Origin of the sequence: Curtobacterium sp. UNCCL20, from assembly GCF_900101675.1 — a bacterium.
Lineage (GTDB): Bacteria > Actinomycetota > Actinomycetes > Actinomycetales > Microbacteriaceae > Curtobacterium.
In genome coordinates this window covers 1507640-1563119 of the sequence record NZ_FNKG01000001.1, presented here as the reverse complement: position 1 = coordinate 1563119, position 55480 = coordinate 1507640, and the positions used below count along the sequence as shown (strand labels likewise).

Sequence of the window (55480 nt, the reverse complement as noted above, 5' to 3'; positions counted from 1 at the left end):
CGTGGCAGTTCGACTCGGCCGCGATCGGCTTCACCGCACTGACGCTCGTCCTCTCGCTGCAGGCCTCGTACGCCGCCCCGCTGATCCTGCTCGCGCAGAACCGGCAGGACGACCGCGACCGCGTGCAGTTCGAGCAGGACCGGCAGCGCGCGGAACGGAACCTCGCCGACACCGAGTACCTCGCGCGTGAGGTGGTGGCACTCCGCCTGGCCATGCGGGACATGGCCTCGAAGGACTTCATCCGCGCCGAGATCCGGTCGCTGCTCGAGGAGCTCGACCGGCGCGACGCGGACGACGCCGGCTTCGTGGACGAGCCCGGCAGCGCCACCCGTGGCTGAGGCCGCCGCCGCGGACGAACGACTCGGCGCCGCCGTCCGCGCTGCGCTCGGCCGCGTCATCGACCCCGAGATCCGTCGGCCCGTCACGGAGCTCGACATGATCCGCGGCGTTGACGTGCAGCCGGGAGGCACGGTGCGCGTCGACCTGCAGCTCACGATCGTCGGGTGCCCGGCGGCCGACACGATCGAGCGCGACGTGCGCGCCGCCGCCGGTTCCGTGGACGGCGTGTCGAGTGTGGCAGTCGACGTGTCCGTGATGGACCCCGCGGTGCGTCGTGCCCTGACCGAACGGCTGCGCGCCGGCCGGCCCACGGGCGTCCAGTTCACCGCCGACTCGCTCACGCGCGTGATCGCGGTCACCAGCGGGAAGGGCGGTGTCGGCAAGTCCACGGTCACCGCGAACCTCGCGGCCGCACTCGCCGCCCGGGGGCTCCGCGTCGGCATCGTCGACGTCGACGTGCACGGGTTCAGCATCCCCGGGCTGATGGGCCTCACCGACGGGAACGGCGTCGCACCCCGACCCACGCGGGTGGACAGCATGATCCTGCCGCCGGTCGCCCACGACGTGAAGGTCGTGTCGATCGGCATGTTCGTTGACGACGTCTCCACCGCGGTGTCCTGGCGGGGGCCGATGCTGCACCGCACGGTGTCGCAGTTCCTCACCGACGTGTACTTCGGCGACCTCGACGTGCTCCTGCTCGACCTGCCGCCCGGCACCGGCGACGTGGCGATCTCGGTCGGCCAGCTGCTCCCCCACGCCGAGGTGCTCGTCGTGACCACCCCGCAGGCGGCGGCCGCCGACGTGGCGGAGCGGAGCGGGATCGTCGCGCGGCAGACCGGACAGCGGGTGATCGGTGTGATCGAGAACATGGCGGGCCTCGTGCAGGCCGACGGTTCCGTGCTGCACCTCTTCGGCGAGGGCGGCGGGGCGGAGACCGCCGCGCGGCTGTCCCGGGGGCAGGACGACCCCGTGCCGGTGCTCGGCAGCGTGCCGCTGTCCGTGCCGCTCCGCGAGGGCGGCGACGCCGGTGTCCCGGTGGTGCTCGGCGCACCGTCCGATCCCGCGGCCGTGGCCCTGTCGGCGATCGCGGACCGGATCACCACGATGGGCCGGGGGCTCGCGGGGCGGAAGCTCGGGCTGTCGCTGTCCTGACCCGCGCGCCTCGCCCCGGGCCCGCTCCCGGGTGCGTGGCGGCCATCGGTAGGGTCGAGCCATGAGCATGGATCACGTCGACGTCGACTGGGAACACGCCCGCGACACCAACCGCGCCAACTGGGACGACCGGGTGCCGATCCACGAGGGTGCGTACGAGATCGACGCGCTGACGGACCCGGACCACCGCTCGGCCGTGGTCCGCGACGACCTCCCGGTGCTGACGCCGTGGCTCCCCGACGGGTCCCTCGCCGGGCTCGACGTCTGCCACCTGCAGTGCCACATCGGTACCGACACCGTCTCCCTCGCCCGTGAGGGAGCCCGGGTCACCGGCGTCGACTTCTCCCCGGCGGCGCTGGCCTCCGCGGCCACACTCGCCGAGGGGCTCGGTCTCGAGGTCACCTGGGTCGAGACGGACGTCCTCGACGCCCGGGCGGCCGTGGTCGGTGACTTCGACGTCGTCTACACGAGCATCGGCACGATCTGCTGGCTCGACGACCTCGACCGGTGGGCCGCGCAGGTCGCCGCACTCCTCCGGCCCGGTGGCGTGTTCTTCATCCGCGACGGCCACCCGGCGCTGTACGCCCTCGACGAGTCCGCCGACGAGCTCGTCACCCGGTACCGGTACTTCCCGGACGGCACTGCTCAGCAGTGGGACGACGCCGGCACCTACACGGGCGAGGGCACCGTGGCGAACACCCGGACGTTCGAGTGGCCACACCCGCTGTCCGAGATCGTGAACGCGCTCGTCGGCGCGGGGCTCCGGTTGCGTCGGCTCGACGAGGGCCGGACGCTGCCGTGGCGGTTCAGCCCGCGGATGGAGGACACCGGCTACGGGTCCTGGGCCTGGCCGGCGTCCGATCGGGAGCGGCTGCCGACCACCTTCACGATCGTCGCGACCCGGGACTGAACAGGCCGGCAGCCGCGGCCCGGGGCAAGGAACGACTGTCTGTACGTCCTTTCATGGACAGGTCGTTCCACCTGGGAGCAATATGCAGGGGTATTCCACAATGCTCCTGCGAAATCAGGTCGCAGGGGTTCCACCCGCCGGACGACGACGTCCGGCTGAGGACAGGAGAACCGTGTGAACAAGAACACCCGGGTACGGATCGGCCTCGTGGCCGCCGTCGTGGCGACGATCGCAGGGGGATCACTCGCCGCAGCACCAGCACTCGCCGCGACCCCGTCGTGTGCGACCGCCTGGAGCGCCAGCACCGCGTACACCGGCGGCGCCACGGTCAGTGAGAACGGCGCGAACTACCGCGCGAACTGGTGGACGCAGGGCGACGACCCCGCGACGCACTCGGGGGCGACGGGGAGCGGGCAGCCGTGGACCTCGACCGGAGCGTGCACCGGCAGCAGCACGGGCGGGGGCACCGGCGGCGGGACCGGTGGCGGCACCGGAGGTGGGACGACGCCCCCGGGCGGCGGGAGCGGCGGCACGGCGAGCGGGCTCGTGTTCAGCCCGTACAAGGACGTCACCGTGAACCTCGACTGGAACACGAACGTCATGAACACCGCCGTCACCGGCACCCGGATCCCCGTCGTCGGCTCCTCGAGCAGTCTCGTGTCCAGCCGGGAGCCCGGCCTCAAGGCGATCACCCTCGCCTTCGCGACGGGCACCTGCGGCAGCGAGAACTGGGGCGGTGTCGCCGCGGATGCCTTCGCGAGCGCCAACATCCCGAAGCTCGACGCCGCCGGGGTGGACTACATCGTCAGCACCGGCGGAGCAGCAGGCTCCTTCACGTGCTCCGGCACCGCGCTGCAGTCGTTCATCGCCCGCTACGCGACCCCGCACATGATCGGCGTCGACTTCGACATCGAGAGCGGACAGTCCGCCGCCGACGTGCAGAACCTCGTCAACGCCGCAGCACTCGCGCAGACCAAGTACCCGGGGCTGCGCTTCTCGTTCACCCTCGCGACCCTGGCCGCCAGCGACGGGAGCTTCGGCGGCCTCAACAGCACGGGTGACGCCACGGTGAAGGCCATCAAGGCGTCGAGCCTGACGAACTACACCGTCAACCTCATGACGATGGACTTCGGCCGCGCCACCGCCGCGAACTGCGTCCTGTCCGGGTCGACCTGCGAGATGGGGAAGTCCTCCATCCAGGCCGTCACCAACCTCGAGCACACGTACGGCATCGCGCCGGCGAAGATCGAGGTCACGCCGATGATCGGCGTGAACGACGCCTCCGACGAGGTGTTCACCCTCGCCGACGTCGACACGCTGTCCGCCTACGCGAAGGCGAACGGGCTGGCGGGGATCCACTACTGGTCGCTCGACCGGGACACCCCGTGCGCCTCGACCACGGCGTCGTCCACGTGCAGCTCCGTCCCGAGTGCACCGGCGCTCGCCTGGACGGACCGCTTCCTGGCCGACCTGCGGTAGCCGCCACCGGCAGGAGTCCGCACCACCAACGGACTGGAGGCGCGGTGCCAGCGGGCACCGCGCCTCCAGTCCGTCATCCGGTCAGGTTTGCGGGCGTCAGGTCGCCTCGGCGTCGAACGGTGCGGCCTCGCCGACGGCGAGCGGCACCACCGGTGCCGTCGCGCGCACCTTCGACGCGGTGACCTGGGCGGTCTGCACCGCGGCCGCACTGCCACCGGAGTCGAGCAGCGCGTCGCGGATGATCCGACGGGGGTCGTACTGCCGCGGGTCGAGCTTCTGCCAGTCGACCTCGTCGAACTCGGGGCCCATCTCCTCGCGCATCCGGTCCTTCGCGGTGTCGGCGAAGCGACGGACGGCCTTCACGAACTCGGCGAGCTTCTGGGCGTACATCGGGAGCCGCTGCGGTCCGAGCAGGAGGACGCCGATGATCCCGATCACCAGGAACTTCTCGAAGCCGTCGAACACGGTACGAGCGTAACCCGTCCACGCCGCACGACACCCGTAGAGTTGTCACCCGAACGGAGTGTGCGTGTCAGAGAAAGAGTCGAACTGGAAGTTCGCCGAGGACCTCGTCTCGGAGTCCGAGGTGATCGCCCGAGCGCGTGAGCACTCCCTCGAGCTCGGGGTCGAAGCGATCTCCCCCGCCATCGGCGCGCAGATCGGCGTCATCGCCGCCGCGTCGCGGGCGACGAGCATGATCGAGATCGGCACCGGACTGGGCGTGTCGGGCCTGTACCTGCTCGGCGGCGCCCCCACCGCCACCCTCACCACCATCGACATCGAGGTGGACCACCAGCAGTACGCCCGCGACGCGTACATCGCCGCCGGGTCCGCCCCCGCGCGCATCCGGCTGATCCCGGGCCGGGCGAACCAGGTCCTCCCCCGCATGAACGAGGCGTCGTACGACGTCGTCCTCGTCGACGCCGATCCCGAGCACGTCATCGAGTACGTCGAGCACGGACTCCGGCTCGCACGTCTCGGCGGCACCGTGCTGGTCCCGCACGCGCTCTGGCGCGGACGCGTGGCCGACCCGGTGAAGCGGGATCGTGCGACGACGGACTTCCGACTCCTCCTCACCGAGGTGTCCACCTCGGGTGCGGTCATCAGCTCCCTCTCGCCGGCGGGCGACGGGCTGCTGCAGATGACGAAGGTGTCCGCCTAGCCGCAGCCCAGGTGTCGCAGGTACCGCTCCGGCGCCTCGAGGAACGAGCGCTGGTGCCGCACCAGGCCGAGGTCGCCCCAGTCGGTGCGACGGAGGCCCCACTCCCCCACCTCGTGGATGGTCGCGCCCGGGAACGCCGCGAGCACGGGTGAGTGCGTCGACAGGATGACCTGCCCGACGCCGCTCTCGACGATCGACTGGAGCAGGCCGATCAGCGCGAGGCAGCCGGAGAACGACAGCGCGGACTCGGGCTCGTCGAGGATCCACAGGCCGGGCCACGCGGACCGGTCGATCACGAAGTCGAGGAACGACTCACCGTGGCTGCGCTCGTGGAAGACCGGCTCCGGACGGCGGCCGGGGTGCTGCTCGAGGAAGGTGAACACGCCGTGCATGGTCTCGGCGCGCAGGAAGAAGCCGCTGCGTGCGGCGCCGGGTTCGCGCACGAGCACCAGGTGTTCCCAGAGCTGCGACTCGGACGGCCGGGTGGAGTGCCCGGACATCGTCGAGCCACCCTCGGGCCCCATGCCGAAGGCGAGCGCGATCGCCTCGACGAGGGTGGACTTGCCGACGCCGTTCTCGCCGACGAACAGGGTCACCGGGTCGAGGTCGAGACCGTCGTCGAGCAGCTGCCGCACCGGGAGGAGCGTCCCCGGCCACTCGGTCCGCGGCAGGGGGTCCGGTGGGTACTCCTCGACGCGACGGATCGGCAGGCGGGTCCTCGGCACGCTCGCCATCATGCCCTGCCGCACCGACACCGGCAGGAATGGCGGAAGGCCCGGAACGTACGCGTTCCGGGCCTTCCGTTCGGTGCTTCGACGTACTAGGCCGAGACGACCTCGGCGAGTGCGTCGTGGAGTTCCTTCGCCTCGGCATCGTTGACCGAGACGACCAGGCGGCCTCCACCTTCGAGCGGAACCCGCACGATGATGAGTCGACCCTCCTTAACAGCCTCCATCGGCCCGTCACCGGTCCTCGGCTTCATGGCTGCCATCAGATGTCCCCTTTCGCGCAGTACATGCACGCCCATTATCTCGTATCGATGGGGCAACTGCGAAACTGCCCAGGTTGGGGGGCGTGAATCGCGACGTTCTCGCGGCTCGGATTCCTAACCTTTGCGGATGCCGTACATCCGCTCCACGCGTCATCCGACCTCGATCGACGGGCCGGCCGAGGACGCGGTGCCGGTCGGGATGCGCGTCGCGGGGGCGTTCTCTTGGCGGCTGCTCGTCGTCGGTGCGGTGCTCGCGATCGTCATCGCCCTGGTCGTCCTGCTGCAGGACATCGTGGTGCCGTTCCTCATCGCGCTGCTCGTCTGCGCGCTGCTCGCTCCGATGTCCGCCTTCCTGCAGCGGCACCGCTGGCCGAAGTGGACCGCGGTGCTGTCGTGCTTCGTGGCCATCGTCCTGGCGATCGGCGGACTGGCCCTGATCGTCACCGCGCAGATCCGGTACGACCTGCCGTCCCTCGAACGCCGACTGCACCACAACATCCGCTCGCTGCAGTCGCTGCTCGACAGCCAACCGTTCGGCATCACGGCGACGGACGTGAACCGGTGGGTGTCCGACGGCGTCGATTACGTCCAGGCGCACGCGTCGTCGATCCTGTCCGGGTTCCAGGCCGCCGGGTCCGGCGCCGTGCACGCCTTCGAGGGCCTCTTCATCATCGTGTTCACGACCCTGTTCGTGCTCATCGACGGTCCGCGCATCTGGGCGTGGGTGGTCCGGCTGTTCCCGCGCCGTGCCCGTCCGCGGATCGACGTCGCCGGGCGCGCCGGCTGGAAGACCCTGACGAGCTTCATCCGCATCCAGCTGCTCGTCGCGGTCACCGATGCGCTGGGCGTCGTGATCGGTGCGCTCATCCTGCAGATCCCGCTGGCGATCCCGATCGGCGTGATCGTCTTCCTCGGCGCGTTCGTGCCCGTCGTCGGGGCGATCGTGGCCGGTGTCGTGGCGGTCATCATCGCGCTGGTGTTCAACGGCTGGGTGACGGCGCTGATCATGCTCGGCGTGGTCGTCCTCGTGCAACAGCTCGAGAGCCACGTGCTGCACCCGTTCCTGACCGGGACCGCCGTGAAGGTGCACCCGCTCGGCGTGGTGCTCGGGGTGACCGCGGGCACGACGATCGCGGGCGTGGTCGGGGCGTTCTTCGCGGTGCCGTTCATCGCGACGGTCAACGCCATGGTCACGGCCGCAGCGGGGTGGCGGCCCGGCGACGGAACGCCCGTTCCCTCAGTGAGCGACGGCGACGCCGAAGGTGACGGGGACGCCGACGGTGACGGCCACGGCCGCTCCGATCACGGCGGCGTCCAGTCGTAGCCGTCGACCCACCAGCAGTAGGAGAGCCACACCCACTGCAGCGCCAGGCACACCACCACGACGGCCACCCGGTAGACCCGTGACCTCGGGAGTGCCACGATCCCGAGCAGCGGCGCGATCGGCAGCAGGATGCGCCACGTGCTCGACTGCGGGAAGAACACCGCCAGCAGGTACACGAGGTAGGCGACTCCCCAGAGTCGCAGCTCGAGCCCGATCCGACGTGCCGCGGGCATGAACACGAACCCGGCGAAGCCGATGACGACCACGGCGAGGAGGATCCCGCCCGCCGGCTGCTGGAACCACCACCCGAACCCCTGCACCCACGGTGCGAAGGGCACGAGTTCCTTCCAGCCGATGTACGACGACCGCCAGGCCAGCTCGGTGTCCGTGTAGGCCTTCGGCACACCGGTGACCGCCCAGGCGATGGCGGGCCAGGCCAGGCCGACCAGTCCGGACACGACGGCGACCACGGCGGGTGGCACGGCCGTCCGCACGGTGAGCGGCTCCGACGCGCGGACCCAGGCAGGCCGGACGAACCACGCCGCCAGGAACAGCACGACGAGGAGCGCGAACGCGAGCCCCGTCGGCCGGGTCATCCCGAGCAGCAGGACGACCGGCAGCATCGTCCACCAGCGCCGTTCGACCATCAGGAGGAGTGCGACGAGGAGCAGGAACAACCCCATCGACTCGGCGTACGCGACCTGGAACATCGCGGACACCGGCGCGACGCAGAACAGGACCGTGGCGAACGTGGCACGGGCCGGGTCGAGGAACTTCCCCATCAGCCGCCGGAACACCAGCGCAGCACCCCACCCGGCGAGGAGCGACACGGACACCGCGACGAACTCGAACGACGCCCCGCTGATCGCCATCAGGCCACGGACCAGGAAGGGGTACGCGGGCATGAACGCCCACGCGTTCTCGGTGACGTGCCCGGAGGCGTCGATCGGCAGCGTCGACGGGTACCCGTTCGCGGCGATCACGCGGTACCAGGCGCCGTCCCAGATCGAGGCGAACGACAGGTACGACGGGTGCTGGGCGGTGAACGAGTTCGCGGCCTGCACACTCGCGAACGCCGAGAGCATCACGCCTGTGACGACCCGTGCGAGCACGTACACGACCGTGATCCGCACCCACCACGGCACGAGCCGGTAGCGCGCACGCCACTGAGCTCGAGTGGGGTTCAGCCGGGTGGACCCGGCCGTGGTCAGGCCGTCAGCCACCGACGCAGACCGTCCTCGACCGAGGTGATCTGGTCGACGGGGACCTGCTCGTCGTCGTGGTGGGCGAACACCGGCTCGCCGGGACCGTAGTTGACCGCGGGGACCCCGAGCGCCGAGAAGCGGGCGACGTCGGTCCAGCCGTACTTCGGCCGGGGCGCCGGGCCACCGACGGCGGCGACGAAGTCCTGGGCCAGCGCGGCGTCGAGACCGGGGCGGGCACCGGCGGCGAGGTCGACGATCTGCACGTCGTACCCGTCGAAGAGCTCGCGGATGTGGGCGACGGCTTCGTCGGCGCTCCGTGAGGGTGCGAACCGGTAGTTCACGTGCACCATCGCCTCGTCCGGGATGACGTTGCCGGCGATCCCGCCGCTGATGCCGACAGCATTGAGGCCCTCGCGGTACTCGAGGCCGTCCACGGTGACGGTGCGGGGCTCGTACGCGGCGAGGGTCGCCAGGATCGGTGCCGTCTTGTGGATGGCGTTGTCGCCGATCCAGCTGCGGGCGCTGTGCGACCGCTTGCCGTACGTGCGGATCTCGGCGCGGAGGTTGCCGTTGCAGCCGCCCTCGATCTGGGCGCCGGACGGTTCACCGAGGATGGCGAAGTCGCCGGCGAGGAGCTCGGGGCGGGTGCGGGCCAGCCGGCCGAGGCCGTTGAGGGCGTCGCTCACCTCCTCGTGGTCGTAGAAGACCCAGGTCACGTCGACGGTCGGCGCGACCAGGTCGTACGCGAGCTTGAGCTGGACGGCGCAGCCGCCCTTCATGTCGACCGTGCCGCGGCCCCAGAGGATCTCGGTGCCGTCCTCGGCGGTGCGGAACTCGGTCGGCAGGTTGCCGTTGAGCGGGACGGTGTCGATGTGGCCGGCGATCACGACGCGGCGGTCACGACCGAGGTTCGTGCGCGCGACGATCGCGTCACCGTCGCGGATCACCTCGAGGTGCGCGAGCGGCGACAGGGCCGCTTCGATCGCGTCGGCGAGCGGCCCTTCGTTCCCGGACACCGACTCGATGTCGCAGATGGCACGGGTGATGTCGATGGACGAGGCGGTGAGGTCGAGCTGCTCCGGCATGCGGTCACCCTATCGGCAGCCCCTTGCGACGGGCTGGCGCGTGCCACCGCCTGGAGGCACGGTGCGGCCCCGCAGCACCCGTCCGGACGGACGGCGGCCCGGTCCACCGCATCGGTACCCTGGTCCGGTGACCGACACGACCGCACAGACCCACGCCTGGGGCCACGGCCTCGCGACGATCGCCGCCGACGGCACGACGCTCGACACCTGGTACCCGGAGACGCACCTCGGCGCCCGCCCCGCCGACGCCGCCTTCCCCGCCGACCTCCGCGCGCACGTCGGCGACGACCCGCGCCGAGACGTCCGGATCGAGGCGGTCACGACGGAGATCGCGATCGACGACGCCCCGGCCAGCACGCCGGACGCCTACCTCCGGCTGCACCTCCTCAGCCACCTGCACGTCCGCCCGAACGAGGTGAACCTCGACGGGGTCTTCGCGCACCTGCCGATCGTCGCGTGGACGAACGCCGGCCCGGTCCACCCCGACAGCCTCACGCGCCTCCGTCCGGGGCTGCAGCGCGCCGGCATCGCCGTGCACGCGATCGACAAGTTCCCGCGCCTGGTCGACTACGTCGTGCCGGACCGGGTCCGCATCGGCGACGCCAACCGCGTCCGCCTCGGCGCGCACCTCGCCCCGGGCACGACCGTGATGCACGAGGGCTTCGTCAACTTCAACGCCGGCACGCTCGGCGACGCGATGATCGAGGGCCGCGTGTCCCAGGGTGTCGTCGTCGGCAACGGCACCGACATCGGCGGCGGCGCGTCCATCATGGGCACGCTGTCCGGCGGCGGCACGCACCGGGTGTCCCTCGGCGAGCGCGCCCTCCTCGGTGCGAACGCCGGCCTCGGCATCTCGCTCGGGGACGACTCCGTCATCGAGGCCGGCCTCTACGTCACGGCCGGCACGAAGGTGATCCTCGTCGGCGCCGCCCCGAACCCGGACGGCACCCCGAAGACGGTCAAGGCCGCCGAGCTCTCGGGCGCCCCGAACGTCCTCTTCCGCCGCAACTCCCTCTCCGGCGCCGTCGAGGCGCTCCAGCGCCAGGGACAGGGCATCCAGCTCAACACCGCGCTCCACGCGTGAGCGAGCCGCCTGGAGGCGCGCAGCCGGTCCACGAGACCGGCACCGTGCCTCCAGGCGGTCACCAGCAGGACCCGGTGCCGGTCCGCCGGTACCCGGCCGCCCCGGCGGACTCGCGGGGGTCCGCAGCGCGCGACTGACTGCGCCGCGTCGGGTCGGGCGCGCCGTGTGTGGCCCCCGGGAGGACGTCCACGAGACGCGTGGGCCTGGAGTCCGTCGCCATGCCCGTCGCGCCCGCCCGGGCCGCTCGCCCGCTTGCCCGCTCGCCCGTTTCCGCGAACGGGCGAAGTGCCGCGGTGCATCTCCGCACGACCGAGCACTTCCGCCCGCTCGACGCGGGCGCACCGTCCGCTGGGCGAGCACCAGCACGCGCCCGCCTCCCGCGAGCGGGCGGAACCCCTGGGGGCACCTTCGCACGACCCCGCACTTCCGCCCGCCCGGTCCGCCCGCCCGCCCGGTCCGCCCGCGCGCCCGCCCCCACGAGCGGGCGGAACCTCTGGGTGCACCTTCGCACGACCCCGCACTTGCGCCCGCTCGCCGCGGGCCATCGACCGCTGGCCGAGCAACCCGCGCCCGCCCCCACGAGCGGGCGGAACCTCTGGGTGCACCTCCGCACGACCACGCGCTTGCGCCCGCTCGCCGCGCGTGCGCCGAGCTCGGGCGAGAACCAGCACGCGGACCCCGCGAGCGGGCAGAAGAACGGGGTGCGCAGCGCGCACATCCCGGCATTTCGCCCGTTCGCGAGAAGCCACTCGCGACAACGGGCGGTGCGCGCGCGCTCTCGGGCGCCCCGGGCAGGCAGGCAGCAGACAGACGGGAGGCCCGGGGTCCGTCCGGTGGACGGGCTCCGGGCCTCCGCGTGCTGCGTCGAGGGCGCTGGCTCAGCGAGCGGGCAGGTCACGCTCCGGGTGGCCCACGTAGAGCTGCTGCGGGCGCCCGATCTTGTTGAGCGGGTCGTTGTTCAGCTCGCGCCACTGGGCGATCCACCCCGGCAGACGACCGATCGCGAACAGGACCGTGAACATGCGCGGCGGGAAGCCCATCGCCTTGTAGATGATGCCCGTGTAGAAGTCGACGTTCGGGTAGAGCTTGCGGTCGATGAAGTACTGGTCGGAGAGCGCGATCTGCTCGAGCTCCTTCGCGATGTCGAGCAGGTCGTCCTGGACGCCGAGGGACTCGAGGACCTCGTCGGCGGACTCCTTCACGAGCTTCGCGCGCGGGTCGTAGTTCTTGTAGACGCGGTGCCCGAAGCCCATGAGCTTCACGCCGCGCTCCTTGTTCTTCACCCGCTCGACGAAGCGCTGCACGGGTTCGCCGGAGTCCTTGATCTGCTGCAGCATCTCGAGGACGGCTTCGTTCGCACCGCCGTGCAGCGGACCGTACAAGGCATTGATGCCCGCGGAGATCGACGCGAACATGTTCGCCTTCGTCGACCCGACCAGGCGGACCGTCGCCGTGGAGGCGTTCTGCTCGTGGTCCTCGTGCAGGATGAGCAGGCGGTCGAGGGCCTTGGAGAGCACCGGGTTCGGCTGGTAGGTCTCGGCCATGGTGCCGAAGTTCAGGCGCAGGAAGTTGTCGACGAACGACAGACCGTTGTCCGGGTACAGGAACGCCTGCCCGATGGACTTCTTGTGCGCGTACGCGGCGATCACCGGGAGCTTGGCGAGGAGCCGGACGGTCTGGAGCTCGACCTTCTCGGGGTCGTCGACGTCCATGTCGTCCTCGTAGTAGGTCGACAGGGCGCTGACCGCGCTGGAGAGGACCGACATCGGGTGCGCCGAGTGCGGCAGGGCGTCGAACAGGCGACGGAGGTCTTCGTGGAGCAGCGTGTGGCGGCGGATCCGCGCGTCGAACGAGGCGAGCTCGGACTCGGACGGCAGCTCGCCGTAGATGAGGAGCCAGGCCACCTCCAAGAAGGTGCAGTTCGACGCGACCTGGTCGATCGGGTAGCCCCGGTATCGCAGGATCCCCTGGTCGCCGTCGATGTAGGTGATCGCGCTCTTGGTCGATCCGGTGTTCACGAACCCGTAGTCGAGCGTGTTCATCCCGGTCTGCTTCTTGAACGTCGAGATGTCGACGGTGGACGCGCCGTCGACGCTCGGCAGGATCGGGAACTCCGCCGTGCCGCCCGGGTACGTCAGCGTCGCGGTCTCCGTCGTCTGCTCGGCGGCGGGACTCACGGGGACGGGCGTGGTGGGCGGTGTGGCCGTCTTCTGAGCGTCATTGGCAGTGTCAGTCACGATGACAGCCTAATCGCGCCGTCTGTCGCTCGTGCACACCCGGATGCTCGGGACTTGGTGGGAACCACGGATTGCGCTCCCAGCAGAAGACTGCCTGGAGGCGCGGTGCAGGTCCGTCAGGCGCCCTGCAGACGGCGTCCGCTCGCCAGTCGTTGCGCCGCCGCCGCGATGCGCTCGTCGGTCGCCGTGAGGGCCACCCGGACGTGCTGCTCCCCCGCGGTGCCGTAGAAGGTGCCGGGCGCGACGAGGATCCCGCGCTCGGCCAGCCACGCCACCGTGTCGAGTGCCGGTTCGCCCCGCGTCGCCCAGAGGTAGAGGCCGGCCTCGCTGTGGTCGACCCGGAACCCGGCACCTTCGAGTGCCCGTCGGAGCATGTTCCGCCGGGCGCGGTAACGGGCCTTCTGCTGCTGCACGTGGGTCTGGTCGGCGAGGGCGACGATCATCGCGTGCTGGACGGGCAGCGGCGGCATCATGCCGGTGTGCTTCCGGACGGCGAGCACGTCGGCGAGGATCGCGGCGTCACCGGCGACGAACGCCGCGCGGTAGCCGGCGAGGTTCGACTGCTTGGACAGGGAGTACACGCTGAGGACGCCGTCGAGCGAGTCACCGACGACGCGCGGGTCGAGGATCGTCGGGGTGGGCGCGCTGTCGTACGGGGCGTCCCAGCCGAGCTCGGCGTAGCACTCGTCGCCGACGATCACGGCGCCGAGCTCGCGCGCACGGGCCACTGCGGCACGGAGGTCCTCGACGGAGAGCACCCGCCCGTCCGGGTTGCCGGGCGAGTTCAGCCAGACCAGCTTCGTGGTGGTCGGCCACGAGGCCGGGTCGTCCGAGGCGAGGGCGTCCGCACCGACGAGGGCTGCGCCGAGCTCGTACGTCGGGTAGGCGGCTGCCGGGAACACGACGGTGTCACCGCGACCGATGCCGAGCCAGAGGGCCAGCCCGGCGATGAACTCCTTCGAGCCGATCGTCGGCAGGGTGTTCGCCTCGGTCAGCTGCACGCCGTGGCGCCGCCCGTACCACTCGGCGATCGCCTCACGCAGGGCCGGGGTGCCGGCCACCTGCGGGTAGGCGTGCGCGTCGGTCGCCTCGGCCAGCGCGGTGCGGATGACCGCGGGCGTCGGGTCGACGGGCGAGCCGACGCTGAGGTCGACGATGCCGCCCTCGTGTGCTGCGGCCTGCTGCTTGAACGGGACCAGCTGGTCCCAGGGGAAGTCGGGGAGGTCGAGCGCCACGTGCGTGCTCCTAGCCGCGGGGCGGTTCGGCCATGACGACCGGGTGGTCCTTGTGGATCACACCGACCTTGGCCGCGCCACCGGGGGAACCGACCTCGTCGAAGAACTCGACGTTGGCCTTGTAGTAGTCGGCCCACTGGTCGGGGAGGTCGTCCTCGTAGTAGATCGCCTCGACGGGGCACACCGGCTCGCACGCACCGCAGTCGACGCACTCGTCGGGGTGGATGTACAGCGACCGGTCACCCTCGTAGATGCAGTCGACCGGGCATTCATCGATGCAGGCGCGGTCCTTGACGTCGACACAGGGCTGGGCGATCACGTACGTCACGGTTCGGGTGCTCCCTTCGGACTGAGCGCTCCCGAGTCTACTCGTGGCGGGCGGTCGCCCCTGACCGCGCCGCGTCGTCGGAGCCGTCGGACGGTCCCGCGTCACGCGCACGCGCTTCGGCGGCAGCGGCCCGCACCCCGGAGAGGTCCGGCCACGCGAGCACCAGCGCTGCGATCACGGCGGGCGCGAACGTCCACACGTACCCGGCCGGGTTCGCGAGCACGAGGGGTGAGCTCTGCCCGCCGACGGACACGAGCACCTGCGTCGCGACGATGATCCCGATGCCGACGGCCGCGACCATCGCCCGTGAGCGGTAGAGCAGCCGGATCCCGACCGTCAGGCCGACCACGATGAGGGTGGTGAGCACCATGCCGATCGGGACGGCGCCGAGGGTCTGCTGGTGGGTGACGGTCCCGAGGCCACCGGCGATCAGGCCGAGCACGAGGGACACGACGACCGCCGCGGCCTTGCCCTGGCCGGACATCTCGGCGTAGGTCTGCGGTGCCGGTGCCGCGGGGGCTTCGGCGTACCGGAACGCCTCGGTCGCGGGCGCGTGGTGGCGGGCGCCGTGCGGCATCACCCACGACAGGGCGGTCGGGTCGGCGGGGTCGGCCGGGTCGACCGTGACCTGCGAGCGGTACTGCTCCACCGCGGCACGGAGCTTCGCCCGCACCGGCACGACGTCGACCGTGACGTCGGCCTCGGTGGTGGCGGGGTCGACGATCATCGAGAACGGCAGTTCCTCGGCCTTCGCGGCGTACCGCGCGGCGTGGTGGACACGGACGTGGTCCGGGTGCCCGTAGCCGCCGTCATCGGCGTAGCTCACCACGGCGTCGGCTCCGGTCGAGCGGATCGCCGCGCGGATGTCGTCCACGACCTCGCCGAGGTCGGCGGCGGTGAGCGAGTCGGCGGGGGCATCGTCGGCGGCGATCGCCCGGCCGTCGGGGCCCCACTGCATCCCGGAGTCGGTGTAGCGCCGCTCGGGCAGGTCGGTCGGACGGGCGCCCGGTCCCCCGAGCCACAGGTGCCGCGGTGCGCCGAGGGCGGCCAGTGCACCCGCGATCTCGGTCTCGCGGTGGGCGGCGACGCGCGGGCCGTCGCCGTACAGCGGTGCCAGCTCGGGCGTGAGCATCTCGCCGCGCTCCCCCCGGGTCGCGGTCAGCACGGTGACGTCGGCGCCGAGTTCGAGCAGGGTGGCGATCGTCCCCCCGGACGCGAGCGTCTCGTCGTCGGGGTGGGCGTGCACGAACAGGACGTGCTCGGGGCGGGTGGCGGGGACCTTCGACATCGGGTCCAAGCGTACGGGCTAGCGGGGCGTGACGATGTAGGTCGCGGTGACCCCGTCGGCGCCGTCCGAGAAGGTCAGGACGACCCGGTAGGCATCGCTCCGGAACATCCCGAAGGCACTCGACGAGTCCGCACGCTTCGCCGACTCGGTGAACCCGGCATCGGCCAGCTGCTGGGACGCGGCGGCGAAGTCGTCGACGGAGGACGCCCGCACCTGCGCCACCCAGCCGGACCCGTTCGGCCCGGCGCCGCCCCCGATCACCGTGCCGTCCACGAGCGGGACGTCCTTGGTCGGGAAGCCGTCCGGGACCTTGCCGTCCGAGGTCACGTTCGCGCCCTTGAGCGCCGTGTCGAGCGCGCCGTCGATGCCGCCCGCGACCGAGGACATGCCGTCCTGGATCGCCTTGCCGTCGATGCCCTGCACGGTCTCCGAGACGCTCGACGCGACGGACGAGCCGAGGTCGGTCGCCTGCTTGACGGCGTCGGACGAGCAACCGGCGAGACCGGCGAGCGTGATGCCGGCGGCGACGGCGGCGATCAGGGTGCGTGTCGGGGTGCGCATGCGGAGCACCCTAGATGGCCAGCCAGGAGGCACGGCGCGAGTTCCCTGGGAACGTCACGTGCACCGGCGCGGCCGACCAGAGCACCGTCGCCGGCCCACGGACCGGCTCGCGTCAGGCGACGTAGGCGCGGGTGGCTGCCACGAAGGCGTCCACGCCCACGGGGATGGCGGTCTCGGCCAGTGGCGCGTAGAACGGCGAGTGGTTGCTCGGGATGTCCTCGCCGCGACGGAAGAGCTCCGGGTCGGTGATCCCGGTGAACCAGTACACGAGCGGCGCGTGCGCGGCGCTCGCGAGCTGGCCGACGTCCTCCGAGGCCATGGCGAGTCCGATCTCGAGGTCGCGGGCCCCGGGGACCTCGGCGCGGATCGCCTCGAGGACGGTGGCCGCGGCCTCGGCGTCGTTCACGGTGACCTCGGCCCCGGGCGACCGGACGATGGTCGGTTCGGGCAGGCCGCCGGCCTCGCTCTCGGCCCGGACGATGCGTTCGATCGAGGCGATGATGCGCTCGCGGGTCTCCTCGTTGCGGGCGCGCGTGGAGATCTCGATGACGGCCTGGTCGGGGATGATGTTCGCCCGGGTGCCGGAGTGGAAGCTGCCGACGGTGACGACGCCGGCGTCGCTCGGCGAGACCTCCCGGGAGACCACGGTCTGCAGGCGGACGACGGCCGACGCGGCGGTCACGATCGGGTCGAGCGAGGCCTGCGGCGCCGAACCGTGCGCGCCGCGGCCGTTGAACGTGACGGTGAGGCGGTCGCTCGAGGCCATCACCGGGCCGCTGCCGACGGCGACGATGCCGACCGGTGCCGGCGCCGAGTGCTGCCCGAGCACCACGTCGGGCGTCGGGAAGCGGTCGACGAGGCCGTCCTCGACCATCGCCCGCGCACCCGAGATGACCTCTTCGGCGGGCTGGAAGACGGCGACGACGGTGCCGTGCCAGTCGCTCTTCGTCGCGACGAGTCGCTCGACGGTGCCGAGCAGCCACGTCACGTGGATGTCGTGCCCGCACGCGTGCATCGTCGGGACCTCGTTGCCGTCCTCGTCGGTGCCGTGGTGCTCACTGGCGTAGGACAGTCCGGTGCGCTCCTGGACGGGCAGCCCGTCCATGTCGGCACGGAGCCACACGACGGGACCCTCGCCGTTCGACAGGACCCCGACGACGCCGGTGCCGCCGACGCCGGTGGTCACGTCGACGTCGCCGATCTCGGCGAGCCGGTCGGCGATGATGCCCGCGGTCCGGTGCTCCTGGAAGCCGAGCTCGGGGTGGGCGTGGAGGTCCTGGTACAGCGCGAGGAGATCGAGAGTCACGCGCACCACGCTACAACCGACACCGGCCCGGCCACCTCGGAGAGGTGACCGGGCCGGTGGTGGAGGGCGTGCCTCCAGGCGGTGTCGCTGGTGCGCGGTTACGCGTCCTGACGCTTCAGACGGGCGTAGGCACGCTGGCGGGCCTGCGCGTCGAGCTCGACCTTGCGGATGCGCACGGCGTCGGGGGTGACCTCGACGCACTCGTCCTCACGTGCGAACTCGAGGCACTCCTCGAGCGACAGCTGGCGCGACGGCGTCATCGACTCGAAGGAGTCGGCGTTCGCCGAACGCATGTTCGTGAGCTTCTTCTCCTTCGTGATGTTCACGTCCATGTCGTCGGCGCGCGAGTTCTCGCCGATGACCATGCCCTCGTAGACCTCTTCGGTGGGGTTGACGAAGAACGTCATCCGCTCCTGGAGGTTCGTGATGGCGAACGGCGTGACGACACCGGAGCGGTCGGACACGATCGAGCCGTTGACACGGGTCTGGATCGGGCCGGCCCACTCGGCGTAGCCGTGCGAGATCGCGTTCGCGATGCCGGTGCCGCGGGTCTCGGTGAGGAACGCGGTGCGGAAGCCGATGAGGCCACGCGACGGAACGATGAACTCCATCCGGATCCAGCCGGTGCCGTGGTTCGTCATGTTCTCCATGCGACCCTTGCGCGCGGCCATGAGCTGCGTGATCGCGCCGAGGTGCTCCTCCGGCGTGTCGATCGTCATGTGCTCGTACGGCTCCATGAGCTTGCCGTTGTCGTCACGCTTGGTGACCACCTGCGGCTTGCCGACGGTGAGCTCGAAGCCCTCGCGACGCATCTGCTCGACGAGGATGGCCAGCGCGAGCTCGCCGCGGCCCTGGACCTCCCACGCGTCCGGGCGACCGATGTCGAGGACCTTGAGCGAGACGTTGCCGATGAGCTCGCGGTCGAGACGGTCCTTGACCATCCGAGCCGTGAGCTTGTGGCCCTTGACCTTGCCGACGAGCGGCGAGGTGTTCGTCCCGATCGTCATCGAGATCGCGGGGTCGTCGACCGTGATGGTCGGCAGCGGCCGGACGTCCTCGGGGTCGGTCAGCGTCTCACCGATGGTGATCGTGTCGAAGCCGGCGACGGCGACGATGTCACCGGGGCCCGCGGACTCGGCCGGGTAGCGCTCGAGCGCCTTGGTGATGAGGAGCTCGGTGATGCGGGCGTTGACGACGGTGCCGTCGTGCTTGACCCACGCGACCGTCTGGCCCTTCTTCATCGTGCCGTGGAAGATGCGGAGCAGCGCGAGGCGGCCGAGGAACGGCGACGCGTCGAGGTTCGTGACGTGCGCCTGCAGCGGGTGCTCGTCGTCGTACTTCGGGGCCGGCACGTGCTGGAGGATCGCCTCGAACAGCGGCTCGAGGTCGTCGTTGTCGGGCAGCTCGCCGTCGTTCGGCTTGTTGCGCGACGCGGCACCGTTGCGGCCCGAGGCGTAGACCACGGGGACGTCGAGGATCGCGTCGAGGTCGAGGTCGTCGACCTCGTCCGACAGGTCGGAGGCGAGCCCGAGGAGCAGGTCCTGGGACTCGGAGACGACCTCGTCGATGCGGGAGTCCGGGCGGTCCGTCTTGTTGACGAGCAGGATCACCGGGAGCTTCGCGGCCAGGGCCTTGCGGAGCACGAAGCGGGTCTGGGGCAGCGGGCCCTCGGACGCGTCGACGAGCAGGACGACACCGTCGACCATGGAGAGGCCGCGCTCGACCTCACCACCGAAGTCGGCGTGACCCGGGGTGTCGATCACGTTGATCGTGATGGGGCCGCCCGCGCCGAACTCAGCGGCGTGCTTGCCGTTGTAGAGCACCGAGGTGTTCTTCGCGAGGATCGTGATGCCCTTCTCGCGCTCGAGGTCGTTCGAGTCCATCATCCGGTCTTCGCCCTCGAAGTGGGCGTCGAACGAGTTGGTCTGCGTGAGCATCGCGTCGACGAGGGTGGTCTTGCCGTGGTCGACGTGTGCCACGATGGCGACGTTGCGCAGGTCGGACCGGGTGGCGAGCGCCATACAGGACATCCTTCAAGTTCTTGGGAAGAGTCGGGCCGGCAGCATCGGCGCCACGCCCGCGGGCAGAACGCCCGACACGCCAGTCTACCGGTAGTTCGCAACCGACAGGAGTACAGACGATGAGCCGTCGGCGAACGTGGGTCGAGATCACCATCGTCCTGATGTTGTCGCTCGGTGGCAGCGCGCTCTACTCGGTGCTCCAGATCATCGACGACCTGTCCCAGACGACGCCGCTCGGGAAGCAGTCCACGGCGCTCAACACCTCGACGACGACCGTGCAGTACGTCGACCTCGCACGGCAGCTCGTGGGCATCGCGGTGGACCTCGCCCCGGTCGCGCTGGTCTGCTACCTGCTCTGGAGCACGACCCGCCCGCACCTCGCACGGCTCGGCATCGACCGGTTCCGGGTCCGGCCGGACCTCGGCGGCGCGGCGCTCATCGCCCTGTGCATCGGCATCCCCGGGCTCGCGCTCTACTTCACCGGCCGCGCGCTCGGGTTCACCGTGAACGTGAACCCGGCAGCGCTCGACTCGTACTGGTGGACGATCCCGGTCCTGCTGCTGTCCGCGATCCGCTCCGGACTGCAGGAGGAGGTCATCGTCATCGGCTACCTCTACGAACGCCTCGGCGGGCTCGGGTGGGGCCGTTGGCAGGTCATCCTGTCCACCGCCGTGCTGCGCGGCAGCTACCACCTGTACCAGGGCTTCGGCGCCTTCGTGGGGAACGCCGTGATGGGCATCGTGTTCGGCTGGATCTACACGAAGTGGGGGCGACTCCTCCCCCTCGTCATCACGCACTGCCTGCTCGACGCCGCGGTCTTCGTCGGCTACCCGTGGGTCGCACACGCGTTCCCCGCGCTGTTCCGCTGACGCACGGAGTCCACTCCCCCCGTTCGAGCGTCGGCGATGCTGCGGACCACCTCGACCCCTGTCCGGGAACCCCACAGTGAACCCACAGCGCGGCACAGCACCCGACCGACCCGGCAGCCCTACCGTGAGCACATGAGCATCCCCGAGGTCGGCGAGCCCGCGCCGTCCTTCACCCTCCCCGGCATGATCGTGCGCGACGGGACCCGCACCGACGACGAGTACAGCCTGTCCGCCGAGATCGGACGGACCCTCGTGCTCGCCTTCTACCCCGGCGACGCCACCCCGGTCTGCACGGCGCAGATGTGCAGCTACCAGGAGGAGCTCGACGACTTCGGTGACCTCGGCGCCGCGGTGTGGGGTGTCAGCCCGCAGGCCCTCGACTCGCACGAGTCCTTCGCGCGCGGCGCGTCGCTGACGTTCCCCCTGCTCAGCGACACCTCCGGGGACGTCATCCGCGCCTACGGGGTGCAGGCGCCGGGCATCGGCCTCCGCCGGTCCGTGTTCGTGATCGGGCCGGACGGCATCGTCCGGTGGCGGCACGTCGGGCTCGTCGGCCTCCGCTTCCCGAAGGCCGAGACCATCCGCGCGCAGATCGAGCTCCTCGTCGCATGAGCGCGCGCTCGATGCGCGTGCATGCAGAAAACGCGGATCAGGCGTGGCGTTCCCCGGAAAAACCTTCCGTGGGGTATTGACACCCGAACGGGGGGCCGAGGACCATGGGTCGGACGAGAGGTCCACACAGGATCTGCCTCCCCGGGGAATCGGGTCGTCCGGAGATACGCGCCGGTGTGTCACACCCGCTCCCCGGGCGTTCCCGGGGAGGCATCTCGTAACCTCGTGGGCTCCCCGGGCGTCGCGGTGCTCACAAGGGTCGGCATCTCGTAACCTCTTCCGTTGTGCAGACCACCACGATCGTCGCCCCCGGCATGCGCCTGCTCGCCGTCGTCCTGTGGGTGGTCGCCGTCGCCCTCGTCCCGATCGCCCTCCTGAGCGGCGGCTCGCCGTGGCTCACGCCCGTCCCCAGCCTGTTCATCGCGTTCGTTGCCTGGGCCGTCCTCTGGCGTCCGCGCTTCGAGCTCACGCCGGAGCACCTCCGCATCGTGGACGTCCGCCGCACCAGCACGTACACCTGGCGCCGCGTCACGGAGGTCCGCACCAAGTACGGCATCGAGGTCGTCTCGAGCGAGGGCGTGCGCCGCACCTGGCTCGCCACACGCAGGACGGCCCGCCTCCGCGCACTGGTCGACGGACAGCCTGGAGGCGCGGATCACCTCGACGTCGACACCGCGGCCGAGCGCATGCTGGCCTTCGTGCCCGCCCCGCCCACACAGGACGGCCCACCCCCGGCGACCGTGACGGCTGCGCCGATCACGCACCGCACCCACGGCTGGACGGTCCTCGCGATGATCGTCCTCGGCGTCGCCGCGTCCATGGCGGCCGCGCAGCTCTGACCGCAGCGTGCGGGGCGGGGGTGCACCGCGCCTCCAGGCCTACCGTGGGCCGTTTCGCGCATACCAGGCCGAACCGCGCGCACCAGGCCATTCCTTTCGACCTGGTACGCGCGATTCCGCTTCCTACTGCACGCGCGATGGGAAGGAGCACCCACGGCGCGCGCATGCGAGGCCTGGAGGCGCCTGCCGGGCTGGAACCGCGCCTCCAGGCCTGCCGTGGGCCGTTTCGCGCATACCAGGCCGAATCGCGCGTACCAGGCCATTCCTTTCGACCTGGTACGCGCGATTCCGCTTCCTACTGCACGCGCGATGGGAAGGAGCGCCCACGGCGCGCGCTTGCAAACGACGACATCCCCGACGTCGTAGGACGCGGGGATGTCGTTCGGGGTCGGCGTACGCCGGCCTCGTGGCCTACTCGTCGGAGCCGGCAGCCAGGATCTGGCGACGCAGCTCGCGACGCTCGCGCTGGACGTCCGGGTCCGGCAGCGGCACCGCGGCGATGAGCCGCTGCGTGTACGGGTCCTGCGGGTCGCGCAGGATCTGGTCACGCGTGCCGACCTCGGCGAGGTGCCCGTGGTGCAGCACCGCGATCCGGTCGGCGAGCACGTCGATGACGGCCAGGTCGTGCGTGACGAACAGGCAGGCGAAGTTGAACTCGCGCTGCAGGTCCTTCAGCAGCTCGAGGACGGTCGCCTGCACCGACACGTCGAGCGCGGACGTCGGCTCGTCCGCGATGAGCAGCTTCGGGCGGAGCGCGAGCGCACGGGCGATGCCGATGCGCTGCTTCTGCCCACCGGAGAGCTCGTGCGGGAAGCGCGTCGAGTACGTCGTCGGCAGCCGCACGGCCTCGAGGAGGGACTCGACCTCGCGCTCGAGCTCGCGGCCCTTCATGCCCTTGCCGAGCAGCAGCGGTTCACCGATCGACTGCCCGATCGTCATGCGCGGGTTCAGCGACGACGACGGGTCCTGGAACACGATGCCCGCGTTCTGGTGCACCTGGCGGACGAGCGAGCGGGTCGGCTTCGAGAGGTCGACGCCGGTGACGTCGAGCTTGCCGGACGTGATCGGCAGCAGACCGATCGCGGCACGGCCGAGGGTCGACTTGCCGGAACCCGACTCGCCGACGAGCCCGACGACCTCACCCTCGTGCACCGTCAGATCGACCCCGTCGATGGCGCGGAACGCCTTCACACGGCCTCGGCCCGGGTACTCGATGACGACGTTGCTGAACTCGAGGACGGGCGGCCCGAGGGTCGCGACGACGTCGGTGTGCAGGAGCGTCGCGTTCGTCGTGACGGGAGCGCTCGACTCCTGCTCGACGACGGCCTCGAGGGTCTCGGTGAGGTCGATGACGACGTCACCGGCCTGGCCCAGGCGGGGCACCGCGTCGAGGAGGGTCTGCGTGTACTCGTGCTGCGGCGCCGCGAAGACGTCGCGGACGGTGCCGGTCTCGACGGCCACACCCTGCTGCATGACCACGATGCGGTCGGCGAGGTCGGCGACGACGCCCATGTCGTGGGTGATGAGGAGGACCGCGCTGCCGAGCTTGCCCGCGAGGTCACGGATGAGGTCGAGGATCTCGGCCTGCACCGTCACGTCGAGGGCGGTCGTCGGCTCGTCGGCGATGAGGAGCTTCGGGTCGCACGAGATCGACTGCGCGATCATCGCGCGCTGCCGCTGCCCGCCGGAGAGCTGGTGCGGGTACGAGTCGAACGCCTTCTGCGGGTCGGGCATCTCGACCATGGTGAGGAGCTCGATCGCGCGGTCCTTCGCCTCACTCGGCGAGATGCCGTAGTGGATGCGGAGGGTCTCGACGATCTGCGACCCCACCGTGAAGACCGGGTTCAGGGCCGTCATCGGCTCCTGGAAGATGACCGCGATCTCCTTGCCGCGGTACTCGCGCAGCTGGGCCGAGCGGAGGCCGAGGAGCTCGGTGCCCTGGAACTCGATCGAGCCGTTCACGCGGGCGTTCCGCGGCAGGAGGCCGAGGATCGACATCGAGCTCACGGACTTGCCGGAACCGGACTCACCCACGAGGGCGAGGACCTCGCCCGACTGGATCTCGTAGGACAGCTGCTTGACCGCGGGCGTCCAGACATCGTCGACCGCGAAGTCGACGTCGAGTCCGGAGACCTTGACGACGGGGGTGCTGGTGGCGGCCGGGGTGGTGGCCGCGGAGGCGGGCGTGCTCAACGACGTCCGGTCCTTTCCCGGTCGCTCGTGGCGACCGCGTGGGTGGTGATGGAGGAGCGCTGACGCCGGGGGTGCAGGCGTCGGGCACGGAGGCCCCGACCTGCGACGATGGAGGCATGCCTGCCCCCTCGACGACGCGCGATGTGTTCGTGTCCAAGTTCAACCGCGGACTGGCGATCGCCCTCTGGCTGATCGTGGCCCTGCTCTTCGTCACGACCGTGCTGAACGACCGGACGTGGGAGGACCGCGCGCTCGCACTCGTGCCGACGGCGTTCGGCGCCCTGCTCGGCTGGGTCGCGCTCTGGCGTCCGCGCCTGGTGGTGGAGGACGACGGCATCGAGGTCGTCAACGTCTTCCACACGGCGCGGGTGCCCTGGGCGGCGCTCGTGCACGTCGACACGCGCTTCGCCCTGACGCTCGTCACGCCGAACCGCCGCGTGTCCGTGTGGGCCGCGCCGGCGCCCGGTCGAGCCGGGGTCGCCCTCGCCCGCCGACAGAACCAGCGTCACGGCCGGGTCGTCCCCGACGCCGAGGACGGCAACCGCCGAGCGGGCGACCTGCTGACCACTGCGTCGGGCGACGCGGCGTACCTGATCCGCCAGCGCTGGGACGACCTGCGCGAACGCGAGGCCATCGAGCTGGGCACCGCCGACAGCGTGCGCGTGCCGATCACGCTGCACTGGGCGTCGATCGTGCTGCTCGCGGCGACCGCCGTCGGCGGCTGGTTCGCCATCGCGGCACGCTAGGACACGGGGGGACGTCACGCGCTGATCATCTCCGAGCCGGACGTGTTCTCGGGGGCGCTCGCCTCGCGGGTCTTGCGGAGGCTGAACCGCTTCGAACGCGGGTCGAACGCGTCGCGCAGGCCGTCACCGATGAAGTTCACGCAGAGCGCGAGCAGCACGATGAACGATGCCGGCCACCAGAACAGGTACGGGCGGGTCTGGAACGCCGACTGGTTCTGGCTGATGAGGAGACCCAGCGACGAGTCCGGTGCCTTGATGCCGTAGCCGAGGTAGCTCAGGGCCGTCTCGAGCAGGATCGCGGAGGCGATGAGCAGCGTCGCGGAGACGATGATCACGCCGATCGCGTTCGGCAGGATGTGCCGGAAGATGATGCGGATGTCGGACGCACCGGCGACCCGGGCCGCCTCGACGAACTCGCGCTCGCGGAGCGACAGGAACTCGGCACGGACCAGGCGCGCGATGACCATCCAGGACACCAGGCCGAGCAGGAGCGCGAGGCCCCAGGCGCCGAGGCCGTTGGCCGTCTTGCCGACCACGGCACCGATCACGATCGCCGGGATGACGATGAAGATGTCGGTGATGCGCATGAGCACCGCGTCGACGGTGCCGCGGAAGTAGCCCGCGATCGCGCCGACGACGACGCCGATGAACGTGGCGAACAGGCCGATCACGATCATCACCAGCACGGAGTTCTGGATCCCGCGCATCGTCAGGGCGAAGTAGTCCTTGCCGATGCGGTCCTGGCCGAACGGGTGGTCCGAGGTCGGCGCACCGCCGTTCTGCAGGTCCTCGAGCGCCTTGTACGAGTAGTGCCACCAGCCCGGGATCGGTCCGAGACCGACGGCCGAGACGGCGAACACGAGCACGAGGACGTACACGACCAGCGCGATGACGGCGAGGCGGTTGGCGAGGAAGCGACGGAGGATGATCCGTCCCTGGCTCTCGCCGAGCTGCTTCTCGTGCGAGCCCGGTGTCATCCCGGTGTCGGTGCCGTCACCGATGTTGGGTTCGAGCGGAGCCCCGCCCTGCAGTGTGCTCATCGGTTGTCCTCCTGGGGGTGCACTGCCGTGATCTGGCCGGACGCGCTCGTGACGCGACGGCCCACTGTCGTGGTCCGGGGGGCGGTCATCGGACACGCACCCGCGGGTCGAGGGCCGAGTAGGCCAGGTCGGCGAGGAAGTTGAACGCGATCGCCGTGATCGCGATGACGAGGAAGTACCCCATCACCGGGTTCACGTCGGTGATCGACAGCCCGCTGTTGAACAGGCTGCCCATACCGGAGATCGCGAAGACCCGCTCGGTGATGATCGCGCCACCGAGGAGGGCGCCCACGTCGGTCGCGACGAGGGTGGCGATCGGGATGAGCATGTTGCGCAGCGCGTGTCGCACGATGACGGTGCGCTCCGGCAGACCCTTCGCGCGGGCGGTGCGCACGTAGTCCTGGTCGAGGACCTCGAGCATGCCCGAGCGGGAGTACCGCGTGTAGCTCGCGAAGCTGATGAGCAGGAGCGAGATCGTCGGCAGCAGCAGGTGTGTGTAGCTGTCGATGCCGGTGATCCAGAAGTCGCCGGTGAGGCCCGGCGTCTGCGAGCCCACCGTCGCGATCGGACGCGACACGTAGTTCTGCGTGTAGTCGATCCACGAGCGCATGAAGCGGTCGAGGAGGATCACGCCGGCGCTCAGGAAGGCGGTCAGTGCACCGATGCGCATCATCAGCCCGCGGTCGTGCCCACCGACGAAGAAGCCGGATGCGAGACCGACCAGGACGGTGACGACGGCGAGGATGAAGATCGTCGCGCCGGACGACACGTTGAGCAGGCCCTGCAGCGCGAAGTAGCAGATGATCGCGACGAGGACGTTGATCCCCGCGACGAGCCAGGCACGGCGGTTCTTCGTCCCGGCGAGCAGCGTCACCATGGCCAGGCCGATGCCGGCACTGAACAGGATAACGAAGACCGGTCCGAGCGACGGGTCCGTGAACCACCCGGTCGCCTGCATGAGCAGGAGCATGCCGGCGGTCACGACCGCGCTGATCGCGCCGACCACGAGGCGTCGCTTGAGGATGCCGCCGACGATGAGCTGGATCACCAGGCCGACGATGACCGCGATCAACACCAGGGTCAGCGGAGGGATCTTCGGGTCGACGAGGAAGTTGTTGTAGTCCAGCGCGATGAACGACTTCAGGAGCACGGCCATCAGGAAGGACGGCAGCGAGTAGAGGAAGAAGCTCACCAGCGTGATCGAGTAGTCGAAGCCCGAGTACACGCGGAGTGCGGTGACGACACCGAGGCCGATGCCGAAGACGATCGCCAGGATGAACGAGAACGTCACCAGCTGGATCGTCGACCCGACGGCCTGCGGGAGCAGCTCGGCGACCGGCTGGTTGCTGAACGTCGTGCCGAGGTCGCACTGCCCGATGACGCACTTGCCGACACCGGTGATCCACAGGCCCCAACGGAGCGGCGGGATGATGTCGAGGTGCTGGGCCGCCGTCCGCGCAGCGATGAGCTGGTCACGGTTCGGCGAGTTGCTGCTCTGGAGGTCCTGCAGGGGGTTTCCTGCGATCGCCGCCAGGTTGTACATGATGAACGATGCAGCGATGAGGATGAGGACCGAGACGAGGATCCGTCTCGCGATGAAACTCACCATGGGCGATGGGTGCCTCTCCGGTGTGGTGGGACGTACTGCTGGTCGTCCGATCGGGCGGCCCGAGCAGCAAGGGTACTGGGTCCCGCGACGCCGTCGTCTTCGACAGCGCTCAGATGCGGTGTGCCGGGGTCTCCGGCGGGGTGCCGGGCGGGGCCCCGGCTCACGGGAGGGCGCCGGACTCGTCGAGTCCGGCGCCCCCTCGTGTGTGGTGCTGGTTCAGCGACCGGTGCGGCCTACTTCTTCCAGTCCCAGACGTTCCAGAAGATGCCCGTCTGGCCGCCGAAGTACTCGACGCCCTTCAGGTTCGAACCGGTGGCGAAGAGCCCCGGGCTCTGGAACAGCGGGAGGCCGTAGGCCTTGTCGAACGTGATCTTGTCGATCTGCTGCTTCATCTCGTCCAGCTTCGACTCGTCGAGCGTCGTCTGGGTGTCGACGGCGAGCTTCGAGGCCTCCGCGTCGGCGAACTTGTTGTAGTTCCCCGAGTTGTTGGTCTGGAAGAGCTGCGGGATCGCGGCGTTGCCGGCACCCGGGTTGACCCAACCGAAGATCGAGGCGTCGTAGTCGCCGCCCGCGAGGAGCGAGGACCAGTCCGGCGAACCGCCGTCGACGACCTTGATGCCGGCCTTGGCGGCCGAGGCCTGGATCGCCTGGAACGTGTCCACGCGGTTCGGGTTCTCGGTGTTGTAGAGGATCTTGATCGACGGGGTGGCGCCGTTCAGGAGCTTCTTCGCCTGGTCGATGTCGACCTTCGAGTACTGGTCGGAGTCGTTCGCCTTGACCGACTCCTCGTAGCCGTTCTGACCCGGCAGGTAGAGCTGCGAGTCGAGGACCTTGGCGTCCTTGTTGATCGGGGTGACGATCGACTTGAGGATCTGCTCACGCGGGATGGTGAGGAGGAAGGCCTTGCGAACGTTCTCGTCCTTGAACACGGACGCGCCGAAGTTCAGGTCGAGGTGGTCGTAGGCGACCTGCGAGCCCTCGATGACCTTGACGCCGGAGGCTGCGTCGAGTGCCTTCACCGTGTCGGCGGAGGCCTGCGGCTGGATCGCGTCGACCTCGCCGTTCTGGAGGGCCGTGACCTGGGCGTTGGCGTCACCGATGAAGCGGACGACGAGCTTGCCGAAGTTGACCTTGTGGTCGCCCGTGTACTCGGGGTTCGGCACGAGGGTCATCGACTGCTTCGGGGTCCACGCGGAGACCATGAGCGGGCCACCGGAGACGAGGAGCTTCTTGTCGCTCGGCAGGCTGGTCTTGTCGTAGCCCGTGTTGACGAAGTCGGCGACCTTCTTGAGGGTCTCGTTCGCCGGAGCAGGCTTGGACGGGTCACCCGCGGGGGTGTCCTTGAGCGCCTTCAGCAGGTCGCTCGTGGTCGTGCCGGCCTCTTCCGCGACGACGTGCGCCGGGAACTGGATCGGGTTGACGAGGTTCCAGTCGACGTACGGAGCCTTGTACTTCAGGGTGATCGACGTCTTGGTGATGTCGCTCGGGTAGTCCGTCTTGAACGGCGAGGCCGATGCGAGGGAGAAGTACTGCGTCCCGCTCGTGACCTTGCCCTCGGCGTCCTGCGTGGCCGAGTCGTAGTAGCCGGACGCCTGCGCCCAGCCCAGGAGGAGGTCGTCAGAGGTGATCGCCTTGCCGTCGGACCACTTCGCGTCCTTGTTCAGCGTGTACTTGACCGTCAGCGGGTCGTCGCTGATCTTCTTCATCGTGCCGAGGTCGGTGTTCGGCGTGATCTTGTAGTCCGACCCCAGCGTCACGAACTGCGGCTGGGTCATGTAGTTGATCATGCCGTTCATGTCCAGGTTGCCCTGGGGGGTGTTGTAGTTGAACGACGTGACTTCGTTGACCTGCGCGACGGTGACGGTCTTGTTCGACGCCGAACCGGACTCGTTGGCACTCGGAGAGGTGGTGCAGCCGGCGAGGACGACAGCAGCCGCCCCGGCCAGGGCGACGGCGCCGAGCAGCTGGCGTCCCCGCTTCTTGGTGATGTTCACTCTGTGATCCTCCTGATGGAATGTGATCGAACGTGCAGGAGGCAGGCCCCACGGCGCGTTCGCAAGAACCATAGGTGCGGGTCGGAAGGCCCTCAAAATCTCCGACGAAGTTGTTACACACCGGAAACGTGCGCGGCGGATCGTTGCGTGAGACTGTGGATACTTGCGCCGTGAAGGTGCGTTACGCAACGCGCGCGCTTGACGTCGCAACGGAATCTGAACAGTCTTGCGGCGGCCCGTCAAGACGATGAACGCTCGGGGAACGCGCGGGGAGCCGTCTGGCCGTAGCGTGGCAGCGTGCTCGCGAACGACATCCACCACCTCCACGTTCCCACTTCCCCAACGGTCACCGGTGACCCCCGGGCCGGCGGCGCCGCGTTCGTCGCGGTCTCCCGACCCGACCTCGACCAGGACGCCTACCGGACCACGATCGAGCGGGTCACCGTCGACGGAGCGGTTCGCTGGACCTCCGGCGACCGTGACTCGTCGCCCGTCCTCTCCCCCGACGGTCGCTCCCTCGCCTTCCTCCGCTCCGTCGACGACGAGCACGGCGCACCGCACCCCCAGCTCGCCGTCGCACCGGTCGACGGCGGCGAGGCCCGCGTCGTCACCGCCCTCCCCCTCGGAGCCGGTGCACCGGTCTGGTCGCCGGACTCGACGCGCGTCGCGGTCACCGCACGGTTCCCGGAGCCCGGCCGCTACGGCTCGGCCGTTCCCGGCAGCGACCGTCGCCCGGCCCCGAACGCCGAAGCCCCGCGCCTCATCACCCGCCTCGACTTCCACGTCAACGGAACCGGGTACCTGCTCGACAAGCCGCAGCAGCTCGTCGTCGTCGACGTCACCGACCGAGCGGCCACCCCGGTCGACGCCGCCCTGACGAGCACCCCCTGCTCGCTCTCCGCCCCGGCCTGGTACCCGGACGGCGCCGCACTCGTCGTCGCCGCACCGCGTGACCTCGGTGAGCGCGAGACCCACGACGAGGACCTGTACCGCGTGGACGCGACGGACGGCACCGTCGAGCTCGCCGTCCGGACCGAGGGATCGGTCAGCGCGGTGACCGTCGCCGATGACGGCACCGTCCTGTACGTCGGCGCATCGCACCTCGACGGGCGGCTCGTCGGTGAGCCCGAGGGGCTGTGGGCCGCCGCCCCGGATTCAGAGCCGGTACGACTCACCGCTCGTGAGACGGTCGACGTCGCGAGCGCACCGGTGCTGCACGGCACCGACGCCCTCGTCGCCGTCCTCGACCGCGGGACCGTGGGCGTCCGCCGTGTGCCGGTCGCCGCGGCCTCGCCGCTCCAGCTCGACGAGCTTCCGACCGTCCTGGGCGGGCACCTGGTGGTGTCCGGCTTCGACGTCGACGGAGACGTGCTCGTCGCGACGGCGGCGACCACCGACTCCCCCGGCGAGGTGCACCTGGTCGACCTGACCGCGGCCGCCGGAGCCACCGGGGCAACCGGAGCCACCGACGGCACCGACACCGACACCGACACCACCGCTCCCGTGGTCCTGACCGACTACGCCGCGCCCCTCCGCACCGAGGCGAGCGCACCGGGCGTCCGCCGCATCGAGGAGCTCACCGGCACCTCGGCCGACGGCACCCCGGTGCACGGCTGGCTCGTCCTCCCCGAGGGCGACGGACCGCACCCCGTCCTCCGTGTCGTCCACGGCGGCCCCTTCGGCCAGGACACCTGGGCGTTCTTCGACGAGGCCCAGGTCTACGCCAGCGCCGGCTACGCCGTCGTCATCGGCAACCCCCGCGGTTCCGGCGGCTACGGCCTCGAGCACGGTCGCGCGGTCATCGGCGCCATGGGCACGGTGGACGTCGACGACGTGCTCGCGCTGCTCGACGCCGCCCTCCAGCGCCCGGACCTCGACAGCAGCCGAGTCGGCATCATGGGCGGCTCGTACGGCGGCTTCATGACGAGCTGGGTCGCCGCGCACCACGGCGAGCGGTTCGTCGCGGCCTGGAGCGAGCGCGCCGTCAACGCGTGGGACTCGTTCGCGGGCAGCTCGGACATCGGCTGGTTCTTCGCCGACGCCTACGTGGGCGCCGACCCGGAGGAGCAGCGTCGGCGCAGCCCGCTGACGTACGCCGACCAGGTGACGATCCCGTTCATGGTCGCGCACTCGGAGGAGGACTGGCGGTGCCCGATCGAGCAGGGGCAGCGGCAGTTCGTCGCGCTCAAGCGTGCGGGCGTCGACGCCTCGTTCCTGGTGTTCCCGGGAGAGGGGCACGAGCTCTCGCGCTCGGGTCGCCCGCAGCACCGGGTGCAGCGGTTCGAGCACATCCTCGCGTGGTGGGCGACGCACCTGCCCGTCACGCCCGTCGCGTGAGCTGACTGACGACGGACGGGAGGCCCGTGGCGGATCCGCCACGGGCCTCCCGTCCGTTCGTGGTCTCGTCGAGAGCGCGCCTCGCTACGCGAAGGCCTCGACCGGCGGGCACGCGCACACCAGGTTGCGGTCGCCGTACGCCTGGTCGATGCGCCGCACCGGCGGCCAGTACTTCCGGCCGCTGATGCCCGGCAGCGGGTAGACCGCCTGCTCACGGGTGTAAGCGTGCTGCCAGTCCCCCGAGATCACCGACGACGCCGTGTGCGGTGCGTGCACGAGCGGGTTGTCGTCCGCCGGCCACTCACCCCGCTCGACGGCAGCGGCCTCGGCGCGGATGGCGAGCATCGCGTCGACGAAGCGGTCCAGCTCGGCGAGGTCTTCGCTCTCGGTCGGTTCGACCATGAGCGTACCGGCCACGGGGAACGACATCGTCGGCGCGTGGAAGCCGTAGTCCACCAGGCGCTTCGCGACGTCGTCGACCGTGATGCCGGTGGTGTCGCGGAGCGGACGGAGGTCGAGGATGCACTCGTGCGCGACGAGGCCGTCCTCGCCCGTGTAGAGCACCGGGAAGGCGTCGCGCAGGCGAGCCGCGATGTAGTTCGCGCCGAGGACCGCCGCCTCGGTCGCCCGCGTCAGTCCCTCGAGCCCCATCATCCGGACGTAGGTCCACGTGATCGGCAGGATGCTCGGGCTTCCGTACGGCGCCGCGCTGACCGGACCGCCGGAGTGCGCGAGGCGCCCCTCGGTGGTCGAGGCCGCGGCACCGGTCCGCCGGTCGGCGTCCTGCGCGAACGGGTGACCGGGCAGGAACGGCGCGAGGTGTGCCTTCGCCGCGACCGGCCCCACCCCGGGTCCGCCGCCGCCGTGCGGGATGCAGAACGTCTTGTGCAGGTTGAGGTGCGAGACGTCGCCGCCGAAGTCGCCGAACCGGGCGTGCCCGAGGAGCGCGTTGAGGTTCGCGCCGTCCACGTAGACCTGACCACCGGCGTCGTGCACGGCATCGCAGATCTCGCGGATGTCGTGCTCGTAGACGCCGTGGGTCGACGGGTAGGTGATCATCAGCGCGGCGAGCTGGTCGCCGTGCTGCACGGTCTTCGCGCGGAGGTCGTCGAGGTCGACGTTGCCGTTCTCGTCGCACGCGACCACGACCACCTTCATGCCGGCGAGGACCGCGGAGGCGGCGTTCGTGCCGTGCGCGCTCGACGGGATGAGGCAGACCGTGCGCTCGTCGTCGCCGTTCGCCCGGTGGTACCCGCGGATCGCGAGCAGCCCCGCGAGCTCGCCTTGGCTGCCGGCGTTGGGCTGCAGGGACACCGTGTCGTACCCGGTGACCTCGGCCAGCCAGGTCTCGAGGTCGTCGATCATGTCGAGGTACCCCGTGACGTCCTCGCGCGGGGCGAACGGGTGTACGTTCGCGAACTCCGGCCACGTCACCGCGGCCATCTCGGTCGCCGCGTTGAGCTTCATCGTGCAGCTGCCGAGCGGGATCATGCCGCGGTCGAGCGCGTAGTCCTTGTCGGCGAGGTGCTTGAGGTAGCGCATCATCCGGGTCTCGGAGCGGTGCGCGCTGAAGACGGGGTGCGTCAGGTAGTCGCTCTCGCGCTGCAGTGCGGACGGGAGGCGCGTGGCCGCGTCACGGACGGCGGTCTCGGTCGCGGGGACCGTCACCTCGTCGGCTCCGAACACCCTGGCCAGCGCGACGACGTCGTCCGGCGTGGTGGTCTCGTCGACGGACGCCTGGAACGTGTCGGTGTCGACCAGGTGCAGGAGGTACCCGGCGTCGCGCGCGGCGTCGACGAGTTCGCCGGCGCGACCGGCGGCACGGAACGTCACCGTGTCGAAGAACGCGTCGTGCACGACCTCGACCCCGGCGTCCGCGGCCACCGCTGCGAGCGCACCGGTGGTGCGGGCGACGCGATCGGCGATGAAGCGGAGACCCTCGGGCCCGTGGTAGACCGCGTACATCGAGGCCATCACTGCCAGGAGGACCTGCGCCGTGCAGATGTTGCTCGTCGCCTTCTCGCGTCGGATGTGCTGCTCTCGGGTCTGCAGGCTGAGGCGGTAGGCCATCTGCCCGTCGGCGTCGAAGGACACCCCGACGAGACGACCGGGCAGCTGGCGCTCGAGCCCGGCGCGCACGGCGAGGTACCCGGCGTGCGGGCCGCCGAAGCCGAGCGGGACGCCGAAGCGCTGGCTCGTGCCCACGGACACGTCGGCGCCGAGGTCACCCGGGCTCGCGAGGAGCGTCATCGCGAGGAGGTCCGCCGCGACGACGGCGATGCCCCCGCCGACGTGGATGCGCTCGATGGTGGTCGACGGGTCGACGATCCGGCCGGAGGCACCGGGGTACTGCAGGATCACGCCGAAGGCGCCGTCGAGCTGCTCGTCGCTCGGTCCGGTGACCGCGTCGAACTCGCGCAGGGAGATCCCGACGGCCTCGGCACGGTGGTCGAGCAGCGCACGGGTCTGCGGCAGGAGGTCGGCGTCGACGAGGAAGGCGTCGCCCTTGACCTTCGAGGCACGACGGGCGAGGAGCATGCCCTCGACCACGGCGGTGCCCTCGTCGAGCATGGACGCACCGGCGGTCGCCATGCCGGTCAGGTCGGAGACCATCGTCTGGAAGTTGATGAGCGCCTCGAGCCGTCCCTGCGAGATCTCCGGCTGGTACGGCGTGTACGCGGTGTACCAGCTCGGGTTCTCGAGCACGTTGCGCTGGATCACGGCGGGCGTGTGGGTGCCGTGGTAGCCGAGGCCGATCATCGCGCGCCGGACGGTGTTGCGACCGGCTTTCGCACGGAGTTCGGCGAGCGCCTCGGTCTCGCCGACGGCCGCCGGGATCGACGAGTGCGTCACCGGTGCGGCGTGGATGGACTCGGGGATGGCGGCGCGGACGAGCGCGTCGAGCGAGTCCTGCCCGACGGCGTCGAGCATGGTGCGCTGATCGGCGTCGGTGGTGCCGATGTGCCGGTCCGCGAAGGTCGTCTGCAGGTTCTGGAACCCGCGGTGCTCGGTGGGCCCGGTCATGCGATGGACGCCCGGTACGCGTCGTGGTCCATCAGGTCCTCGGGGAAGGAGGTGCCGTCGACCTTGATCTTGACGAGCCAACCGGTGCCGAACGGGTCCTGGTTGACGGTGTCGGGCGCATCGACCACGGCGTCGTTGACCTCGACGACCTCGCCTTCGATCGGTGCGAAGAGCTCGCCGACGCTCTTGGTCGACTCGATCTCGCCGATCTGCTCGCCGGCGGTCGTGGTGGTGCCCACGGACGGGAGTTCGACGTAGACGACGTCACCGAGCTGCTCGGCGGCGTGGTCGGTGATGCCGACGGTGACGGTGTCGCCCTCGACGAGCAGCCACTCGTGGTCGGCGGTGTACTGCAGTGCGGTCTGGTCGGTCATGGGCTCAGCCTTTCTCAGGGCGGCGGTAGAAGGGGAACGCGGTGACGGTGCTGGGGATGGCCGTACCGCGGACGTCGATGTGGAGGACCTGTCCCCCGTCGGACACGGCGGCGAGTGCGGCCGGGTCAACGAAGGCCATCGCGACCGGGTGACCGAGCGTCGGGGACAGGGCACCCGACGTGACCGTGCCGACGACGACGCCGTCGAGGACGACGTCGTACCCGGCACGCGGAGCCCGGCGGCCCTCGGTCACGAGTCCGACGAGCACACGGGCGTCCTCGGCGGGGACGACGCCGTCGGCCCCCACGAAGTCGCCGTCCTTGGCGACGACCCGGCCGAGCCTGGCCTGCGCCGGGCGCACGTCGGTGCCGAGCTCGTGCCCGTAGAGGGGCATGCCCGCCTCGAGCCGGAGGGTGTCCCGTGCGGCGAGCCCGGCGGGCACGACACCACGGTCGGCACCGGTGTCGAGCAGCGCATCCCAGATCTCGGTGGCCACGGCCGGGTCGCTGTACAGCTCGAAGCCGTCCTCGCCCGTGTAGCCGGTGCGGGCCACCAGGACATCGGCTCCGTCGAACAGCGCGTGCAGCACCCGGTAGTAGCCGAGCTCGTCGAGCGGGGTCTCCGGCTGCAGGCGGTCGGCGACGACGAGGGCGTCGAGCGTGCCTGCGGCGGCCGGACCCTGGATCGCCACGAGCGCGGTGTTGTCGGAGTCGTCGGAGACCTCGACGTCGAAGCCGTCCGCCCGCGCGGTCAGGGCGTCGACCGCGACCTGCCGGTTCGAGGCGTTCGCGACGACGAGGAACACGTCCTCGTCGGTGCGGTAGACGACGAGGTCGTCGAGGATCCCGCCGTCCTCGGCGAGGAGGAGCGAGTACTTCGCCCTGCCGACGGGCATCGCGCCGAAGGACCCGGCGAGCGCATGGTCGAGGAACGGCACCGCGGCCGGACCGGTGACCCCGATCTCCGCCATGTGCGAGAGGTCGAACACACCGGCCGCCTGCCGCACCGCGTGGTGTTCGGCCAGGTCGGACGAGTACCGCACGGGCATGCGGTAGCCGGCGAAGTCGGTGAAGGTGGCACCGGCGGCTTCGTGCGCGGCTTCGAGGGGGGACGAACGCATTGCGGAGTTCTCCTGGCATCGACAGGACCCGACGACCATCGTCGGGCGGAACTCCCCCTCTGTCATGTGCCTGAGAGTTTCACCGCGGCCCGTGAGGTCCGGCGGCTTTCACCGTGGGCGAGACGCACTGCGTCTGCTTTTCAGAGTGGCCTGCCCGTGGCGGTGTTGGACCTGAGAGATTGGCGGGGAGATTGCTCCTTCGGTGCCGTCCGCGGTGCCGTGGCACCGGACGGCTCTCCCGCGACGGATGAGCGGCCGGGTGTTCAGTTGTCCGCGCACGAGCATACCCAGCCCGCGTTACGGGCATGTGTCGTGTGCCGTGCTTCGACATCTCGTAGAATGCCGGGATGGCAGGTCAGCGATCGCGCCCACGCGGGCAGCTCGAGCAGGCGGTGCTCGACGCGCTCTGGTCGGCGGACCAGGGGATGACCGCGCGCCAGGTGCTCGATGCCTTCCCCGAACCCCGTCCCGCCCTGACGACGGTGCTCACCGTGCTCGACCGCCTCGGCCGCAAGGGGCAGGTGGAGCGGCAGCAGCACGACGACGCCCCGCTCACCTTCCGCGCGACGAACAGCAGGGAGGAGCAGACGGCATCGCTGATGTCGAACGCCCTCGCCGCCGCGACCGACCGCGAAGCCGCCCTCCTCCAGTTCACCGGCTCTCTCGCCTCCGATGACCTGGACGTCCTCCGCCGCGCCCTCGACGCCCGAGCCCGCTCCTGACGGTCGGACCGCCGTGGTCGTCGCCGGAGTCGTCCTCATCGCGCTCGCCCTCGCGGTCGTGGTCGTCGCGCCCCGGCTCCTGACCCGGTCCGCGTGGACGATCGACCGTCCCCGCACCGCCCTCGTGTCGTGGTCCGTCGCCGTCCTCCTCGGGGTCGTCGGATTCGTCGTGGGCATCACGCTCGTGGTCCTCGCCGGCCGACCGATCACGGACCCGTTCCGGCTGAGTGACTCCCCCACGCACGGTCTCAACCTCGGGGTCGCGCTGCTCGGTGTGCTGGCGTTCGTCATCGCGGTCCGCGTCCGCCCGGGTCCGGAGCACGAGGCGGTCCGCGAGGCGATCCGGTCGGGCACCGCCCCGCACCGCGAGATCGACGGCACCCCCGTCGCCGTCGTCGAGGCCGACCACGCACTCGCCTGCGCCGTGCCCGGCCGCTCCGGTGGGGTGCTGGTGAGCACCGGGCTGGCGGACCGTCTCCGCACGGACGAACTGGAGGCCGTGGTCGCCCACGAGCGAGCGCACCTGACCCAGCACCACGCGGTCGCGGTCGCCATCGCCGAATCGATCGAACGTGCGGTCCCGTGGATCCCCGGCGCGCGCGCCATGGCGCGCTCGACGCGCGTCCTCGTCGAGTTCGCGGCGGACGACGCGGCGGCCCGCCGTGTCGGACGCGACGCCCTGCGCCGGGCCGTCCTGGTGGCGGACGAGACGAGCGCGCTCGGGGCGATCCGTGCCTCCCGGCTCTCCTGAGCGGGGCGATCCGCGACTGCGCAGATCCCCGGCGACTCGCCTGATCCCCGGCGACCCTCCTGGTTCCCACCTGTCGGAGGCGAGGCATATGGTGAAGACACCGTGAAGCCACTGACCGAAGCAGACATCCGTTCGTCGTTCGTGAACGCCACCCCGGACGAACTCGCCCAGCTGCCGATCCCCGGCCTGCACGAGACGCTGTGGGACGAACGCGAGTTCCTCGGGTGGCGTGACCCGCAAGCAGCCCGCCGCGGCTACATCGTCTCCTGGATCGACGACCAGCCGGTGGGCATCGTCGTCCGCGCCGCCGGTGGTTCCCTCCGTCCGGGCATCGCCGCGATGTGCTCGTTCTGCCACTCCCCGCAGCCCGCGACGCAGGTGCGCCTGTTCTCGGCCGCCCGCGCCGGTGAGTCCGGTCGGAACGGCAACACCATCGGTACCTACATCTGCGAGGACCTCGGCTGCCCGATGCTCATCCGCACCGCTCCACCGCACCTCAACCCGCCGGCCACGATCGCCATGCGGGGCGAGTCGTTGCTCGGACGCATCCGGAACTTCACCGCCGACATCATGAAGACGGCGTAGCGGCGACTCAGCTCGAGCGGGTGTAGCCGTACAGGTCCTGTTGGACGCCGTTCACCCACAGGTCCGGGCCGTCCGGGCGCGCGACACGCAGGGTGCGGTTGTACGCCTCGTCGACGATGCGCGGCGCGTACCCAGCCTCGGTCAATCGCGCAGCGAGGGCGTCGAGGTCACCGGTGTACTCGAACGACAGCTCGACGCCGTCCTGGTCGGCGCGGTGCAGCGCGAGGGCTCCGCCACCATCCGCGGTGAAGTCCGCCCACACCCCGCTGTCCGACGTGAGACGGCGGCGGAGACCGGCCGCTTCGGCGAGCGCCGCCGGAGCCGTGAGGTCATCGCCGTACCAGATCGGCATCGTGGTGAGCGCGGCGCCGGGGACCGAAGCGGACGCGCTGACCGTCGCGGTCAGCGGGAGCGGCCCGTCGACCACGAGCAGCGGGCCGATGTCGTCCAGCACCGTGCGGCGGACCGCGGCCCCCGTTGCGAGGAGCGCGCGCTCCAGCTCGTCGAGCGCCGTCGACGAGTCGACGAGGACCGTGATCTCCGTGCGCTCGTCAGCCGTGGCGTCGACGCGGTGCACGGCGAGGACGCCGTCGCCGGCGAACTCCGTCCACACCGCGGTGCCACCGGGAAGCTGCTCGAGCCCGAGTGCCCGTGCCAGGGCGTGCCACGCGAGCGGGTCGGTCGTGTACTGGATCTGCTGGACGGTGATGGTCATCGGGATCCCCCTTCGGAATCGGACACGTACTGCGCGGCGATGCGCTCGACGAGCGCCGAGAGCGAGACGCCCTCGTCGATCGCGCGGTGCTTGAGTTCCCGCACGAGTTCGGCGGGCAGGTACACGTTGAACTGCACCTTCGGACTGCTCGCTTCGGCTACCATGCTAGCAATATAGCCCTGCCGATCGCCGTTGTCACGGCCTGGACCCGACGGCCGCACTACCGTGGATCCGTGAGCCGATTCAGCACCGCCCGGTGGGCCGTCGTCGAGGAAGCGGGCGACGGTCGCTGGCGCCTCAGCCTGCGCGACGAGGCGGACGACGAGCTCGGCGCGCTCGGACTCGGCGTCGAGGGGTCCTGGGACCCGGACGTCGAACCCCACGTCGCGTTCGTGCTCGTCCAGCTCGGGCTGACGCTGCGGGGGTCGCGGCCGTGGCGCGAGGACGAGCTCGGCGATCAGCGAGCGCCGGTGCTCCCGCTCGGCTGACACCGCTGGTCGAGCCAGCACCGGCTGGCTCCGGTCACTCCGTGGCCGCGACGAAGTTCCGCAGGATCTCGCGGTCGTCGCCGGTCCGCGCCGCCCAGGACAGCTCGCTCCGGTGCGCGTCCCCCTCGAGCGGGAGCAGCACGACCGTCTCCGGCGCAGCGAGGGTCGCACTCTCCGGCGCGACCGTCACACCCAGCCCGGCGCCGACCAGGTGCAGCACGGTCGCCCAGGTGGTCGCCTCCTGCACCACGACCGGCCGGCGACCACCGGAGACGACCGGGGCGAGGTTGCGTTCGGTGGCGAGCGCGCCGGCCTCCGCGGGGAAGAACACGAACGGGTCGTCGACGAGTTCCGTCCCGCGGATCGACGACCGGCCGGCGAGCCGGTGTCCTCGCGGAACCGCGGCGACGAACCGCTCGCTCCGGAACGGCAGGAAGCGCACGGCGGGGTCCGGGTCGGGGTCGCGGACGATCGCCAGGTCGAGCTCGCCCCGGACGATGCGGGCGAGCAGCTGCGACGAGTACCCCTCGGTGAGTTCGACGCGGACGAGCGGGTAGCGCTCCCGGAACGCCTGCACGCGTTCGATCGGGCCGAGCGGCAGCGCCGAGACGACGAAGCCGACGTCGAGCCGACCGACCTCGCCGCGGCCCACCCGCACGGCTTCGTCGAGGTCCCGCCGCGCCTGCTGGAGCAGTGAGCGAGCCCGGCCCTGCAGTACCCGGCCGGCCGGGGTCAGGGCGACGCTGCGGCTCGTCCGGACGAAGAGGTCGACGCCGAGTTCGCGCTCGGTGCGCCTGATCTGCTGCGACAGAGCAGGCTGCGCGATGCGCAGGAGCGCGGCAGCGCGACCGAAGTGCAGTTCGTCGGCGACGGCGAGGAACGCCCGGAGCTGCCGGAGGTCGACATCGGGTGCGCGATCCATGCACCCAGGTTATCGATGAGCGCGAACGAGTATTGGACCCAGCACGGCGGACCACCGAGGATTGGACCATGCCCGATGCGACCACCGCCGACGCCCTCGTCATCACCGACATCGCCACCCCGGCCGACTCCGACGCCTTCCGCACGCTCAACGAAGCGTGGATCAGCCAGTTCTTCACGCTCGAAGACGAAGACCGCAAGCTCCTCGGTGACCCCGTCGGACAGATCGTCGAACCGGGAGGCGCCGCGTTCGTCGCTCGACTCGGGGACACGGTGATCGGCTGCGTCGGGATCGCACCCGTGGCGCCGGGGGTGTTCGAACTCGTGAAGATGGCCGTCTCCCCGGCGCACCAGGGGCACGGCACCGGGCGGAAGCTCATCGTTGCAGCCCTCGACCGCGCTCGGGACCTCGGCGCGCACCGGGTCGTCCTCGAGAGCAACGCGCAGCTCGCCAGTGCCGTGCACCTCTACGAGGCGTTCGGTTTCCGACACCTCGGACACGACGAGGTCGCCCCGAGCCCGTACGTACGTGCCGACGTGCACATGGCGCTCGACCTCAGCTGACCACCGCACCAGCGGCGGGCACCGCCTGACCGGTGCTCACGGCAGCGCGTCGACCGAGGACCGATCGACGGGAACACTGACCATCGCGTCCCGCCGTCCGATAGCGTCCGACGAGATGCGGATCCACGAGCGAGCCGAGACCGACCTCGACCCACTGGTCGAGGTGCTCTGGCGCGTCCACGGCGCGGGCTACCCGTCGACCTGGCCGGACGCCCCGCGCGACTGGATCTCCCCCGACGGCCTCCTCGGTGCCTGGGTCGCGATGGACGACGACCAGGTGGTCGGCCACGTCGGCGTCGCCGTCCCGGCACCCGGTCGGATGGCCGAGGTCACCCGACTGTTCGTCGACCCGGCCCACCGTGGCAAGGGGGTCGCGGACGCACTGCTCGCCGCCGCCGAGGACGCGGCTCCGGGCACGCATGTGCGGCTCGACGTCACCGAGGAGACGCCCGATGCGTGGCGGCTCTACGAACGACGGGGCTGGTGCCTGACCGGACGTGGCCCGGCTGACTGGTGCAAGCCGTCCGGTGAGGTCCCCACGCTGCGGTACTACGCGAAGCGCGTGGGCTGAGCCGGTACGCTCGCGCCATGGCGACACACGAGGTGCAGGCCGTCCGCGAACGCGGCGCATGGCAGGTGTTCATCGACGGCTTCCTGGTGACCGAGGTCACGCGGTGGCCGTCCGTCGGGTTCGTGGCCCGCGAATGGATCGCACTGACCGAAGAGGTGCCCGTCCGCGAGGTCGACCTGTCGATCCGCGTCGTCGGTCGCAACCAGTACGTCGCCTGACGCCCCGGCTCAGCGTGCCGCAGCCACCGGCTGCCGGAGGCGAAGGCGATGACGATGACTGACGGTGCATGCACCGACGGTGCCGAACCCGAGTGGTACGTCGGGCGGCGCGTTCAGGATCAGTGGAACGTGTTCACGACGGCGGCACTGTGGAGGAACGACCGTTGCCGCAACGGACGGAGCCGAACCGCCGGACGCCAGCCGCGCCTCCAGGCAGCCGCACCCGACCACAGCCGGACGCACGCCGCTCACGCGACGTGCCAGACCAGCCCCTCCTGCGCGCTCGACGGGTAGGCCGCCGCGATCCGCAGCACCGCCTCGCGCAGCGTGTCCGGCGAGCACGCGAGGTTCAGCCGCGCGAACCCACGTCCCTGCGTCCCGAACCCGAGCCCGGAGTTCAGCGCGACGTAGGCGTTCTCCCGCAGCGGCACGGCTGGGTCGTCCCCGAGGCCGATCCCCCGGAAGTCGAGCCACGCCAGGTAGCCGGCGCGCGGCCGCGTGTAGACCACCCCGGGCAGGTGCTCGGCGAGGAGCTTCGCGAGCAGCCGGTCGTTCGCCACGATCTGGGACACCACGCCGTCGAGCCAGGTGGTCCCGACGGTGAACGCCGCCAGGTTCGCGTGCAGGCCGAGGATGCTCGTGCGGCAGGCGACCTCTTCCCACAGGGTGTCGAGGAGGGCGGCGGTCCGGTCGTCACCGGCGACGATGATCGAGCACTTCACGCCCGCGAGGTTCCAGCCCTTGCTCGCGCTCGTCACGCAGACGCTCCGGGCGCCGACCGGCTCGGCGATCGCCGCGAACGGCGTGAACGCGACGCCGGGGTGGGTCAGCGGGGCGTGGATCTCGTCGCTGATGACGAGGACGTCGTACTTCGCCGCGAGTTCGGCGATCGCGAGGAGGTCGGCACGGTCGTGCACGAGGCCGACGGGGTTGTGCGGGTTGCAGAGCAGGAAGACGCCGACCCCGCTCGCGAACGCCCGCTCGAGTCCCTCGAGGTCGAGCCGGTACGTCCCCCACTGCTCGAGCAGCGGGACCTCCTCGACCTGACATCGGGCCTCGTCGACGAGCTCGAAGAACGGCGGGTAGACCGGCGGCGTGATGGCGACACGACCGCCGTCGGGCAACGCGAGGCGCAGCGACTCCACGATGCCGACGCTGACGTCGGTCGCGAGGTGGATGCGCGACGGGTCGATCTCCCAGCCCCACCGGTCGAGCGCGAACGCGGCGAACACCGGCGCGAGCGGGCCCGGCCCGTCGAGGTAGCCGAGATCGGACTGCTGCACCCGCTCGATGAGCGCCTGCCGGATCTCCGGGGCGACGTCGTGGTCCATCTCGGCGACGAAGAGCGGCAGCACGTCGGGCGCGTACCGCGTCCATTTGATGCTCGTGCGGACCCCGCGGAGCGTGCCGACCGGGTCCTCCTCGTCGTTCGCCATGCGTCCCAGCATGCATCGGACTGGAGGCCCGGCGCGAGTCCGGCCGTCATCTCGCGTCGTCTGCGGGCTCGGGCTCGACCGCGAGCCAGAGCTCGGCCTCCGCGGTACGGCCGCCGGGTGCGAGCCGGACACGAGCGATCTCCGGCGCCGCCACGAGACGGTACGGGTTGGCGGGCAGCCACTCCCCGAACGCCTGCGGCCACAGCACCTGGATCGCTCCGGGCACCGGTCCCGAGCCGGAGAACACCGCCCAGGTCGCAGCCGGCACTTCGATGACGTCGAGGCCCGGTGCGCTCTCGACCGAGGTGGCGGCGACGACCGAGTAACGGAGGAGACTGCCGTCCGCGCGGCCCTCGGTGAACGCATCGGACACCGACAGCACGCCCGACGGCTCCTGGTCGGACAGTCCGGCGATGCGCTCCCGGTCCTCAGGGGTGATGCTGCGTTCGAACGCCTGGATCGCGTCGTTCGGCCCCTCGTACACGAGCGGGACACGGGTCGAGCGTCCGATGAGACGGAAGGCGGGTTTCTGGACGAGGCGGTACTGCACGGGAGTGCTCCCTTCGACGGTGAGACGGAAGGACAGCCGACCCTGCGACCGGAACACTGTGCCGGGCTCGCGCGCCTCCTGCGGCCCGATGCCGTGCACGGCGCGGAACGCCCGCCCGAACGCATCGGCCGAGCCGTACCCGAAGCGTGCGGCGACGTCCGAGAGGGTCGTCGTCCCCGAGGCGATGACGGCGGCGGCGAGCGTCATCCGGCGACGTCGGACGTACTCGGAGAGCGGCATCCCGGCGAGCGCGGAGAACACCCGCCGGAAGTGGTACTCGCTCGTCCCGGTGATGCGCGCGAGTTCGTCGACGTCGAGCACGGTGTCGTCCGGGCCGCCGTCGAGGTGTTCCTCGACCGCGGCGATCGCCTCGTTCCAACGCTCCATGTCGGTGTCCTTCCTGGTGGTGTCCTCGACGCTACGGTGACGTCGCGCGACGGACACGATGATCCCTGCCCGGGTCGGTCGGCCTACTGTCTGGGTCATGAGCACGAGCACCGCCGACAAGGCGTCCATCCTCAAGCAGCTGCACGAAGCCCCCGAGATCCTGCGGGTGGTGAACGTGTGGGACGCGATCAGCGCGAAGGTCGTCAGCGACCTCCCCGAGACGAAGGCGATCGCGACGGCCGGGCACTCGATCGCCGCCTCACACGGGTACGAGGACGGCGGGATGCCGCTCGACCTCGCCCTCGCCGGTGCCGCCACGGTCGCAGCCGCGACGGACCTCCCCGTCACGGCGGACCTCGACGACGGGTACGAGGACCCCGCCGAGACGATCCGTCGTGCGATCGGCTCCGGCATCGTGGGCGCCAACGTGGAGGACCGCCTCCGCCCCTTCGACGAGGCCGTCGCCCGTGTCGCCGCCATCACCGCGGCAGCGCGGGCCGAGGGCGTCGACTTCCAGCTCAACGCCCGCACCGACGCGATCGCGCGGGGCGGGGACCGTCCGATCGACGAGAGCATCGCCGACGCGATCGCCCGTGGCAAGGCGTTCCTCGACAACGGCGCCGCCCTGGTGTTCGTGCCGGGAGCGATCGAGCGCTCCGTCGTCGAACGACTCGTCGAGGGCCTCGGCCGCGGGAAGCTCTCCGTCATCGGCCTGCCCGGAGCACTGCCGGCGGCCGAGTACGAGGCACTCGGCGTCGCGCGCATCTCGTACGGCCCGCTGACGCAGCGCGTCGCGCTCCGCGCGCTGCGTGACCTGGCGACCGATCTCTACGGCGGTGGCGTCGTGCCCGAGGACACCCCGACCCTGAACTGAACGACCTGCGGGCCTGGAGGCGCGGTGCCAGCTGGCGCCGCGCCTCCAGGCCGTCTGCTGCCGGAACGGCCGCTACTGTCGTGCCATGAGCCTGGACGTCGACGCACTGCTCGCACCGCCCTCCCCCGTGGCCGCGCGGGCGCTCGATGCCGCTCGCACCTGGTCGTCTCCGGCGCTCGTGAACCACTGCCTGCGCTCGTGGGCGTGGGCGTCGCTCCTCGCACCGTCCGTCGGACTCGATCCCGACCGCGAGCTCCTCTTCGTCGCGACCATGCTGCACGACCTCGGCGTGACCCCGCCGTTCGATGCGCACGCCGTGCCGTTCGAGGACGCGGGTGGCGCGGTCGGCAGCGTCTTCGCGCTCGGAGCCGGGTGGGACCCCATCCGAGCCCGTCGCGTCGGCGAGGTGATCGAGCGGCACATGTGGACATCCGTCGACCCCGCCCTCGACGCCGAGGGGCACCTGCTCGAGGTCGCGACCTCACTCGACGTGTCGGGCGTGGGCTTCGAGCGGTGGGACGCCGACGACCTGCGTGCCGTCACGAACGCCGTGCCGCGCCTCGACTTCTCGGCGACGTTCGACGGCCTCGTCCACGAGCAAGCCGGCCGGAAGCCGTCGTCGTCGTCCGCTCGGTTGGACGGCTCCGGGAACGTGGCCGCCGGCGGCGAGCGCTGGGACACCTTCCTCGCTTCGTGAGACGGCACTGGACTTCCACCCGGACCCCGTGTAGTGTGTCTGTTTGGTGCATTGCAGCGAACCCATCTGACTCGCGCACACCGAACCGTCTCGAAGCCGACTCACCCGAGTCGCATTCCCGCGAGACCCCGCTCGATCCGAACGGACGAGCTGCACGTTGAAACGCGACGTGCGCGCCCCGCACTCGATGCGTCGCGCAGGACTGAGACGTCCGCCGACACCGAGTCGCCCTGGGCGCCGAACGACCAGGAAGTACCGCAACACCATGACCAGCAACGAACGAATCACCATCAGCGGGACCGCACTCGCGGCCCCGACCGTCTCCCCCGACCGCATCGCCGAGTTCGGTGTGCGCGACGAGTACTCGCAGCGCGAGTACCTCGTCCGCATCCCCGCCGACGACCTCGGTCTCTTCATCACCCGTGGTGCCCGCGTGGACATCGACGGCGAGGCCGGCTGGACCGTGCCGGGCCGCTCGTGGCGCGGCGAGGCGAGCCGCACGCTCGTGCAGGCGCAGCGCGTCCGCGGAGGCGAACTGGCCCTCGCCGCCTGAGCCACCCGCTCCACACACGGAAGCCGCCGAGCACCGCTCGGCGGCTTCCGTCGCGTCCGGGCTCCGTCCGCCTCAGTCGTCGTCGCCGGGCGGGCTCTCCGCGCCCGTGAAGCGGTTCCCACCGTCGGCGTCGACCGGTCGCGCGGTACCCGCGCGTTCGGCCGCCGCGCGGAGGTGCCGGATGAACTCGTGGTCCTCTGGTTCGAGCTCGTCGTCCGGAGCGGTGGCCAGCGTCAGTTCGCTCGCCGGGCCGATCAGGACCGTCGTCCGGGTGACCGAGCCGTCGTCGGCGACCGCGGGGATCGCCACGGTGTCCGTCCGACCGTTCGCCCCGAGGACTGCCGCGTAATCGAGGACCGCGTCCGCGATGGCGTCCCCCGTCATGATCTCGATGCCGTCGTAGTAGATGTACTTCACGATGCCTCCCGCGACCGACGGTAGGGTCGCGCGATGCGTGCACACACAACATGTGCGTGCAATGGCCAAGGACGCGTCGCACTTCGACCTCAGTGGCTTCGCGCATACTGTCTCCCCGGCGAGTGCTCGATGAACGTCGGACAGGGGCGCGAAGCGTTCGACGCTCCACGGAGCCTGAACCTCGTGTCGCACGACTACCGAAAGGCCCGGAAGGAGATCGTCTGGGACGTGATCGAACACCGGATCCCGGCGATCATCCTCCTGATCGTCGACTGACCGCCAAGGTGCTCCGCTTCAGTACTCGCCCTTGATGACGAAGAACGAGCCGCGGATCGTGCCGGCGAGCTTCGACTTCTGCCGGGCGAACTTGAACTTGTCCGCCAGCTCGTCAGGGATCTCCATGCCGTCCGAGAGCTTGAAGCCGACGGCCCGCTTCCCGCCCGGCTCGAGCGTGTACAGCACGTTGATCGCGAGCCCCGACTCGTAGAACACGTACGTCCACCGCACGCCGTCGACGAGGACCTCGGTCGCTTCGAGCGGCCGGGACGCGATGACGAGACCCCGCTCCTCTTGCAGGACCCGGGTGACGTACTCGACGAGTTCCGGCACGTCAGCCGCGGGATGGGTCGTGAAGACGTGGTCGTACTTGTTCTTGAAGTACCGCGCTTCGTTGGCGCGGAGCCCGGCGAGGGCGTCCGTCACCGGCGAACTCTCGAGCCCCACGGTGGACACGTTCTCGAAGTCGACGACGTACGACATGGGTGCTCCTCAGCGCTCGGCTCAGGGCAAACCTAGTGCCTCAGTCGATCAGGCCGAAGGACGCTGCCGCACGCTCGCGCAGGTGCGCCGGCAGCCCCGAGACGAAGCGCCGGGCGTACGCCCGGTTCCACGCGGCTGGATCGTCCTCGAACTGCTGCACGGTCTCCATCCAGTCCCAGTACTCGAGGAAGACCCGATCGTGATCGAGGCCGCTCGCGATGGTCCAGCGCTGCTGGCCGTAGTCGTTCAGGATCTGAAGACCCTGATGCGTCACCTCATCGACCCAGGAATCGGTGGAGAGTCGTTGCTGCGCCCAGTCAACGGCACGCTCGCGCTCGATCGTGCCGTCGATCAGTGCCTGCCACCAGCCGCGCAATGCAGGACGCGTCGTGTCTGGTTCCGTCACCGCGAACCTCGAGTCGACGAGGCCGACCTCTAGTTGTTGAAGCGGAACTCGACCACGTCGCCGTCCTGCATGACGTAGTCCTTGCCTTCGATGCGAGCCTTACCGTGCGCACGCGCCTCGGCGATCGAGCCGGCTTCCATCAGGTCCTGGAACGAGATGACCTCGGCCTTGATGAAGCCCTTCTCGAAGTCGGTGTGGATGACGCCGGCGGCCTGGGGAGCCTTCCAGCCCTTGCCGATCGTCCACGCACGGGCTTCCTTCGGGCCGGCCGTCAGGTAGGTCTGCAGCCCGAGGGTGTCGAACCCGATGCGTGCGAGCTGGTCGAGGCCGGACTCGGTCTGCCCGGTCGACTCGAGGAGCTCGGCGGCGTCCTCGGGGTCGAGGTCGATGAGTTCGGACTCGATCTTGGCGTCGAGGAACACGGCCTGCGCGGGGGCGACGAGCGCGGACAGCTCCGCCTTGCGGGACTCGTCGGTGAGGACGGCCTCGTCGACGTTGAACACGAAGATGAAGGGCTTGGCACTGAGCAGCCCGAGTTCCTTGATCGGCTCGAGGTCGATCGACGTCGCCGACAGCAGGACGCCCTTCTCGAGCTCGGCCTTGGCCTCGTTCGCGGTCTCGAGCACGATCGGCTCGGCCTGCTTGAGCTTCACGGTCTTCTCGTACCGGGGCAGCGCCTTCTCGATGGTCTCGAGGTCGGCGAGGATCAGCTCGGTGTTGATGACCTCGAGATCGTCCTTCGGCGAGACCTTGTTCGCCACGTGCACGACGTCGTCGTCGGCGAAGCCGCGGACGACCTGCGCGATGGCGTCGGCTTCGCGGATGTTCGCGAGGAACTTGTTGCCGAGCCCCTCACCCTCGCTCGCGCCCTTGACGATGCCGGCGATGTCGACGAACGACACCGGTGCCGGGACGGTCTTCTCCGAGTGGAAGAGCTCGGCGAGCTGATCGAGCCGCGGGTCGGGCAGGTTGACCACACCGACGTTCGGCTCGATCGTCGCGAACGGGTAGTTCGCGGCGAGGACCTGGTTCTTGGTCAGGGCGTTGAACAGGGTCGACTTGCCGACGTTCGGGAGACCGACGATTCCGATGGTGAGTGCCACGGGAGTACAGCCTACCGGCGGCTGCACGACGGGGCCGCCCCGCCTCCGGCTGTGGACGGACCGAGCCGCACGATGGCGCGACCACGACATGTGGAGGCCCCGGGTTCTCCACAGATCCACCGGAGGACCTGACGTGCCGCACACACCCGTGGCAGCGTGGTCGGCACGACACGGATGGAGGACGTCGATGTGGTTCGAACGTGACCGGCGCGGTGTGCACTCGATGGGGACGGACGCGCGCGGCCAGCGGCGGTACTTCAGCGCGGAGACGATCGCGGCGCTCGAAGGGCTCTCGCCCGCCGACCTCGCAGCCCTGCACGACGCACTGGCCGAGCTCGAGGCGGACGTCCTCGTCGACTACGACCCCGAGGACGACACGATCGACCACGCGGACGAAGACCGGTACCGGTTCACCCAGCCCCCGACGAGCATCGCGTTCCCTCCGGTGACCTCGGAGTTCGCCGACGCGTTCGCGGCGCACGTGCAGGGGCTGCCGAAACGGTGGCGACTCGACGCGTCGGCACTGGCGTTCGAACTCGTCGGCACGATCCTGGCGCCGCACCTCGCTCGCGAGCAGGCACGGCGGAGCGCGACGTGGCGTCTCACCGCCCGGCGTCGGCGGGGGTCTCGCCGGGTGCGCCGCCGCTGACGCTCGGGCGAGGGACTCGACGCAGCGCAACGCCGACTCGGCTTCCAGCGATGTCGGCGCCGCGTGCGACGATCGGGAACGTGCCGTTGAACTTCACCGCGATCGACTTCGAGACCGCCAACAGCTCGCCAGCCAGCGCTTGCTCGGTCGGCCTCGTCAAGGTCCGCGCGGGCCGGGTCGTCGACCGGGCCTCGTGGTTCATCCGACCACCGCTCGGCCACGACGCGTTCCTCGAGTGGAACACCCGCATCCACGGCATCGTCGCCTCGGACGTCCTGCACGCCAAGTCCTGGGAGCAGCAGTACCCGGACATCGTGGCCTTCGCCGAGGGTGACGTCCTCGTCGCGCACAACGCCCGCTTCGACATGGGCGTCATCGCGGGCGGGTGCTCGGCGACGGGCATCGACATCGCCGAGCACCACTCGATGTGCTCGCTGCAGGTCGCCCGCAAGACCTACACGCTCGACTCGTACCGGCTGCCCGTCGCGGCGATGGCCGCCGGGTTCGAGGGCTTCCAGCACCACGACGCTGCGGCCGATGCCGAGGCGTGCGCCGCGATCGTCGTGCACGCTGCCGGCCGCCACGGCGTCGAGACGGTCGAAGCGCTGGGCGCGGCGACCCGTGTGACGATCGCTCCGGTGCGTGCACGGGCAGAGAAGCCCCGGACGGCGGCACAGCCCCGGCTGTCGAACCGCCCGATGATCTTCGCGGACTGAACCGGTCGAGCACGACCGACGAGCACAGCCCGGACCGACCGTTCCACGCTCCGCTGGAGCCCCGACCGCACTACTGTCGGCACATGACAGCGAAGACCACCATGATCGAACGGTCGATCGTGATCGCGGCACCGGCCGCCCGGATCACGCCGCTCCTGTCGGACCTCCACCGCTGGGTGGAGTGGTCGCCGTGGGAGGGGCAGGACCCGAACCTGCAGCGCACGTACGGCGGCGAGCCCGGCGCGGTCGGTTCGACGTACGCCTGGAAGGGCAACCGCAAGGCCGGGGCGGGCGACATGACGGTGACGCGGATCGCAGCGGACGAGGTCGACGTCGACCTCCGCTTCACCGCGCCGTTCCGCTCGACGAGTGTCGCCGCGTTCCGACTGGCGGAGGACGACCAGGCCTCCGACTCGACCCGGGTGGTGTGGACGATGACGAGCCCGCAGAACCTCATGGCCAAGGTGATGGGGATGTTCATGGACATGGACAAGCTCGTCGGGGGCGACTTCGAGAAGGGGCTCGGGAAGCTCAAGGCGGCGGTGGAGCACTGACGGGAGTGGCTCACCGGGACGCGCGGACCCCGGTGGTATTGTCACGACATTCCCTCGGCACCGCTGCCGAACGCACGGCGCCGTACTGCCGCACTCCCGAAGGACCGCGATGACCAACGATGGCCAGCTGCCGTCCGACCTGTTCATGGACCTGGACCGGTCGGGTCCGATGCCCCTCTACTTCCAGGTGGCTTCACGCATCGAGGAGTCGATCCGCTCCGGTGCGATGCCCCCGGGCGCTCGCCTCGAGAACGAGATCGCGCTCGGTGAGCGGCTCGGTCTGTCGCGCCCGACGATCCGCCGGGCGATCCAGGACCTCGTCGACAAGGGGCTGCTCGTCCGTCGGCGGGGCATCGGGACGCAGGTCGTGCACGGCCCGGTGACGCGCAAGGTCGAGCTGACGAGCCTGTACGACGACCTGGCGCAGGGGTCGCAGGGCCCGTCGACCACCCTCCTCGAGCGGAACGACGTCCCGGCGTCGGACGTCGTCGCCGAGGCGCTCGGGGTCGAGCCGGGTACCACCGTGGCGCACATCCGCCGGGTCCGGTTCGCCGAGGACGTGCCGATGGCGATCCTCGAGAACTACCTTCCGCCGGAGTTCCTCGAGATCACCGACCAGGACCTGCAGACCCACGGGCTGTACCAGCTGCTGCGGGGACGCGGCGTGACGATGCGTGTGGCGAAGCAGCGGATCGGCGCGCGCGCAGTGGTCGGTGACGAGGCCGGCCTGCTCGAGATCGAGGACGGCGACCCGGTGCTCACCATGACCCGCACGGCGTACGACGCGTCGGGCCGTGCGGTCGAGTACGGCGTGCACTGCTACCGCCCGGACCGCTACTCGTTCGAGGTCACGCTCGTCGACAAGTAGGCGACGACCCGCCCGCTGAGGGCAGCGTCACCCTCACGCGAGCGACGGCACCCCGAGCTCGCCCGTCACGTACTGCGCGCGCCCGAACCCGAACGACCAGTCCTGCGGCCCGTTCTCGACGTAGCCGATGAACACGTCCTCCGAGGCGACGCCGACCCCCGCGAGCGCATCGTGGATCGCGGCGTACAGCGTCGTCTTCGCCTCGTCGGTGCGACCCCGCTGCGTGAAGACCTGGATCACGATGACGCCTTCGGTGCGCTCGAACCCGAGGCCCGCGTCCTCGGCGATGATCTGCTGCGCCGGGTGCTCGGTGATCACCTGGAACCGGTCGCGGACGGGGATCCCGTAGACGTCGACGATGGCCTGGTGGATCGCGTCGGCGATGGCACGGACGGCGTCCGGGGTGCGCCCGGTGGCGAGGTCGATACGGACGAGCGGCATGGTGCCTCCTGCTGGCTGCGAACTTTGTCCTTACATACTAACAAGCGTGAGGACAGAAGTCATCAACGGACTGGAGGCGCGGTGCCAGCTGGCACCGCGCCTCCAGTCCGACGTGGACGTCGGTCAGACCACCGGGGTCGCTGCCGGGTAGGTGAGCGGTCCGTCGACGCGCGCGACCTCGTGCCACGCCCCGTCGGCGAGCGACGCCTCCGCCGCTTCCACGATCGACGCGGCCGCCAGGCCGTCGGCGACCGACGGCGCGAGCTGTTCCCCGCGCCGGACGCTCGCGATGAACTGCGCCGCTTCGATGGTCTTCAGGTCGTCGTAGCCCATCGCGGTCCCGGCTCCCGGCTGGAACCGCCCGAACTCCCCGTCCCCCGGCGCGACGTAGACGGTCGCGTAGCCGGTGGTCTCCTGCCCGTCGAGGCAGACCTCGAGCTCGTTGAGCCGCTGGAAGTCCCAGCGCACCGAACCCCTGGTGCCGTAGACCTCGAACGTGTACTCGGCGTGCGGCCCGTGCATCACGCGGCTCGAGTCCATCGTGCCGACGGCGCCGTCCTCGAACCGGAACAGGAGCGCGGCGTAGTCCTCGTTCTCCACCGGCCCGAGTGCTCCGGTCGCGGCGGCACTGCGGTCGACGATCCCGGCGGCAGGGCGCGGGCGCGACTCGATGAACGTCTCGGCGAGGGCGCTGACCGAGGCGATCCGGCCGACGACGTACTGCGCGAGGTCGAGGCCGTGCGAGAGCAGGTCACCGAGGACGCCCGAGCCGGCACGCTCCCGCTCGAAGCGCCAGGTCAGGGGCGCGGCGGGGTCGGACGAGTAGTCGGCGAGGAGCGATCCGCGGACGTTGGTGATCCGCCCGAGCCGCCCGCTCCGCACGAGCTCGCGGGCGCGCTCGATCGCGGGTGCGTGCCGGTAGTTGAACCCGACGCTCGTGATGACGCCCGCGCGCTGCACGGCCTCGTGGATCTCGCGGGAGTCGCTGGCGGAGCGGCCCATCGGCTTCTCGATCCAGAACGGCTTGCCGGCGGCTGCTGCGGCGACGGCCATCTCGCGGTGCAGGAAGTTCGGCGAGCAGATCGAGACGACGTCGACCGCCGGGTCGGCGAGGACCTCGTGGTAGTCGGCGACGGCCCGCTCGTAGCCGAGGCGGGTCACGGCCTGCTCGCGCGCCTCGGGCACGGGGTCCGCCGCGACGACGAGTCGGGGTTGCACGCCGAGCTCCGGGAAGTGGTCGGGCAGGGCGCGGTAGGCGCGTGAATGCAGCCGCCCCATCCAGCCGACCGAGATCAGGCCGACGCCGATGCTGTCCATGGGAACTCCTTCGTTCAGCGCGTGGATTGGAGCGCGACAATCAGCGTAGCCGACCTGGCGCACTTTGTCAGCACATGGACGCGACCGCCTGGAGGCCCGGTGCCGGTCCCGTGGACCGGCACCGGGCCTCCAGGGCGGAGCACCGACGTGCGGGGGGCGACGTGTCAGACGGCCGGCACGATGATGTCGCGCACCAGCGCGTCGAGCTTGGCGTCCGCGTCGAGGAACTGGCGGAGCGTCGTGACGGTCGCTCCGAACCGGTCGAACTCGTCGATCGTCATCCCGTCGACGTCGTAGCCGCGGGCGAACTCCGGCGTGGCCCGCCGCAGCGCGTCCAGCACGTGCGCCGGGACCTCGTCGTCGATCGCGTCCGGACGGAACGGGAACGCGTTGTCGTTGATGTCCTTCGACCACTGGAACGGCGGCGAGACCACGAGGTCTCCGCCCTGGAACTCGGACCACTGCAGCGCGTTCCGGAACGCGGCGACGAGGACGCGCGAGCGGAACCCACGCTCCTGGAACACCCGGTAGGCGTTCTTCACCGCGGCGACGCCCGCCCACTCGAGGTACCCGGGGTCGATCATCACGTGGTCCCGCTTGACGACGGTCTTCAGCCAGTCGTCGAACCGGCCCGCCATCAGCGTGACGACGTGCCCGAACTCCTCGTCAGGCAGACCGTCGGCGGCCCGGCGGTCGAGGGCGCGCTCGATGGCCTCACCTACGGCGACGACCTGCGGCACCGTGAAGGACACGGTCGCGTTGATCGAGACGCCGCGGTAGGCGGCCTCCTCGATCGCGGCGATCCCGACCTTCGTCGCGGGGATCTTCACGATGATGTTCGGCGCGAGCTGGGAGAACCGCACGGCCTGCTCGACGAGGGCGTCCTGGTCGCGGTGGAACCGCGGGTCGGTCTGCATCGAGAGCCGACCGTTGCGGCCGCCCGATGCCTCGAACGCGGGGAGGAGCTGCGCGGCCGCGGCGATTGAGAGCTCCTCGACGGCCTTCCAGCCGATCCAGGACTCCCCCGCGGTCGGGTGCTCGGCGGCGATCTGCCGGATCCGCGGCTCCCACGTGTCCGGGTCCTGCTTGATGCAGGTGTACGCGATGACGGGGTTGCAGGTCGCTCCGACGGCGCCGTACTCGTGGATGGCGGTGGACAGCTCACGCGGGTCGGCGGAGTCGTTCCAGAGGGCGGTCACGGTCTGCGACGCGGCCTGCAGGGTGACGGGACGCGTGTCGACGCCCGTGGACGCTGGTGTCTCGAGTGTGTCGGTCATCGGTGGAGTCCCTTCTTGATCGTGTCGAGCTGGAAGCGCGAGACCTCGTCGGCGTTCTCGTCCTCGGCGAAGACGCTCGACACGGCGACGGTGTCTTCCCGGGAGGAGAAGCCGACGCGGTCGAGTGCGGCCCAGAAGGCGTCGAAGTCGACGTCCGCCTGCCCGACCGGCAGGTGCTGGTGCACGCGCACCGGGTTGCCGGGCGGGTTGGTGATGTACCGCAGGCCGTGCGACCGACGGTGGTCGTACGCATCGGCCACGTGGATCAGCTGCAGCGAGTCACCGGCGGCGTCGATGATCTCGTCAATGTTGCCGCCGTAGTGGAACGTGTGGCAGGCGACGTAGACGAAGCCCACGTGCTTCGAGTTCAGGCCGCGGATGACCCGGAGCGCTTCGAGCCCGTCCTCGACGAAGTCGTCGGGGTGCGGGTCGATGAGCACCCGGAGACCGGCGTCCTCGATGATCGGCAGGAGCTCC

Annotated in this window: 59 protein-coding genes and 1 riboswitch (2 of these 60 cut by a window edge); of the genes, 27 read left to right on the top strand and 32 right to left on the bottom strand. The window is 70.6% G+C overall.

Annotated features, from left to right (window positions below; all coding sequences use genetic code 11):
* The 4 genes from BLT36_RS07665 to BLT36_RS19130 all read left to right on the top strand — a co-directional run.
* Positions 1-338, top strand: partial view of a DUF1003 domain-containing protein gene (locus BLT36_RS07665; protein WP_092094471.1) — the 3' portion only. The gene continues 163 nt to the left of window position 1, outside the view; only the last 338 of its 501 coding nucleotides appear in the window; its start codon lies beyond the left edge, outside the window; its stop codon occupies positions 336-338.
* The gene (locus tag BLT36_RS07660) at positions 331-1491 is read left to right on the top strand and encodes a P-loop NTPase (RefSeq protein ID WP_092093608.1); all 1161 of its coding nucleotides are present in this window, start codon (positions 331-333) and stop codon (positions 1489-1491) included. Before BLT36_RS07665 ends, BLT36_RS07660 begins: the two co-directional genes overlap by 8 nt.
* Before the next feature lie 61 nt (positions 1492-1552).
* Positions 1553-2401, top strand: coding sequence for a class I SAM-dependent methyltransferase (locus BLT36_RS07655; protein WP_092093605.1), 849 nt, complete (start codon positions 1553-1555; stop codon positions 2399-2401).
* Between the two features lie 174 nt (positions 2402-2575).
* Positions 2576-3880 (top strand): carbohydrate-binding protein, encoded by a 1305-nt coding sequence (locus BLT36_RS19130; protein WP_092093603.1) that lies wholly within the window; start codon positions 2576-2578, stop codon positions 3878-3880.
* 96 nt (positions 3881-3976) lie between these two features.
* On the opposite strand, the gene BLT36_RS07645 is transcribed toward BLT36_RS19130, so the two are convergent.
* Positions 3977-4345 (bottom strand): twin-arginine translocase TatA/TatE family subunit, encoded by a 369-nt coding sequence (locus BLT36_RS07645; protein WP_092093601.1) that lies wholly within the window; start codon positions 4343-4345, stop codon positions 3977-3979.
* Positions 4346-4409: 64 nt separating this feature from the next.
* On the opposite strand from BLT36_RS07645, the gene BLT36_RS07640 reads away from it, so the two are divergent.
* On the top strand, positions 4410-5042 hold the full coding sequence (locus tag BLT36_RS07640) for an O-methyltransferase (protein WP_092093598.1): 633 nt from the start codon (positions 4410-4412) through the stop codon (positions 5040-5042).
* On the opposite strand, the gene BLT36_RS07635 is transcribed toward BLT36_RS07640, so the two are convergent.
* Together BLT36_RS07635 and BLT36_RS07630 are read right to left on the bottom strand one after the other, a co-directional pair.
* Positions 5039-5767 carry an AAA family ATPase gene (locus tag BLT36_RS07635; RefSeq protein ID WP_092094469.1) on the bottom strand — a complete coding sequence of 243 codons (729 nt, stop codon included), beginning with the start codon at positions 5765-5767 and terminating at the stop codon, positions 5039-5041. The genes BLT36_RS07640 and BLT36_RS07635 overlap by 4 nt on opposite strands.
* Before the next feature lie 95 nt (positions 5768-5862).
* Positions 5863-6033 carry a DUF3117 domain-containing protein gene (locus BLT36_RS07630; RefSeq protein ID WP_017887054.1) on the bottom strand — a complete coding sequence of 57 codons (171 nt, stop codon included), beginning with the start codon at positions 6031-6033 and terminating at the stop codon, positions 5863-5865.
* A 127-nt stretch (positions 6034-6160) separates the two neighbouring features.
* On the opposite strand from BLT36_RS07630, the gene BLT36_RS07625 reads away from it, so the two are divergent.
* A complete protein-coding gene (locus BLT36_RS07625) occupies positions 6161-7357 on the top strand; it encodes an AI-2E family transporter (RefSeq protein WP_092093596.1) in 1197 nt (398 codons plus the stop codon).
* Here BLT36_RS07625 and BLT36_RS07620 read toward each other — a convergent pair.
* A complete protein-coding gene (locus tag BLT36_RS07620) occupies positions 7336-8580 on the bottom strand; it encodes a hypothetical protein (RefSeq protein ID WP_092094467.1) in 1245 nt (414 codons plus the stop codon). The two genes, BLT36_RS07625 and BLT36_RS07620, sit on opposite strands and share 22 nt — an antisense overlap.
* Complete coding sequence (gene dapE, locus BLT36_RS07615; protein ID WP_092093593.1) at positions 8565-9647, bottom strand: succinyl-diaminopimelate desuccinylase; 1083 nt, start codon at positions 9645-9647, stop codon at positions 8565-8567. Before dapE ends, BLT36_RS07620 begins: the two co-directional genes overlap by 16 nt.
* A 127-nt stretch (positions 9648-9774) precedes the next feature.
* On the opposite strand from dapE, the gene dapD reads away from it, so the two are divergent.
* Positions 9775-10731, top strand: coding sequence for a 2,3,4,5-tetrahydropyridine-2,6-dicarboxylate N-succinyltransferase (gene dapD / locus BLT36_RS07610; protein ID WP_092093591.1), 957 nt, complete (start codon positions 9775-9777; stop codon positions 10729-10731).
* Between the two features lie 878 nt (positions 10732-11609).
* Here dapD and BLT36_RS07605 read toward each other — a convergent pair.
* From BLT36_RS07605 to typA, 7 genes are all read right to left on the bottom strand, one after another.
* A complete protein-coding gene (locus BLT36_RS07605) occupies positions 11610-12908 on the bottom strand; it encodes a citrate synthase (RefSeq protein ID WP_092093588.1) in 1299 nt (432 codons plus the stop codon).
* Between the two features lie 176 nt (positions 12909-13084).
* Positions 13085-14203 carry a succinyldiaminopimelate transaminase gene (dapC, locus tag BLT36_RS07600; RefSeq protein WP_092093586.1) on the bottom strand — a complete coding sequence of 373 codons (1119 nt, stop codon included), beginning with the start codon at positions 14201-14203 and terminating at the stop codon, positions 13085-13087.
* Positions 14204-14213: 10 nt separating this feature from the next.
* Positions 14214-14531: a ferredoxin gene (fdxA, locus tag BLT36_RS07595; RefSeq protein ID WP_092093583.1), complete on the bottom strand. Its 318-nt coding sequence runs from the start codon at positions 14529-14531 to the stop codon at positions 14214-14216.
* Positions 14532-14568: 37 nt separating this feature from the next.
* The gene (locus BLT36_RS07590; RefSeq protein WP_092093580.1) at positions 14569-15819 is read right to left on the bottom strand and encodes a PIG-L family deacetylase; all 1251 of its coding nucleotides are present in this window, start codon (positions 15817-15819) and stop codon (positions 14569-14571) included.
* 18 nt (positions 15820-15837) lie between these two features.
* On the bottom strand, positions 15838-16380 hold the full coding sequence (locus BLT36_RS07585) for a hypothetical protein (RefSeq protein WP_092093578.1): 543 nt from the start codon (positions 16378-16380) through the stop codon (positions 15838-15840).
* A gap of 112 nt (positions 16381-16492) precedes the next feature.
* Positions 16493-17686 (bottom strand): amidohydrolase, encoded by a 1194-nt coding sequence (locus BLT36_RS07580; RefSeq protein ID WP_217638269.1) that lies wholly within the window; start codon positions 17684-17686, stop codon positions 16493-16495.
* 98 nt (positions 17687-17784) lie between these two features.
* The gene (gene typA / locus BLT36_RS07575) at positions 17785-19707 is read right to left on the bottom strand and encodes a translational GTPase TypA (RefSeq protein WP_092093572.1); all 1923 of its coding nucleotides are present in this window, start codon (positions 19705-19707) and stop codon (positions 17785-17787) included.
* A 119-nt stretch (positions 19708-19826) separates the two neighbouring features.
* Here typA and BLT36_RS07570 point away from each other — a divergent pair, with 119 nt between their 5' ends.
* The 3 genes from BLT36_RS07570 (at position 19827) to BLT36_RS07560 (ending at position 22027) form a co-directional block, all read left to right on the top strand.
* The gene (locus BLT36_RS07570; RefSeq protein WP_092093570.1) at positions 19827-20576 is read left to right on the top strand and encodes a CPBP family intramembrane glutamic endopeptidase; all 750 of its coding nucleotides are present in this window, start codon (positions 19827-19829) and stop codon (positions 20574-20576) included.
* A gap of 132 nt (positions 20577-20708) precedes the next feature.
* A complete protein-coding gene (locus BLT36_RS07565; protein WP_092093567.1) occupies positions 20709-21188 on the top strand; it encodes a peroxiredoxin in 480 nt (159 codons plus the stop codon).
* Between the two features lie 284 nt (positions 21189-21472).
* Positions 21473-22027, top strand: a complete 555-nt coding sequence (locus BLT36_RS07560; protein WP_092093565.1) for a hypothetical protein — start codon at positions 21473-21475, stop codon at positions 22025-22027.
* Between the two features lie 411 nt (positions 22028-22438).
* Here the strand turns inward: BLT36_RS07560 and BLT36_RS07555 are convergent, their stop codons facing one another.
* Positions 22439-24220, bottom strand: coding sequence for an ABC transporter ATP-binding protein (locus tag BLT36_RS07555; RefSeq protein WP_092093562.1), 1782 nt, complete (start codon positions 24218-24220; stop codon positions 22439-22441).
* A 116-nt stretch (positions 24221-24336) separates the two neighbouring features.
* Between BLT36_RS07555 and BLT36_RS07550 the strand changes: the two genes are divergently transcribed.
* Complete coding sequence (locus tag BLT36_RS07550; protein WP_092093560.1) at positions 24337-24966, top strand: PH domain-containing protein; 630 nt, start codon at positions 24337-24339, stop codon at positions 24964-24966.
* A 14-nt stretch (positions 24967-24980) separates the two neighbouring features.
* Here BLT36_RS07550 and BLT36_RS07545 read toward each other — a convergent pair whose 3' ends face one another.
* From BLT36_RS07545 to BLT36_RS07535, 3 genes are all read right to left on the bottom strand, one after another.
* Positions 24981-25943, bottom strand: coding sequence for an ABC transporter permease (locus BLT36_RS07545; RefSeq protein WP_092094465.1), 963 nt, complete (start codon positions 25941-25943; stop codon positions 24981-24983).
* Between the two features lie 148 nt (positions 25944-26091).
* On the bottom strand, positions 26092-27615 hold the full coding sequence (locus BLT36_RS07540; protein ID WP_092093557.1) for an ABC transporter permease: 1524 nt from the start codon (positions 27613-27615) through the stop codon (positions 26092-26094).
* Positions 27616-27848: 233 nt separating this feature from the next.
* The gene (locus tag BLT36_RS07535; protein WP_092093554.1) at positions 27849-29609 is read right to left on the bottom strand and encodes an ABC transporter family substrate-binding protein; all 1761 of its coding nucleotides are present in this window, start codon (positions 29607-29609) and stop codon (positions 27849-27851) included.
* Positions 29610-29906: 297 nt separating this feature from the next.
* Here BLT36_RS07535 and BLT36_RS07530 point away from each other — a divergent pair, with 297 nt between their 5' ends.
* Positions 29907-31946 (top strand): S9 family peptidase, encoded by a 2040-nt coding sequence (locus BLT36_RS07530; RefSeq protein ID WP_092093551.1) that lies wholly within the window; start codon positions 29907-29909, stop codon positions 31944-31946.
* Between the two features lie 84 nt (positions 31947-32030).
* Here BLT36_RS07530 and gcvP read toward each other — a convergent pair whose 3' ends face one another.
* From gcvP to gcvT, 3 genes are read right to left on the bottom strand one after another with little or no spacing between them, the layout of a single operon-like run.
* Complete coding sequence (gene gcvP, locus BLT36_RS07525; protein WP_092093549.1) at positions 32031-34970, bottom strand: aminomethyl-transferring glycine dehydrogenase; 2940 nt, start codon at positions 34968-34970, stop codon at positions 32031-32033.
* Positions 34967-35344 (bottom strand): glycine cleavage system protein GcvH, encoded by a 378-nt coding sequence (gcvH, locus tag BLT36_RS07520; RefSeq protein ID WP_092093546.1) that lies wholly within the window; start codon positions 35342-35344, stop codon positions 34967-34969. The genes gcvP and gcvH overlap by 4 nt, the downstream gene beginning before the upstream one ends.
* A 4-nt stretch (positions 35345-35348) precedes the next feature.
* Entirely contained in the window at positions 35349-36464 is a 1116-nt protein-coding gene (gcvT, locus tag BLT36_RS07515) for a glycine cleavage system aminomethyltransferase GcvT (RefSeq protein WP_092093543.1), read from the bottom strand.
* A 150-nt stretch (positions 36465-36614) separates the two neighbouring features.
* Positions 36615-36715: riboswitch (glycine riboswitch) on the bottom strand.
* 96 nt (positions 36716-36811) lie between these two features.
* On the opposite strand from gcvT, the gene BLT36_RS07510 reads away from it, so the two are divergent.
* The 3 genes from BLT36_RS07510 (at position 36812) to BLT36_RS07500 (ending at position 38522) form a co-directional block, all read left to right on the top strand.
* A complete protein-coding gene (locus BLT36_RS07510) occupies positions 36812-37186 on the top strand; it encodes a BlaI/MecI/CopY family transcriptional regulator (RefSeq protein WP_092093540.1) in 375 nt (124 codons plus the stop codon).
* A gap of 13 nt (positions 37187-37199) precedes the next feature.
* Positions 37200-37937, top strand: a complete 738-nt coding sequence (locus BLT36_RS07505) for a M56 family metallopeptidase (protein WP_175529538.1) — start codon at positions 37200-37202, stop codon at positions 37935-37937.
* Positions 37938-38039: 102 nt separating this feature from the next.
* Entirely contained in the window at positions 38040-38522 is a 483-nt protein-coding gene (locus BLT36_RS07500; RefSeq protein ID WP_175529537.1) for an FBP domain-containing protein, read from the top strand.
* 7 nt (positions 38523-38529) lie between these two features.
* On the opposite strand, the gene BLT36_RS07495 is transcribed toward BLT36_RS07500, so the two are convergent.
* Together BLT36_RS07495 and BLT36_RS07490 are read right to left on the bottom strand one after the other, a co-directional pair.
* The gene (locus BLT36_RS07495) at positions 38530-39237 is read right to left on the bottom strand and encodes a hypothetical protein (protein WP_092093530.1); all 708 of its coding nucleotides are present in this window, start codon (positions 39235-39237) and stop codon (positions 38530-38532) included.
* On the bottom strand, positions 39234-39401 hold the full coding sequence (locus BLT36_RS07490) for a ribbon-helix-helix domain-containing protein (RefSeq protein WP_092093528.1): 168 nt from the start codon (positions 39399-39401) through the stop codon (positions 39234-39236). Before BLT36_RS07490 ends, BLT36_RS07495 begins: the two co-directional genes overlap by 4 nt.
* Positions 39402-39470: 69 nt before the next feature.
* Between BLT36_RS07490 and BLT36_RS07485 the strand changes: the two genes are divergently transcribed.
* Positions 39471-39725, top strand: coding sequence for a hypothetical protein (locus tag BLT36_RS07485; RefSeq protein WP_092093525.1), 255 nt, complete (start codon positions 39471-39473; stop codon positions 39723-39725).
* A 34-nt stretch (positions 39726-39759) separates the two neighbouring features.
* On the opposite strand, the gene BLT36_RS07480 is transcribed toward BLT36_RS07485, so the two are convergent.
* Entirely contained in the window at positions 39760-40647 is an 888-nt protein-coding gene (locus tag BLT36_RS07480; protein WP_092093522.1) for a LysR substrate-binding domain-containing protein, read from the bottom strand.
* Between the two features lie 68 nt (positions 40648-40715).
* On the opposite strand from BLT36_RS07480, the gene BLT36_RS07475 reads away from it, so the two are divergent.
* The 3 genes from BLT36_RS07475 to BLT36_RS07465 all read left to right on the top strand — a co-directional run bounded on the left by BLT36_RS07475 (position 40716) and on the right by BLT36_RS07465 (position 41999).
* Positions 40716-41210 (top strand): GNAT family N-acetyltransferase, encoded by a 495-nt coding sequence (locus tag BLT36_RS07475; RefSeq protein WP_092093520.1) that lies wholly within the window; start codon positions 40716-40718, stop codon positions 41208-41210.
* Between the two features lie 115 nt (positions 41211-41325).
* Positions 41326-41781, top strand: a complete 456-nt coding sequence (locus tag BLT36_RS07470; RefSeq protein ID WP_092093517.1) for a GNAT family N-acetyltransferase — start codon at positions 41326-41328, stop codon at positions 41779-41781.
* Positions 41782-41798: 17 nt separating this feature from the next.
* Complete coding sequence (locus BLT36_RS07465) at positions 41799-41999, top strand: hypothetical protein (RefSeq protein ID WP_092093514.1); 201 nt, start codon at positions 41799-41801, stop codon at positions 41997-41999.
* A 248-nt stretch (positions 42000-42247) separates the two neighbouring features.
* On the opposite strand, the gene BLT36_RS07460 is transcribed toward BLT36_RS07465, so the two are convergent.
* Entirely contained in the window at positions 42248-43435 is a 1188-nt protein-coding gene (locus tag BLT36_RS07460; RefSeq protein WP_254787419.1) for a MalY/PatB family protein, read from the bottom strand.
* A 46-nt stretch (positions 43436-43481) separates the two neighbouring features.
* Positions 43482-44372 (bottom strand): AraC family transcriptional regulator, encoded by an 891-nt coding sequence (locus BLT36_RS07455; RefSeq protein ID WP_092093509.1) that lies wholly within the window; start codon positions 44370-44372, stop codon positions 43482-43484.
* Between the two features lie 97 nt (positions 44373-44469).
* Between BLT36_RS07455 and BLT36_RS07450 the strand changes: the two genes are divergently transcribed.
* The 3 genes from BLT36_RS07450 (at position 44470) to BLT36_RS07440 (ending at position 46496) form a co-directional block, all read left to right on the top strand.
* Positions 44470-45246 (top strand): isocitrate lyase/PEP mutase family protein, encoded by a 777-nt coding sequence (locus BLT36_RS07450; RefSeq protein ID WP_092093506.1) that lies wholly within the window; start codon positions 44470-44472, stop codon positions 45244-45246.
* An 85-nt stretch (positions 45247-45331) separates the two neighbouring features.
* The gene (locus BLT36_RS07445; RefSeq protein WP_092093503.1) at positions 45332-45943 is read left to right on the top strand and encodes an HD domain-containing protein; all 612 of its coding nucleotides are present in this window, start codon (positions 45332-45334) and stop codon (positions 45941-45943) included.
* A gap of 265 nt (positions 45944-46208) precedes the next feature.
* Positions 46209-46496, top strand: coding sequence for a hypothetical protein (locus tag BLT36_RS07440; protein WP_092093500.1), 288 nt, complete (start codon positions 46209-46211; stop codon positions 46494-46496).
* A gap of 72 nt (positions 46497-46568) precedes the next feature.
* On the opposite strand, the gene BLT36_RS07435 is transcribed toward BLT36_RS07440, so the two are convergent.
* Positions 46569-46913 (bottom strand): hypothetical protein, encoded by a 345-nt coding sequence (locus tag BLT36_RS07435; RefSeq protein ID WP_092093497.1) that lies wholly within the window; start codon positions 46911-46913, stop codon positions 46569-46571.
* A 129-nt stretch (positions 46914-47042) separates the two neighbouring features.
* On the opposite strand from BLT36_RS07435, the gene BLT36_RS18695 reads away from it, so the two are divergent.
* Positions 47043-47189: a ribonuclease HepT family protein gene (locus tag BLT36_RS18695; protein ID WP_175529536.1), complete on the top strand. Its 147-nt coding sequence runs from the start codon at positions 47043-47045 to the stop codon at positions 47187-47189.
* Positions 47190-47207: 18 nt separating this feature from the next.
* Here BLT36_RS18695 and BLT36_RS07430 read toward each other — a convergent pair whose 3' ends face one another.
* The 3 genes from BLT36_RS07430 to ychF are packed head-to-tail and all read right to left on the bottom strand — an operon-like array spanning position 47208 to position 49181.
* Positions 47208-47672: a phage tail protein gene (locus tag BLT36_RS07430; RefSeq protein WP_092093494.1), complete on the bottom strand. Its 465-nt coding sequence runs from the start codon at positions 47670-47672 to the stop codon at positions 47208-47210.
* A 40-nt stretch (positions 47673-47712) separates the two neighbouring features.
* Complete coding sequence (locus BLT36_RS07425; protein WP_139166400.1) at positions 47713-48078, bottom strand: hypothetical protein; 366 nt, start codon at positions 48076-48078, stop codon at positions 47713-47715.
* A gap of 29 nt (positions 48079-48107) precedes the next feature.
* Positions 48108-49181 carry a redox-regulated ATPase YchF gene (gene ychF, locus BLT36_RS07420; protein ID WP_092093488.1) on the bottom strand — a complete coding sequence of 358 codons (1074 nt, stop codon included), beginning with the start codon at positions 49179-49181 and terminating at the stop codon, positions 48108-48110.
* Between the two features lie 187 nt (positions 49182-49368).
* Between ychF and BLT36_RS07415 the strand changes: the two genes are divergently transcribed.
* The 4 genes from BLT36_RS07415 to BLT36_RS07400 all read left to right on the top strand — a co-directional run bounded on the left by BLT36_RS07415 (position 49369) and on the right by BLT36_RS07400 (position 51968).
* Positions 49369-49830, top strand: a complete 462-nt coding sequence (locus BLT36_RS07415) for a hypothetical protein (RefSeq protein WP_092093485.1) — start codon at positions 49369-49371, stop codon at positions 49828-49830.
* Between the two features lie 80 nt (positions 49831-49910).
* Positions 49911-50546: an exonuclease domain-containing protein gene (locus tag BLT36_RS07410; protein WP_254787416.1), complete on the top strand. Its 636-nt coding sequence runs from the start codon at positions 49911-49913 to the stop codon at positions 50544-50546.
* An 83-nt stretch (positions 50547-50629) separates the two neighbouring features.
* Positions 50630-51100 carry an SRPBCC family protein gene (locus BLT36_RS07405; RefSeq protein WP_092093480.1) on the top strand — a complete coding sequence of 157 codons (471 nt, stop codon included), beginning with the start codon at positions 50630-50632 and terminating at the stop codon, positions 51098-51100.
* Between the two features lie 109 nt (positions 51101-51209).
* A complete protein-coding gene (locus BLT36_RS07400; protein ID WP_092093477.1) occupies positions 51210-51968 on the top strand; it encodes a GntR family transcriptional regulator in 759 nt (252 codons plus the stop codon).
* 33 nt (positions 51969-52001) lie between these two features.
* Here the strand turns inward: BLT36_RS07400 and BLT36_RS07395 are convergent, their stop codons facing one another.
* The 4 genes from BLT36_RS07395 to BLT36_RS07380 form a co-directional block, all read right to left on the bottom strand.
* Positions 52002-52409, bottom strand: coding sequence for a tautomerase family protein (locus tag BLT36_RS07395; RefSeq protein WP_092093474.1), 408 nt, complete (start codon positions 52407-52409; stop codon positions 52002-52004).
* Between the two features lie 123 nt (positions 52410-52532).
* Positions 52533-53726, bottom strand: coding sequence for a Gfo/Idh/MocA family protein (locus tag BLT36_RS07390; RefSeq protein ID WP_092093472.1), 1194 nt, complete (start codon positions 53724-53726; stop codon positions 52533-52535).
* A gap of 164 nt (positions 53727-53890) precedes the next feature.
* On the bottom strand, positions 53891-55003 hold the full coding sequence (locus BLT36_RS07385) for a transaldolase family protein (protein WP_092093469.1): 1113 nt from the start codon (positions 55001-55003) through the stop codon (positions 53891-53893).
* Positions 55000-55480 carry the 3' portion of a sugar phosphate isomerase/epimerase family protein gene (locus tag BLT36_RS07380; protein WP_092093467.1) on the bottom strand. Its footprint extends 389 nt past the window's final position, so 481 of the gene's 870 nt are visible here — the last part of the coding sequence; the start codon falls outside the window, past its right edge; it ends in the stop codon at positions 55000-55002. The genes BLT36_RS07385 and BLT36_RS07380 overlap by 4 nt, the downstream gene beginning before the upstream one ends.

Excerpts from the sequence above, each read along its gene's own strand:
- BLT36_RS07490 (WP_092093528.1), bottom strand. The coding sequence starts at position 39,401 with ATGGTAGCCGAAGCGAGCAGTCCGAAGGTGCAGTTCAACGTGTACCTG.
- BLT36_RS07590 (WP_092093580.1), bottom strand. The coding sequence starts at position 15,819 with ATGTCGAAGGTCCCCGCCACCCGCCCCGAGCACGTCCTGTTCGTGCAC.
- BLT36_RS07415 (WP_092093485.1), top strand. The coding sequence starts at position 49,369 with ATGTGGTTCGAACGTGACCGGCGCGGTGTGCACTCGATGGGGACGGAC.
- BLT36_RS07400 (WP_092093477.1), top strand. The coding sequence starts at position 51,210 with ATGACCAACGATGGCCAGCTGCCGTCCGACCTGTTCATGGACCTGGAC.
- BLT36_RS07655 (WP_092093605.1), top strand. The coding sequence starts at position 1,553 with ATGAGCATGGATCACGTCGACGTCGACTGGGAACACGCCCGCGACACC.
- dapE (WP_092093593.1), bottom strand. The coding sequence starts at position 9,647 with ATGCCGGAGCAGCTCGACCTCACCGCCTCGTCCATCGACATCACCCGT.
- BLT36_RS07545 (WP_092094465.1), bottom strand. The coding sequence starts at position 25,943 with ATGACACCGGGCTCGCACGAGAAGCAGCTCGGCGAGAGCCAGGGACGG.
- gcvH (WP_092093546.1), bottom strand. The coding sequence starts at position 35,344 with ATGACCGACCAGACCGCACTGCAGTACACCGCCGACCACGAGTGGCTG.
- BLT36_RS07510 (WP_092093540.1), top strand. The coding sequence starts at position 36,812 with ATGGCAGGTCAGCGATCGCGCCCACGCGGGCAGCTCGAGCAGGCGGTG.
- BLT36_RS07630 (WP_017887054.1), bottom strand. The coding sequence starts at position 6,033 with ATGGCAGCCATGAAGCCGAGGACCGGTGACGGGCCGATGGAGGCTGTT.
- BLT36_RS07585 (WP_092093578.1), bottom strand. The coding sequence starts at position 16,380 with ATGCGCACCCCGACACGCACCCTGATCGCCGCCGTCGCCGCCGGCATC.
- BLT36_RS07405 (WP_092093480.1), top strand. The coding sequence starts at position 50,630 with ATGACAGCGAAGACCACCATGATCGAACGGTCGATCGTGATCGCGGCA.
- BLT36_RS07395 (WP_092093474.1), bottom strand. The coding sequence starts at position 52,409 with ATGCCGCTCGTCCGTATCGACCTCGCCACCGGGCGCACCCCGGACGCC.
- BLT36_RS07450 (WP_092093506.1), top strand. The coding sequence starts at position 44,470 with ATGAGCACGAGCACCGCCGACAAGGCGTCCATCCTCAAGCAGCTGCAC.
- BLT36_RS07480 (WP_092093522.1), bottom strand. The coding sequence starts at position 40,647 with ATGGATCGCGCACCCGATGTCGACCTCCGGCAGCTCCGGGCGTTCCTC.
- BLT36_RS07475 (WP_092093520.1), top strand. The coding sequence starts at position 40,716 with ATGCCCGATGCGACCACCGCCGACGCCCTCGTCATCACCGACATCGCC.
- BLT36_RS07550 (WP_092093560.1), top strand. The coding sequence starts at position 24,337 with ATGCCTGCCCCCTCGACGACGCGCGATGTGTTCGTGTCCAAGTTCAAC.
- BLT36_RS07460 (WP_254787419.1), bottom strand. The coding sequence starts at position 43,435 with ATGGCGAACGACGAGGAGGACCCGGTCGGCACGCTCCGCGGGGTCCGC.
- BLT36_RS07470 (WP_092093517.1), top strand. The coding sequence starts at position 41,326 with ATGCGGATCCACGAGCGAGCCGAGACCGACCTCGACCCACTGGTCGAG.
- gcvP (WP_092093549.1), bottom strand. The coding sequence starts at position 34,970 with ATGACCGGGCCCACCGAGCACCGCGGGTTCCAGAACCTGCAGACGACC.
- typA (WP_092093572.1), bottom strand. The coding sequence starts at position 19,707 with ATGGCGCTCGCCACCCGGTCCGACCTGCGCAACGTCGCCATCGTGGCA.
- BLT36_RS07445 (WP_092093503.1), top strand. The coding sequence starts at position 45,332 with ATGAGCCTGGACGTCGACGCACTGCTCGCACCGCCCTCCCCCGTGGCC.
- BLT36_RS07625 (WP_092093596.1), top strand. The coding sequence starts at position 6,161 with ATGCCGTACATCCGCTCCACGCGTCATCCGACCTCGATCGACGGGCCG.
- BLT36_RS07565 (WP_092093567.1), top strand. The coding sequence starts at position 20,709 with ATGAGCATCCCCGAGGTCGGCGAGCCCGCGCCGTCCTTCACCCTCCCC.
- BLT36_RS07455 (WP_092093509.1), bottom strand. The coding sequence starts at position 44,372 with ATGGAGCGTTGGAACGAGGCGATCGCCGCGGTCGAGGAACACCTCGAC.
- BLT36_RS07440 (WP_092093500.1), top strand. The coding sequence starts at position 46,209 with ATGACCAGCAACGAACGAATCACCATCAGCGGGACCGCACTCGCGGCC.
- BLT36_RS07390 (WP_092093472.1), bottom strand. The coding sequence starts at position 53,726 with ATGGACAGCATCGGCGTCGGCCTGATCTCGGTCGGCTGGATGGGGCGG.
- BLT36_RS07540 (WP_092093557.1), bottom strand. The coding sequence starts at position 27,615 with ATGGTGAGTTTCATCGCGAGACGGATCCTCGTCTCGGTCCTCATCCTC.
- gcvT (WP_092093543.1), bottom strand. The coding sequence starts at position 36,464 with ATGCGTTCGTCCCCCCTCGAAGCCGCGCACGAAGCCGCCGGTGCCACC.
- BLT36_RS07385 (WP_092093469.1), bottom strand. The coding sequence starts at position 55,003 with ATGACCGACACACTCGAGACACCAGCGTCCACGGGCGTCGACACGCGT.
- BLT36_RS07495 (WP_092093530.1), bottom strand. The coding sequence starts at position 39,237 with ATGACCATCACCGTCCAGCAGATCCAGTACACGACCGACCCGCTCGCG.
- BLT36_RS07430 (WP_092093494.1), bottom strand. The coding sequence starts at position 47,672 with ATGTCGTACGTCGTCGACTTCGAGAACGTGTCCACCGTGGGGCTCGAG.
- BLT36_RS18695 (WP_175529536.1), top strand. The coding sequence starts at position 47,043 with ATGAACGTCGGACAGGGGCGCGAAGCGTTCGACGCTCCACGGAGCCTG.
- BLT36_RS07465 (WP_092093514.1), top strand. The coding sequence starts at position 41,799 with ATGGCGACACACGAGGTGCAGGCCGTCCGCGAACGCGGCGCATGGCAG.
- BLT36_RS07570 (WP_092093570.1), top strand. The coding sequence starts at position 19,827 with ATGAGCCGTCGGCGAACGTGGGTCGAGATCACCATCGTCCTGATGTTG.